Raw genomic sequence first — 57,300 nt, forward strand, 5'->3', positions numbered from 1 at the left:
CGGACTCGCGGATCGTGGTGACGGCCTCGCGCTGCTCCGGATCGAGCCTGGTTTCGAGGAGCATGCTGGCAAGACCGAGCACGCCGTTCATGGGCGTGCGGATCTCGTGGCTCATCACCGCCAGGAAGTCTGACTTGGCGCGGCTTTCGGCCTCGGCCTTTTCCGCGCGCCAGCGCTCGGTGACGTCGCGCCCGAAGCCGCGATAGCCCAGGAAATGACCGTCACGATCATGGGCCGGCTTCGCCGTCAGCGACCACAGCCGGGCCTCGCCGCCGGCGACGACCTTGAGATTCATCTCGTGCAGCGGCTCGGCCTGCTCCATCAGGCCGACGATGTTGTAGGCCGCTGACTTGTCCTCGGGGCAGAGCATGTCGAGCACGTCGGCGAACTGCGCGCCTTTCAGCAGCGGAAGCGGCAGCTGCGCGACGTCCGCGAAGCGTTGCGGCACGTCGACGAGGCGTCCCTCGGCATCGGTCTGCCAGAGCCAGTCGCTGGCGTTCTCCTGAAAATCCTTCAGCAGCAGCGAGATGATCTCGGTCTGGCGCTCGAGCTCGAGCTGGGCCTTGAGATTGCCGAGGAAGAGGTTGCCCTGGGAGACGATGTTGCGCGCCATGAAGAATGCGAACAGCAGCAGGAACACGGCGGTCACCAGATATGGGCCGGTGCCGCACAGGAGCAGCGCACCGGCGCAGGCGATCGTCATGGTCGCGAGATAGACGAGGCCCGCGCGCGGGAAGGTCGAGAGCGTGAAAGCGCCGCCGGACATCATGCCGACCATCAGGCAGGCCAGGAGCAATTGACTGGTCGGCTCGATGCGGCTGAACAGAGCGAGCGGCAGCGCGCCCCAGATCGCGGCGAGAAAAAACGCCTGCCGCAGCATCTGCCGCGCCGCGTGCGGCGATGTCTCCTGCGGCGGGTTCTGATGCGACTTGTGCCACGCGCGCACCGCGAGCGAAGCGGTGGCGGCGAGCGTCAGGCCCCAGATCGCGAGGAAGTCGTTCCAGCCCCTGCCCCAGAACAGGATCAGCACGATGGCGACGTTCAACATCGTCACGGCCATCGTCACGGGGATCAGCTGGGTCACCGCGTCGATCTGCTTGGCGCGGATGCGGCGGATCTCGCGCTCGCTGAGATCGGCGGTCAGACCGTCCTCGATCTCGAAGCCGCCGAGCCAATACAGGAACGCGCCGATCAGGCCGTCACGCGGCTGAGTTCGATTCATCGCCTTGTCCGGCCATCCATCCGAGGAACCTCTTGACGATCAATGGCCTGCGGCCTGCTTAAGCCGGGTTAATTTTGTGGGAGATTTTGCGGCCGGCTTGACGGGTGCGTTTGCATTTTGTTCTAACCAAGACCCCCCCCGCCCGGAGCCCTCCCAATGCCCATCAGAGTAGCCACCTGGAACGTGAACTCGGTCCGGCAGCGGATCGATCTGCTCCTGACCTGGCTGAAAGAGTGCCAGCCGGACATCGTCTGCCTGCAGGAGATCAAGTGCGTCGACGAGGCCTTTCCGCGGCTGGAGATCGAGGCACTCGGCTACAACGTGGTGACGCACGGGCAGAAGACGTTCAACGGCGTCGCCCTGCTGTCCAAGCTCAGGTTCGACGAGACCAAGTCGGGCCTTGCCGGCGACGACGAGGATAGCCATGCCCGCTTCCTCGAAGGCGTGGTCACGCTGAAGCGAGGGGTGCTGCGCATCGCCTGCCTCTATCTGCCCAATGGCAATCCGGTCGGGACCGATAAATATCCCTACAAGCTCAAATGGATGTCGCGGCTTCTTGATTATTCGAAGGAGCGACTCAAGGAGGAGGTCCCGCTGATCCTGGCCGGCGACTTCAACGTCATCCCGCATGCCCGCGACGTGCACAATCCGGCCGCCTGGACCGAGGACGCCTTGTTCAAGACCGAGACGCGCGAGAGCTTCCAGTCCCTGCTCGGCCTCGGCCTCAGCGACGCCTTGCGCGCCGTCACCGACGAGGGCGGGCTCTACACGTTCTGGGACTACCAGGCCGGGGCCTGGCAGAAGAACCAGGGGCTGCGGATCGACCACTTGCTGCTGTCGCCGCAGGCCAGCGACAAGCTCGCCAATGTCGGCATCGACAGCTATGTGCGCGGCTGGGAAAAGCCGTCGGACCACGTGCCGGTGTGGGCGGATCTGGATCTCGAGGCGGCTTAAGGCCGCCTCAGCCGATCACTCCCGACGCCCCTGCACCCATTGCTCCAGCATTTGCAGGGCCATAGCGCGGTCGTCGTCGGAGGCCTTGGCGAAGGCGCGGTTGTAGCTTTCCTTGATCCAGACCTCGTCGGCACCGGCGCTGTCGCGCGCCAGCGTCAGCCACATCAGGCCGCGCGCGGCCTGCCGCGGCAGGCGGTCGCCGTTGAACAGCATCTGGCCGAGCAAGGCCTGGGCCTGGTGCTGGCCCTTCTGCGCGGCGAGGCCAAGCCAGCGCGCGCCATAGCGGTAGTCCTCGCGCGAGGCGTCCGGGGTCTTCAGGTACAGACGGGCGAGGTCGTACTGCGCGTCCGCGTTGCCGAAATAGGATGCGGCATAGGAGAACATCTCGCGGGCGCGGTCCGGGTCGGCCTTGACCTTCGAATTCGGGATGCCGGCCAGATAGTAGCGGCCGAGGGCGACGAAGGCGTTGGCCACGATCTGCGCCTGCGGCGCCGACGGGCTGTCCTCGGCATGCGCGTTCGCGATCCGGCTGAAATATTCGAAGGCACGCAAATCGTCCTGGGCGACGCCGTCGCCGTTGGCGTACATGCGGCCGAGCTTCCACTGCGCGATGGGGTGGCCGCCCTCGGCGGCATATTGCAAGGCGCTGAGCGAGGTTTCCTGGGTCGCGACCTGCGGCGGAACCTTGGTGCGCACCGCACCCGCAGCGCCGGGCAAGGTCGTCACGACCGGGATGGTGGCGTCCTTCGGGTTGACCGGCGCACCGTCGAAGCCGAACGCCGGCGCGGCCAGCGCAGCCGCCCCCAACACAAACGCAACTGTGGCACGCCTAAATGTCCGCATAGCACTGTTTCTCGTGCGCGCCGCCCGGATGGGTCACTGCCCCCCCGACCGCCGGTCCAACCTGCTGAGCATATTTCCAGAGCGCACCCGACGTGTGGTTAGTCGCGCGGGCGCTCCATTTGGTTCTGCGCTGGGCGAGCTCGGCGTCGCTCAATTTTACGTTAAGAGTACCGGCCACCGCGTCGATCTCGATGACGTCGCCGTCCTCGAGCAGCCCGATCGGGCCGCCGACCGCCGCCTCCGGCCCGACATGGCCGATGCAGAAGCCGCGGGTGGCGCCGGAGAAGCGGCCGTCGGTGATGAGCGCGATCTTGCCGCCCATGCCCTGGCCGGTCAGCGCTGCCGTGGTCTGGAGCATTTCCCGCATGCCGGGACCGCCCTTCGGCCCCTCGTAGCGGATCACGATGACTTCGCCTTCGCGGTAGGTGCGATTCTGGACCGCCTCGAACGCGTCCTCCTCACGGTCGAAGCACCTGGCCGGACCGGTAAACCTGAGGTTGGACATTCCCGCGACTTTCACGATCGCACCTTCTGGCGCCAAATTGCCCTTCAGGCCGACCACACCGCCTGTCACGGTGATGGGCTTGTCTGCCGGGTGCACCACGTCCTGGTGCGGATTCCATTTCACGCTCTTGAGGTTTTCGGCGATCGTGCGGCCCGTGACGGTAAGGCAATCACCGTGCAGGAAGCCGTTGTCGAGCAGCGTCTTCATCAGAAGCGGTATGCCACCTACTTCAAACATGTCTTTGGCGACATAACGGCCACCCGGCTTCAAATCCGCGACATATGGTGTCTTTTTGAAGATTTCAGCGACGTCGAACAGGTCGAACTTGATGCCGACCTCGTGCGCGATCGCAGGCAGGTGCAGCGCAGCATTGGTCGAGCCGCCGGATGCAGCGACCACGGCGGCCGCATTCTCCAGCGCCTTGCGGGTAACGATGTCGCGCGGCCGGATGTTCTGGGCGATCAGGTCCATCACCTTCTCGCCCGCGGTCATGCAGAAGGCGTCACGGATTTCATACGGTGCGGGGGCACCGGCCGAGTAAGGCAGCGCGAGGCCGATCGCCTCAGACACGGTCGCCATGGTGTTGGCGGTGAACTGCGCGCCGCAGGCGCCGGCCGAGGGACAGGCGACGCGCTCGATCTCGTCGAGGTCCTCGTCCGACATGGCGCCGACCGAATGCTTGCCGACCGCCTCGAACATGTCCTGCACGGTGACCTGCTGCCCGCGGAAATTGCCGGGCAGGATCGAGCCGCCATAGATGAAGATCGAGGGCACGTTGAGGCGGACCATCGCCATCATCATGCCCGGCAGCGACTTGTCGCAGCCGGCGAGCCCGACGAGCGCGTCATAGGCATGGCCGCGCACGGTCAGCTCGACCGAATCGGCGATGCATTCGCGCGACGGCAGCGAGGAGCGCATGCCGTCATGGCCCATGGCGATGCCGTCGGTCACGGTGATGGTGCAGAATTCGCGCGGCGTGCCGCCGGCGGACGCGACGCCTTTCTTCACCGCCTGCGCCTGACGCATCAGCGCGATGTTGCAGGGAGCAGCTTCGTTCCAGCACGAGGCGACGCCGACGAAGGGCTGGTGGATCTGCTCGGTGGTAAGACCCATGGCGTAGAAATAGGACCGGTGCGGCGCGCGCGCAGGGCCTTCCGTCACGTGACGGCTCGGCAGCCTTTGCTTGTTGATCTTCGCGCCCATCGCAACCAGCTTGTCCGGCCAACCCTTTCAGACCCGAAAAATCAGAGCCAAGATTTGAATCGACCTTGGGATTTTCTCGTCGCCTTCGAAGACCGCCACTGCCCTTAAAACATTAGAGCGATTTTATTCATGTTCGGGTGTGGCCAAAAAGCGGCGGCGATGCGAACCGCCGGTGATAAGGGTTAAATCCGATGTGGGTGTTGCACAGACAGCACAATCGTTACCGGGAAGACACGGGTTTGCTTACGGCGATACCTCGCTAAAGTGACGATCCACAACCTGAGATCTTTCGGAAGGCACAGAACATCCACTCTGGACGACAGGCGGGGCATTCCCGAAGTGAGTCGGCGGCAGCCCCACGCGAAGCGATGCGCATCGCTCGTGTCCCGGACAAGTTGCAACGCGCGGGGCGTTGCGGCGCAGAGCCGGGACCCAGGGCGACATGGTACGGCGCAGATGGATGGGCCCCGGCTCGGCAGCGCATCGTCGAACCGGACGATGCTTCGCATCGCCGGGGGGACGCTGCGCTGCGTCCGGGGCACGAGAGAGTAGCGCTCGCTCTCTCCTCCTCGTCATTGCGAGGAGCCCTTGCGACGAAGCAATCCAGAATCCCGCCGCGGAAAGATTCTGGATTGCTTCCGCCTTCGCCAAAGGCTTCGGCGGACAAGTCGCTGCGCTCGCAATGACGGAGTGTGAGGCGACGCTGCGTTCTCCAAGTAACACTGTCATTCCCCCCGAAGGCGGGGAATCCAGTACGCCGCGGCCTCTCGATTCAATCACTGGCGTCTCGGAGTACTGGATCGCCCGGTCAAGCCGGCGATGACACCGAATGTGTGGACGCAGACGTGCGTACTCGGCCTCGCGGCTGCTTCGCCCGAGCTTTGCTTCGTCTCGCCGCCCTCAGATGCAAGAGGGCGCAGGGAAGGCCGGGTGCCGGCGGCACCCGCGGTCCGCTGCGCTAGAGCACACGCAGGAAGAACCGCACAGCAGCATACAGGTGAAGCCCAACACACGGCCTTCCCTGCGCGATGGTCGGACGGCTTATGCCGCGCTCTCCCGGGAGCCGAGTTCCCTCTGGCCTCCCTCGCTCCCGCGAAAGTCGCCGGCACCGCGCCGGTTGACGCCAATGCCGCATTCGCCAGAGCTTGACCGTAGCAACGACGGCCAGGACCACACGGTTTTGCCGTACGCGCGGTTCGTTGGCGCCGCAGGGTTCGACGGCGTTGTGCACGTTGCCATCGAAATGCCGGCGCGACGAACCTGACAGCGCCGCTCGTCCGTACGAAGCCTCGGGGCTCACGGAGAGCAATCCGCCCTGCCCTCAGCTCTCGTACACGACGCTGCCGCGTCCACCGCAAGCCCGGCTCGCGACAATGACGACCTCATGATCGCCCCTCGAGATTGAGCCGGGATGGGCGACACATACGTCATTTCCGAATTTCGGTAAAGCGGAATATTTTTATGCGGGCAGATTGACAGAGAAGCGAAACATCGACGAGACGGCGACGCCGAACATCAGGACCGCCCGCGCGAGCGTTGCGCCTGGGCCCAGGCGACAGCGACATCGCGTGGCGGGGCATCCACGCGCTTGATGGGGGTCAATTCGCCGGAGGCCGAGACGATCGCCGTTTCTTCGCGGCGGCAACGCGTGCAGACGAAGCGGACCTCGTGCGGCGACGCCGACCAGCTCGACCGTTTCACATTGGCCGCCATCGGCCAGGCATCGCAATGCGAGCACGACACCAGAAATCGACCGGGATCGAGCATACCCATTCCATTGGACTCCGCGTCCTGCCGCCTCCTTCAATGATTAATCCATGTGAATCGTTCCGGTGCTACAGCACCGCCGGCATTGGCTCGAGTGCCCTACCGGTTCCGCGCATCCGCAAAGTGCTCAGCGGGCGCCCTTGAGGGTGCAGGAGGTCGTGCAGGTGACCGTCGTGCCGCGGTCGCACGTTTTGCAGGCGCTGACGCACTGGTTCATGTCGCGTGGATTGTAGCTGTAGTTGCGCAACGGACAGGCCGCATTCGTCGAGCCGGTGATGTCCTGCTCCTGATCGCAGGCCGCCGTCATGAGCGCGAATATGATCACTGCAACGAGGCGCATGGGATTGCCCTGTCAGACATGGCAAATCACACTCACGAGGCGCGCTGCATTGCAGCGAACCCCGGCCTTCCCACCAACGAGTGTCGCCGACCGGCGATGCTCGCTTGCTCCAAGGATGCGCGCCAAACGTTAAGAACGGATTTCAGCCGGCTCAGGCCGCAGCCGTCGTCGCGATCGCCTGCCGGATATCGACGGCCAGCTGACGGTACTGTTCCCCGAGCTTCAAATAGAACTCGCGCTTGCTGCTGTCGGTGGCGAGCTTGGCGATCAGCTCGCATTCGGCGGTGAGCGTCTCGAACCGTTCCAGCCTGTCTTCGAGATGTGTCATCGGCGTGTCCCCCATCAGACGCCTCATGGACATCCAACCTAAGCCCGGGAAATAGGTCACGGCGAACATCGTTATGGAGTAGCATCTTTTTTCCGGCGCGGCGTGCCGACCGCAAAGGCACGGCTATTTCTGCTCCAGCCGCCAGACGCCGTCCCAATCGGGATCCGGCGGATTGGCCACAAATTGAGCGATGCGGCCGAGCATCGTGCGCGAGGGGCCGTCGCCGGGGACCGCCTCGAGCGCCGCGTTGAAGGCGGCGCGGGCCTCGTCGAAGCGCCGCGCACGATAGGCGGCGAGACCATCGGCATAATGCGTGCGCAAGCTCACTTGCGCATCGCTGAGCGCGCCCGGTCTCGCCATCAGCTCGAAGATCGCCTGCGGCGCGCTTTGGCCCGCGACCGCCAGACGATCGATCTCGCGCAATTCCAGGCGCGATCCGATCCCGTCCGCGGTCGCCTGCGAGATCAGGATGCGGGTGCCGTAGACCTTGTTGACGGCCTCCAGCCGCGAGGCGAGATTCACGGCATCGCCCATCACGGTGAAGCTCATCATCAGCTCGGAACCGATACTGCCGGTCAGGACCTCGCCCGTGGCGATGCCGATGCGAAGATCGCACGGCGCCGGCATGGCGCGGATGCCGAGCAGGTCCGGCAGCTGCTTCTGCAGCGCGGGCACCTGATCGGTCATCTCGACGGCGGCGAGCCCTGCGAGCAGACCCTGCTCATCCTCCTCGATGAAGGGCGGCCCCCAATAGGACATGATGGCGTCGCCGATATATTTGTCGATGATCCCGCGATTGTTCCTGATGGGAGCGGACATCACGGTGAAGTAGTGGTTCATCACCTTGACGAGGCCGCGCGGCGTCATGCCCTCGCTCATCGAGGTGAAGCCGCTCATGTCGCAGAACAAGATGGTCATCACCCGGCGCTCACCGTCGATGGCGACCTCCGGCCGGTCGATCAGGCCCTGCACCACCTTCGGGTCGATGTAACGGCCGAAGGTCTCGCGAATGCGCTCGTTGTGCCTGAGCTGCTCGATCATGCGGTTGAAGGCGGCAGCGAGCTCGCCGATCTCGTCCTGTGTCGAGACGGTGATGGGCTTGTCGAACCGGCCCGCCTCGACCTCGCGGGCGCCGGCCAGCAGCAGGCGCACCGGTCGCGTGATGCCGCTACTCACCAGCAGCGCAAACACGAAGCCGACGATCGCCGCGAGCAGGGTTACGACCCCCGACACGATGATGGTCTGGTGCTGGCGGCCGATCACCTGAGACGTCGAGAAATAGACCTGCGCCAGCATGTCGGCGCGGATCGCATCGACCTTCCGGTTGAACGCATCGCGCAGCGTGTCGAGGTGTTCCAGCGTGCCGCGGGCCGCGGCCATATCCTTGGCGTCGACCTGCTTGAGCAGTTTCGCATTGCCCTCGTCCAGATCGCGCCGCAGCTCGGTGACGGAGCTTTCGATCCGGACATCGAGCCGTGCCAGCGCGGCGTTGTCGGAATACGTCCTGGGGTCGTCGATGATCGCGTTGATGAGCTTGCGAGCGGCCTCGGCCTCCCGCTCGAAATTGCGGTCCAAGGCCTCGAAGTCGCGAAGCCGCGCCGCGTAGGCCTCCTCGTCCGACGGCGCCTCCATCCTGGTCATCACCATCCGCCGCTGCGCCAGCGCCCGTTCCAGCGAGCGGATGTTCGCGCGCGCCAGATGGCTATAGGCGGGGATGTAGCGGTTGGTCAGCTCGTCGAGCAAAATGCCGACCTGGCTGGACATCACCATCGACAGGATCGAGGTGACCAGCATCAGGACGATCAATCCGAGCGCGATGCCGACGATCTTGCGCCGGATCGACTGGTTGAAAATCGGCATAGGTACAGGGCAAAGGTTGAAAGGATGAAGAGAAGGCACTCATACACCGGATTTCGCCGAGGGAACACGCGCAATCTGGCCGTTCCGGCGTCCTGTACCGTGCGCAATCGTCGCGCGAGTCCAGATCGTTAACAAAGGTTAAAGCCACTGCCTCTTCCGTCCTTTCGGAAGTTCCCCAGTTCCAATCCGTATTTTGCCGCATTGTTGCGACAGCCTGAGGATGCGACACGATGCCGACGCATCGTTCGGTACTTTGATTCGCAAGCCGCATGTCGCGGACCTTGGTTTGTAGTGGTTTTCGCAGGGGGGACCATCCAATGAACCAGTGCCTACGCTCGCTCGCGTGTGTCGTTGCCGTGGCCGCGATGGCCCTCCTTCCCACCGAGCTTGCGGCGAAGAGCAGTCAAAAATCATCCGCACCGAAGAAGACGCATGAGGCGAAAGCGGGCAAGCACCGCCACGCCTCCGCCGGCAAAGCGCGGCACGGCAAGCACGCCGAGGCCAAGCGCAAATCGAAGAAGGCGGTCGAGGAGCCCGCGGCCAAGCCGGCGCTGCCGCCGCTGACCGGCGATCTCGCCGCGCTGAAGGACGCCATCGACCTGACGCGCAAGGGCAAGACCGAAGACGCGAGCGCTGCGCGCGACCGCATCACGGACCCTGCCGGACAGAAGCTCGCCGACTGGTTCATGCTGCGCCATCCCGACAGTACCGCGAATTTCAAGCGCTACGCCGCCTTCCTCGCCGCCAATCCCGGTTGGCCGAGCAGCGCCCTGCTCCGCCGCCGTGCCGAGGCACGGCTGTGGCAGGAGAAGGCCGACGCGGCCATCGTGCACAAGTTCACGATGGATCGCCCGACCAGCGCCAAGGGCAAGTTCGCACTCGCGCGCGTCCTGCTCGCCGAAGGTGAGACCGACAGGGCTGCGCGGCTGGTCCGGGAAACCTGGCGCGCGGAGGAACTGTCCGAGCGGAGCGAAGAGGACTCCTATGCGGCGTTCGGCGACCTTCTGTCCGCCGACGATCACCGCGCGCGCATGGACAAGCGCCTCGGCGCCAAGGATTATGCAGGTGCGCGGCGCGCGGCGAAGCGGCTCGGCGAGGACGCGCTCGCGATCGTGAAGGCCTGCGCCGCCGTCACCGGCAAGGCGAGCAAGGCCAAGGATCTGCTCGAGGACGTCGCGGCCGAGGAGCGACGCGATCTCGGTTACGTGCTGTGCCGCGCGCAGTGGCATCTTCAGAACGACCGCATCGACGACGCGGCCGAGGTGATCCTCGCTGCCAAGCCCGACATGATGGCCGCGCAGGACACCGATGCCTGGTGGCGCGAGCGCCGCATGCTGGCGCGCAAGCTGCTCGATCAGGGCAAGGCCAGGATCGCCTATGACGTGGTGCACACGGCCGCGGTGCCGGAAAAGGAGGTCTACCGCGTCGACTATCACTTCATGTGCGGCTGGATCGCGCTACGCTATCTCGACGATCCCAAGACGGCGATGGTGCATTTCGCCTCGATCGACGCTGGCTCGTCCAATCCGATCGCGCTGTCGCGGGCGCATTACTGGCGCGGCCGCGCGGCCGAAGCCATGGGCGCGGCGGCCGACGCGCGCATGAGCTACCGGGCGGCGGCGCGCTATCACACCGCCTATTACGGCCAGCTCGCCCGCGCCAGGCTCGGCCTCGACGGCATCGAACTGCGTCCGCCCTCGCCGGTGCTGGCCTCGGCCGATGCGCAGCTTGCGGACGAGCGCGTGCGCGCCGCCGACATGCTCTACGGCATCGGCGAGCGCGACATGGTGTTCTATTACGCCGAGGATTTCGCCAAAGAGAGCACCGACGTCGCCGCGCTGGAAGCGCTCGGCGAGCTTGCGGGCCGGCGCAACGATGCGCGCGTGATGCTGGAGGTCGGCAAGACCGCGCTGGCGCGCGGGCTCGCGCTTGACCATTACGCCTTCCCGACCATCGGCATCCCCGAGCACAAGCAGGTCGCACCGGCGATCGAGACCAGCGTGATCTATTCGGTGGCACGCACCGAGAGCTCGTTCGAGCAGCGCGACAAGTCGCATGCCAACGCGGTCGGGCTGATGCAGGTGACGCCGGAAGCGGGACGCGACACCGCGAAGCGCTTCGGCCTGACTTACGACTGGGACAGGATGGTCTCCGACCCCGTCTACAACACGCAGATGGGCGCCGCCGAGCTCAGCGCGCTGTTCTCGGAATATCGCGGTAACCAGATCATGACCTTCGCCGGATACAATGCCGGCCGCGGCCGCGTGCGTGAATGGGTGCAGAAGCGCGGTGATCCCCGGGACCCCAACATCGATCCGGTCGACTGGGTCGAGCGCATCCCGCTGTCCGAGACGCGCAACTACGTCCAGCGCGTGATGGAGAACGTGCTGGTCTACCGGGCAAGGTTCGAGGGCAGCAGCATGATCGCCGGCAAGAGCGACCGGCGCGTGGTGACGCACGAGGCCAGCGCAACGGAGCCAGCGGCGGCCGCAGCACCCATTCCCTGATCAACGCCGCCGGGGCTGGACGCGGCGCCTGCAAGAATACGGTGCTGCGGCTTCTACGCGCGTGCAGCCGCGCAGCTAAAGCGCGATGCGATTAGGATGAATCGTCATCGCGCTTTACGTTATTGTTTGAGCATGATCGTTTCGGAAAACCGCTTCACACTTTTCCGGATCATGCTCTAGGTGTCACCTCCTTCCATCGTGATCGGGTCGCGACTGTCCAAATAGGCGCCGGTCAAAGCTCTCGCGAAGGTCCAGGCAGTGATCGTGCAGCCCCAGCACCAGACGGCACTCATCACCGTCAACGTCTGGATCATGCTGCCAGCGGCGAGCTCGACCTTGCCGGCGATTGGTTCCGTCCGCCCAGGCACCGGCCAGTGCATGAACAGCGTGGAGAATTCGCCGCGCCGGTAACAATCGTCGTCACAGTAACGGCGCTGCGTCCGCGCATGGCGGACATAGCCGGAGCGGAGCGACCGCGAGCATGTGCTGCACGCGGCCGCGTGCAACGGCGGCTCGTGATTGACCACCACGAATTTCATGAAGCCGCTCTCACGCCATCTTTGGCGAGCGTCTCGCAGAACAGCGCGTAGCACTGATGATCGCAGTAAGGCAGACGCGTCGCGATCTCGCGCAAATAGCTGCCGCTGATCGGCTCGCAGCACTGCATGCACGAGGTCTGCCGGAACGGGGTCCGGCCGTTGACCAGCACGAACGCGAATCTCATGTGGCACCTCCCAAAGCGAAGCAGTAAACGCTGTCGAGCGGAGACAGTGCGGGCGGTGGAGCGCACAGATGGTTCCGGCCGTCCGGATTATCCCTGTTTCGCTCCACCTTTTGCGGTGGGATCAGAATGTATCTCCCGTCCTCCCGGCGCCGCGCATAGATCTGGCCGTCGATGTACTTGATGTCGGTCGGATAACAGTCGGCGCTGTTGCAACAACTGAGGCTCGGGTTATCAGGCATGTGCCAGGTGGAATAGAACTTTTCGTGCAGCGCCTGGTCCTGGGGTGGGTGCTTGCGATGAACGGCACCGTGTCCCGTCTCCTGTGCCTGGCCGGCCGCGATGGGGGCGATGAGAACGATCCAGCAGAAGAGCTTGCATGAGCGGTTCAACGCACGGCCTCCCGGATCAACTCTCCAATCCAGCCTTATGCGACCTGGGCCCGAAACAACCACCGGCGGTCGCGTTCGCTTCGCGTGCGGAAACGATCAACGCACTTCTTGGAGCAGAGCGCCGTGCGCCAGGAATAGTAGCGGATCAGGCCAAACTTGCCGCCGCACACCGCACAGCCCTTGACTGAGGAGCAACTATCGGACGCCGATGGGCGACGCTCAGGAAGTACCGACATATCGCACATTGCTGTCTCCCTCTGTTGCTTGCGCTTTTCTCGGCTGTTCGCTTCGACACTCCCGATGGTCGAGAGGCTAGTCCGCCGGGCACGAAACGCTCAATTGTACGGAGGTAAAATGGCCGACATGACTAGGCATGGAGGAGCTATACCTAAGTTTGTCCCGTATTCGCCCGGGCCCACGCGGCCCGAGTTCAACGAGACGGCGCACGACGCACCGGCTGCACGGTCACCGTGAACCTCGGCCGGCACGGTGTCCTTGAGGCGCCGCAATGGACCTGGCGGTGAGCGGACGGTCCAAAGGCGAACGTCATGACGGCCGACCCGACTTTGGCTGGAATTGCTCCTCTGGCCGCAACGTGCTCTACTCCTGTTCACGCAGAGAGTGCCGGGAGCGTCAGCGATGAAGCCTGGCCGGGCAGCGACGTTCGGAAAGTCAGCCGCGCAATTCCTCGTCGGCTGCTTGAGGCAAACTGTTCCTACCAAGCAGCGCACCGATGCCAATGCCGCCGACTTGCTTGAAGCGGTCAAGCAGTGGCAGCAGGTCTTCGAGCACACGCCGGTCATGTACTTCATGGTCGATCCGGCCGGTACCGTGATCAACGTGAACACATTCGGCGCCGAGCAGCTGGGCTACACGCCGGCGGAGTTGATCGGCCGATCCGTGCTGGATGTCTTCCTCGCGGAAGATCGCGCCACTGTCCGCGCCTGTGTCGCGTTGTGCCTCAAGACCCTTGATCAGTCACACACCTGGGAAATCCGGAAGGTTCGCAAGGACGGCTCGAAGTTATGGGTGCGCGAGAACGCCAAGGCCATGCTGCGGGCCAATGGCGGGCCGATCGTGCTGGTCGCCTGCGAGAACATCACCGAACGGAAGGAGGCCGAGAACGCGCTGCGACAGAGCGAGGCTTATCTCGCCCAGGCGCAGGAATTGAGCCACACTGGTAGTTTTGGCTGGAAGGCCGCAACCCGCGAGATCACCTGGTCCAAGGAGACCTATCGCATCTTCGAATGCGAGGAAGGGACGAAGCCCGCGATCCCCTTCATGCTCCAGCGGATCCATCCGGAGGACCGGCTCGCCGTGCAGCAGACGACGGGCCGGGCGGCGCGCGAGGGCAAGGACTATGATCACGAATACCGGCTGGTGATGCCCGACGGTTCCATCAAATACGTCCGAGCGGTGGCACGGGCAACGCGAGATGCTAGCGGTCGCGTTGAGTTCGTCGGATCGGTCACCGACATCACGGCGACCAAGGAGGCAGAACGCAGGCTTCGTGACAGCGAGCAGCGCTTTCGCGATTATGCCGAAACTGCGTCTGACTGGTTCTGGGAAACCGGGCCGGACCACCGGGTCACCCAGATATCCGAGCACTCCGATACCAACACCGCCCCCGCCGGCCTGATCGGGCTCACGCGTTGGGACATTGCGCCCGACGCCGCTCTCGAGCCCGAAAAATGGCGACAACATCGAGCGGCGCTCGACGCCCACGTCCCGTTCCGCGACTTGGTGTACCGCAGCAAAGACCGTAGTGGGCAGCCGATCTACGTCCGGACCAGCGGCAAGCCCTTCTTCGACGCGGACGGCACTTTCCTGGGCTACCGTGGCGTTTGCACGGACGTAACCGCCGCCATCCGGGCCAACCAAGCCGAAGACGCGCTGCGCAAGGCCCAGGCCGAGCTCGCCCATGTGACACGTGTCACGACACTGGGTGAGCTGACCGCTTCGATTGCGCACGAAATCAATCAGCCGCTCGCTGCAGTGATCGCAAACGCCGACGCCTGCCTCGCCTGGCTGCAGCGCAGTCCGCCGGATCTCAAAGCGGCCCGCCGCTCGGTCGAGTGGATCATCGAGGACGGCAGGCGTGCCGGCGACGTGATCCGTCACGTTCGGGCGCTCGCCAAGCGTTCTGACATCGAGATGGTTCCGCTCGACGCCAATGCGGTCGTGCGGGAGGCCGTCGCGCTGGTTCAACGCGAAATGGCCAGCCACGCCGTGTCCGTCCGCATGGAGCTGTCGTCGGCACTGCCGAGGATCTTTGGCGATCGCATCCAATTGCAGCAGGTCCTGATCAACCTGATCATGAACGGGATCGAGGCCATGGCAGACGTCCACGATCGCCCGCGCGAGCTGGCGATCCGCTCACAGGCGAGCGGCGATGGCGCGATGCAGGTGAGCGTTTCCGACTGCGGAACCGGCATCAGCGAACAGGCGATAGACCGCCTGTTCACGCCGTTCTTCACCACGAAGTCCTCCGGCATGGGCATGGGTCTGTCGATCTGTCGATCGATCATCGAGGCCCATGGCGGACGACTTTCCGCCATACCAAATCAGGAGCGCGGCGCGACTTTTCAGATCACCTTGCCCCTCCACCGAGAGGAAGCATCGTGACCGAGCGCGCGGAATCTTCGCCGCCGCAGAAGGACGGCGATCAGCCCCTTGTCCTCATCGTCGACGACGACGCGTCCATGCGCCGTGCGCTCACCAATCTGTTCGAGTCGGTCGGTCTCAAGGTCGAAGCATTCGGCTCGGCGCCGCAGCTCCTGCAGGCCAAGCCGCCAGACGTCCCGAGCTGCCTGGTGCTCGACATCCGCCTGCCCGGAACGAGCGGCCTCGAGCTGCAGGCCGATCTTGCCAAGGCAAATATCCACACGCCTATCATCTTCATTACCGGTCATGGCGATATCCCCATGACGGTTCGGGCCATGAAGAGCGGGGCGATCGACTTCTTGACCAAGCCGGTCCGCGATCAGGACATTCTCGACGCAGTTCAGGCCGCGATCGAGCGAGATCGCAAGCGCCGCGACCTCAACAGGATGGTCTCGACGGTCAGATCACGCTTCGAGTCACTGTCCTCGCGGGAGCGAGACGTATTGTCACTGGTGACGTCCGGCCTGATGAACAAGCAGGTCGCCGCCCAGCTCGGATTGGCCGAAATCACCGTCAAGATCTACCGCGGCCAGATCATGCGGAAGATGGGCGCGAAGTCGCTGGCCGATCTGGTGAGAATGAGCGAGGCGCTCGGGATCGGCCCGAACAAGCCCGATGCACAAACCTAAGTATGAGTTTCCAATCGTGACCGGCAGGTCCACCTTGCGCCTTTATGTTCTAGCCGTGGCGACGGCAAGCGTAATTCCCGGCGAGGAGCGGACGTCTTGTCAGTGGCTTCGGTCATCTCGGTGCTTGACGACGACCCCTACGTTCGGGCCGCGATCAACAATCTCCTGGAATCGCGCGGATACAACGTCCACACATTCGCCTCGGCGGAAGAGTTCCTGAGCTCGACCGATTCGAGCGACACCTCGTGCGTGATCGCCGACGTGCAGATGCCGCTGATGAGCGGAATCGATCTGTTGACAAAGATGCGGGCGCAGGGGTCGGCTACGCCGTTCATATTCATCACAGCTTTCCCGGATGAGGGCGTGCGTGTGCGGGCGCTCGATGCGGGCGCAATCTGTTTTCTCGGTAAGCCGTTCGCCGCCTCGGATCTGATGCAATGCCTGGACCGTGCGCTGGCACCAGGTCACCAAACCACGTCGTGAGCGCCCCGCCGCCAGCAAACGCGGCGGTGACGCCGCGAGGAGTGCGCCGCCGGTTCAATCCACCTTGATGTTGGCCGCCTTGATGATCGGCCACCATTTCGCGATCTCGGCCTTTTGCCGCGTGCCGAGCGCTTCGGGCGTGAGCTGATCCTTCGGTGTCATCTCGAGACCCTGGCTTTCGAGCTGCTTCCTCACCGCAGGATCGTTCAGCGCCTCCACGGCCGCGGCGTTGAGCTTCGCGACGATCTCCTTCGGTGTGCCCTTCGGCACCCACATGCCCGACCACAGCGTCATGTTGAAGCCTTTCAGGCCCGCCTCCTCCGCGGTCGGGATCTCGGGTGCGGAGGCGAGGCGTTTGTCGTCGGTGACGGCGTAGGCGCGGATGGTGCCGGCGCGGACCTGGCCGATGGAATTGGAGGTCTGGTCGACGATGATGTCGATCTGGCCGGCGATGAGATCGTTCAATGCCGGTGCAGTGCCGCGATACGGCACGTATTGCAGCTTGATGCCGGAGACGCTCTCGAAATAGACGCCGGCGATGTGGCTGCCGGAGCCCGCGCCGGCCGTGCCGGCGGTCGGCGGCGACGGTCGCGACTTCAGCCAGTCGATCAGCTCCTTCAGCGAGGTCGCCGGCACCGCATTCTTGCTGACCACGATCATCGGGTTGCTCGGCAGCAGCACTACCGGCTCGAGATCGGCAACGAGGTCGAATTTGAGCTTGTAGACGGCGCCGTTGGCGACGTGGGTCCCGAGATGGCCGAACGAGATGGTGTAGCCGTCGGGCGGCGATTGCACGGCACGGCCGACACCGATCGAGCCGCCTGCTCCGGTGACGTTCTCGACCACGACCGGCTGGCCCAGCGGCACCCGCATACGCTCGGCGAGCACCCGCGCCATTGCGTCCGAAGGGCCCCCGGCCGCGAACGGCACGATGATGGTAATGGGACGCGAGGGAAAATCGTCGGCGCGCGCGGCGCCTGCAACAGCGAGAACAGCAATCAGCGCAGCCCAGAAGGCCTTCTTCATTGTCTTCTCCCCAGTGATGTCTTTTTCTTCACCTCGCCCCGCTTGCGGGGAGAGGTCGAATTGCGAAGCAATTCGGGTGAGGGGGAGTCTCCGCGAACTCAACTGTCACTGTGTTTGCGGAAGCAGCCCCTCACCCCGACCCTCTCCCCGTAAGAACGGGGAGAGGGAGAAGCAAGTTAGAACTTCGAATAGTCAATCGGCTTGTGGCGATCGAGCGTGCGGGTGACCGGCGGCAGCGGATATTTCAGGCCGGTCGCGCAGTTGAACAGCATGACGCGATCGGTCTTGCTGACCCGGCCGTCGGCGAGACTTTCCTTGTAGGCGGCGTAGGTCGCGGCGCCCTCGGGGCAGAGCAAGAGCCCCTCCTCGCGCGCGACCTCGTTCAGCGCCGCCGAGATCTTGTCGTCGTCGACCGCGATGGCAAAGCCCTTGCTCTCGCGCACCGCGCGCAGGATCAGGAAATCGCCGATCGCCTGCGGCACACGGATGCCCGAGGCGATGGTGTGGGCGTCCTCCCAGCGCGTCGCATGCTCGGTCCCGGCCTCATAGGCGCGCACCATCGGCGCGCAGCCGGAGGCCTGCACCGCGACCATGCGCGGACGCTTCGAGCCGATGAAGCCGATCTTCTCGAGTTCGTCGAACGCCTTCCACATCCCGATCAGGCCGGTGCCGCCGCCGGTCGGATAGAAGATCACGTCGGGCACGTCCCAGCCGAGCTGCTCGGCGAGTTCGAGGCCCATCGTCTTCTTGCCCTCGATGCGGTACGGCTCCTTCAAGGTCGAGGTGTCGAACCAGCCGACCTTGGCCTTGCCCTCGCCGACGATCTTGCCGCAATCGTCGATATAGCCGTTGACGCGGTAGACGGTCGCGCCCTGCAGCTCGATCTCGCTGACGTTCACTTCGGGCGTGTCAGCCGGGCAGAAGATCGTGGTCTTGATGCCGCAGGACGTGGCGTAGGCCGCCAGCGCCGCGCCGGCATTGCCGTTGGTCGGCATCGCCATATGCTTGATGCCGAGCGCCTTGCCCATCGACACCGCCATCACGAGGCCGCGCGCCTTGAACGAGCCGGTCGGCAGCCGTCCCTCGTCCTTGACGATGATCTCGCCGCCGCCGAGTTTTGCGCCGAGCTTCGGCAGCCGGACCAGGGGCGTCGTGACTTCGCCGAGCGAGACAATGTCCTTGCATTTGCGCACGGGCAAAAGCTCGCGGTAGCGCCACATGTCGCCGGGGCGCTGGGCGAGCGCATCCTTGGTCAGCGCCTTCTTCACGCCCGCGAGGTCGTAGCGTACCAGAAGCGGCTTGCCGGCCTTGGAGAGGTTGTGAACCTCGTCGGCCGCGTAATGATCGCCCTCCATCGCGCATTCGAGATGGGTGACGAAGGTCGGACGTTCGATGGTGAGATTGTCGTTGTCGTGCATGGGATGATTTCCTTCTTGTTCTGCAAACAGCTCTCTCTGCTCGTCATTGCGAGCGAAGCGAAGCAATCCAGAATCTTTCCGCAGCAGCAGTCTGGATTGCTTCGCTTCGCTCGCAATGACGGCTGTCAAATGTTCAACACCCGTCCATACGCATCCAGCACGGCTTCCTTCATCATCTCCGACAGGGTCGGATGCGGGAAGACCGTGTGCATCAGCTCTTCTTCCGTCGTCTCCAGATTCATGGCGACGACGTAGCCCTGGATCAGCTCGGTGACCTCCGCGCCGACCATGTGGGCCCCGAGCAGTTGGCCGGTCTTCTTGTCAAAGATGACTTTGACCAGGCCCTGATCCTCGCCGAGCGCGATCGCCTTGCCGTTGCCGACGAAGGGAAAGCGGCCGACGCGGATCTCGCGGCCGTTCTCCTTGGCCTTGGCTTCCGTCAAGCCGACCGATGCAACCTGCGGGTGGCAATAGGTGCAGCCCGGGATCATGTTCTTGTCGAGGGGATGCGGATTGAGGCCCTTGATCGCTTCGACGCAGATCACGCCCTCATGCTCGGCCTTGTGCGCCAGCATCGGGGGGCCGGCAACGTCGCCGATCGCGTAGATGCCGGGGACGTTGGTCTTGCCGTAGCCGTCGACCACGATGATGCCGCGGTCGGTCTTCACGCCGACTTTTTCCAGGCCGAGATTCTCGATGTTGCCGACGACGCCGACCGCCGAGATCACGCGCTCGAACTCTGATGTGACAGGCTTGCCCTTGCCGTCGTCGATGGTGGCGAGGACGCTGTCGGCCTTCTTCTCCAGCTTGGTGACCTTGGTCGAGGACATGATCTTGATGCCCTGCTTCTCCAGCCGCTTGCGGGCGAGGCCCGCGATCTCGGCGTCCTCGACGGGCAGAATCTGCGGCAGCACCTCGACCACGGTGACGTCGCTTCCCATGGTGTGGAAGAACGAGGCGAACTCGATGCCGATCGCGCCGGAGCCGACCACCAGCAGCGACTTCGGCATCCGCTCCGGCACCATCGCCTCGAAATAGGTCCAGACCAGCTTCTTGTCCGGCTCGAGGCCGGGCAGCACGCGCGGCCGCGCACCGGTGGCGACGATGATGTGCTTGGCCTGGTAGGTCCCCTCGCCTAGCGCGCCCTTCGGGCCCTCGACGTCGGACTTCTTCACCGTGACCTTGCCGGGCGCATCGATCGAGGCCGCGCCCCAGATCACGCTGACCTTGTTCTTCTTCATCAGGAAGCCGACGCCGTCGTTGAGGCGCTTGGAGACGCCGCGCGAACGCTGCACCACCGCCTTCGGATCGAACGAGACCTTCTCGGCGGAGAGCCCGTAGTCCTTCGCGTGCTGCATGTAGTGGTAGATCTCGGCCGAACGCAGCAGCGCCTTGGTAGGAATGCAGCCCCAGTTGAGGCAGATGCCGCCGAGATAGGATTTTTCGACGATCGCGGTCTTGAAGCCGAGCTGCGCGGCGCGGATGGCGGTGACATAGCCGCCGGGGCCGGAGCCGATGATGATGACGTCGAAGGATGTGTCGGCCATGCGCGATGCTACTCCGGTTTAGTGCTCTCTTCAGTTACCGCAGTCGGGGTTGCAGCTACGGTCTCTTTTTTGCTGGGGGAACGACTACTCAACAGTTCGAGAATAATCGGAATGGCGCGAAACGCGAGATAGATGCCCACCGGTACGATCAATGACTCCCATGAAAAGCTGACGTTCATGTCTCAACCCCTGAAATGTGAAGCTAGGTACAAGCTTTGACTTCCTAAAACCCAATTCACGACAATGAGACTTACAACTGAAACTGAATTCGCCGACCAGAGTGGCTGTCTGTGCGCCCGATCAATACCAAGTATCGCGAAGGCGGCGCTAACCATCGCCAAGTGCAAGAGTCCAGCGGGCGTAAGAGAGTCAACCTGAAAGACCTTTAACCAGCCAAGAGAGGCACGACTGATGTCGCCTGAGAAACCATTGAAAAAGATCGGGCCGCCAAACGTCAACTTCCACCAGACAACTTCGCGGGCCTGCGGTAGGAGGCTCGCTACACAGGTTGCATGATTTGCGAATGAATAGGAGGCAAACGCGGCGAACCCCGTGTATATTAGTAATGCTGCCGGAACGAAGGCCATTGGAATCTCAGTGCCGAGCACTTTGAAGCTCGCAGCTCGTGAGAGCTTGAGCAAGACAATCGTCCAAGCGAACGCAACGCCTCCAACAAACGTACTACTAACAAACTTCGCGTCGCTTAGAATTCCTTCCGTGAGGATATCCGGCGGCGGGCACACCGGAAATCACACCATCATCATCACGGGATTTTCGATCAGCTGCTTGAACGCGCCGATCAGCTCGGCGCCGAGCGCGCCGTCGATGGCGCGGTGATCGCAGGACAAGGTCACGCTCATCATGTGCGCGATCTCGATCTTGCCGCCGCGCACCACGGGACGCTCCTCGCTGGTGCCAACCGCAAGGATCGTGGCATGAGGCGGATTGATCACCGCAGTGAAGTGGCTGATGCCGTACATGCCGAGGTTGGAAACGGCCGTGGTGCCTCCCTGGTATTCCTCCGGCTTGAGCTTGCGCGAGCGGGCGCGCGCGGCAAAATCCTTCATCTCGTTGGAGATGGTCGAGAGCGTCTTGGTCTCCGCTTTGCGGATGATCGGCGTGATCAGGCCGCCGGGCATCGCGACGGCAACGCCGACGTCGGAATGGTGATGCTTGACCATGCCGCTTTCGGTCCAGCTGACGTTGCAGTTCGGGATCTTCTGCAGCGCGACCGCCATCGCCTTGATGACGAAATCGTTGACCGAGATCTTGTAGAGCGGCTTCTTCTCCTTGTCCTTCGGCGCGGCGGCGTTGATCTCCTCGCGGGCAGTGAGCAGCTTGCCGATGTCGCAGTCGATGGTGAGGTAGAAGTGCGGGACGTTCTGGATCGATGCGGTCAGGCGCTGGGCGATGGTGCGGCGCATGCCGTCATGCGGGACGATGTCGTAGGAGCCGGGCTCGAACAGCGACAGGATCTGCTTGTCCGACATGGTCGGCGCGATCGCAGGCGCGCCTGACGGTGCCGCGGCGGGCGCTTTCAGACCCTTGCCGGACTTGGCCTGCTCGACGTCGCGGGCGACCACGCGGCCGTGCGGACCGGTGCCGGCGACCAGGGCGACATCGATGCCGGCCTCCTTGGCGAGACGGCGCGCCAGCGGCGACGAGAATACACGGCCGCCATGACCATTGGCTTGCGCTGCCGGAGCTGCAGCCTGCTGCGCGGGTGCCGCGGCGGGCGCAGCAGCTTTCGGTGCGGCGGGCGCAGGCGCGGGAGCCGGCGCAGCGGCAGCGGCCTTTGGCGGCGCGGCCGAGGCGCTGGGCTTGGCGCTACCCGCAGCCTTCACGTCCTCGCCCTCGCCGGCGAGCACGGCGATCACGTCGTTGACCGGGACATCCTGCGTACCCTCTGGCACCAGGATCTTGGCGATCGTGCCTTCGTCGATCGCCTCGACCTCCATGGTCGCCTTGTCGGTCTCGATCTCGGCGATGACGTCGCCGGACTTGACCTTGTCGCCCTCCTTCTTCAGCCATTTGGCGAGGTTGCCCTTCTCCATCGTCGGCGAGAGAGCGGGCATCAGGATGTTGATGGGCATGCTGACCTCAAGAAGAACTTTGCAAAACGTCGTCGTCCGACAGCGGCGACGAACAGACCAGGTTTAGTTGCCGATGTCGCCCTGCCACAGGCGCTCATTGGTTGGGATGGAACGCCAATTCTTCATCATGGTGATGGAGCGGTCGTCGGCAAGGTCGATCCACGGAATCCCGAACTTGTCGAGAATGTCCTTGGAGCCTTCGAAGGTGGCGGATTCCCCGATCACCACCAGCTTGACCTTGAACAGCGCGAGCGCGCCGGCGCACATCGAGCAAGGCGACAGCGTGGTGTACATGACGGTGTCATGGAACGAGATCGCGCCGGCCTCGCGCAGGCAGCTCATCTCGCCATGCAGGATCGGATTGTTCTCCTGCACGCGGTTGTTGTGGCCGCGGGCGATGATCTTGTTGTCGCGCGTCAGCACCGCGCCGATCGGCAGGCCGCCCTGCGCGATCGAGGCTTCCGCCTCGCGGATCGCCTCCAGCATGAAATCGTAATGATAGGCTTCGATCGCCATGGTCAGTGCCCCTTGCCGCGCGGCGTGGTGGTGCCCGTGTCAGTGGGACGCTCGATCTCGGCCTGGAACATGTCGAGGATCCGGTTCAGCGCGTCCTCCTCGGTATATTCGCTCTCGCGCGCATAGGCGCGCGCGGCATGACGTGCGAGATCGACGAGCAGGAGGCCCCACATGTCCGGCTCCTCGAAGGCGCGCTGGAACGCCATCGACAGCCCACCGTCCAGGACGAACACGCGCAGGATCTCGACCGCGTCGTCGCGGGTCATGACGTCTGGCGGCAGTGGCTGCTCCTTGGGGCCTGCCATGGTCTACCTGTAGCAGACGGCTTTAGCGGCCTCGACGACGTCCGCCGCCGAGGGCAGCGCGAGCTTCTCCAGGTTCGCGGCATAGGGCATCGGCACGTCCTTGCCAGACACGCGCGTCACCGGCGCATCAAGATAGTCGAAGGCGTTCTCCATGATGCGCGCGGCGATCTCGGCGCCGACGCCGCTCTGGGCCCACCCCTCTTCCACCGTAACCGCACGTCCCGTTTTCTTCACGGAGTTGATGATGGTCTCCGTGTCCATCGGGCGCAGCGTGCGCAGGTCGATCACCTCGGCCTCGATGCCGTCCTTGGCGAGCTCGTCCGCAGCCTTCAGCGCATAGGTCATGCCGTTCGACCAGGAGATGATCGTGACGTGACTGCCGGCGCGCACGATGCGCGCCTTGCCGATCGGAATGATGAAGTCGTCGAGCTTCGGCACTTCGCCAGTGTGGCCGTACAGCACCTCGTTCTCGAGGAAGATCACCGGGTTGGGATCGCGGATCGCAGCCTTGAGCAGGCCCTTGGCGTCCGCGGCCGAATATGGCGCAACCACCTTGAGGCCGGGGACGTGCGAATACCACGCCGAATAGTCCTGGCTGTGCTGGGCGGCAACGCGCGCGGCCGCACCGTTCGGACCGCGGAACACGATCGAGCAGCCCATCTGGCCGCCCGACATGTAGAGCGTCTTGGCCGCGGAATTGATGATCTGGTCGATCGCCTGCATGGCGAAGTTGAAGGTCATGAACTCGACGATCGGCTTGAGGCCGGTCATCGCGGCACCGACGCCGACGCCAGCAAAGCCGTGCTCGGTGATCGGCGTGTCGATCACGCGCTTGGCGCCGAACTCCTGGAGCAGGCCCTGGGTCACCTTGTAGGCGCCCTGATATTCAGCAACTTCTTCGCCCATCACGAACACGTCCGCGTCGCGGCGCATCTCTTCGGCCATGGCATCGCGCAGCGCTTCGCGGATGGTCTGCGTCACCATTTCGGTGCCGGCGGGGACTTCCGGATCGGGCTCGGCGACGGCCTGGGGAGCAGGCGCGGCTTTCGGCGCGGGCGCCTCGGCCTTTGCTGCGGCCGGCGGCGCGGACTCCGCAGCCTTCGCCGCCGCTGCGGGTGCCTTGGCGAGATCAGCCGCGCTCTCGCCGTCTGCGAGGATGGTCGCGATCGGGGTGTTCACCGCGACGTCGGCGGTGCCCTCGGGGATCAGGATCTTGCCGAGCGTGCCCTCGTCGGTCGCCTCGACCTCCATGGTCGCCTTGTCGGTCTCGATCTCGGCGATGACGTCGCCGGACTTGATCGTCTCGCCCTCTTTCTTCAGCCATTTGGCGAGGTTGCCCTTCTCCATCGTGGGCGACAACGCGGGCATCAGCACTTGAATTGGCATATCTTCTCCAAAGAAAGCTTGCGCGCGTTCAGCGGTACACGTCGGTCCAGAGCTCGGCGGCATCCGGCTCGGGATCATGCTGGGCGAAATCGGCGGAGGCGTTGACGATGTCGCGCACTTCGGCGTCGATCGCCTTGAGATCGGCCTCGCTGACCTTGGCGGCGAGCAACCGATTGCGAACCTGCTCGATCGGATCCTGGTCGTGGCGAACCTTCTCGACCTCCTCGCGCGTACGATATTTTGCGGGATCGGACATCGAGTGGCCGCGATAGCGATAGGTCTGCATCTCCAGGATGAAAGGACCCTTGCCGCCACGGCACCAGGCCGCCGCCTCCTCGCCCGCCGCCTTCACGGCGCGGACGTCCATGCCGTCGACCTGCTTGCCCGGGATGTTGAAGGACGCACCGCGCTTGGAAAAATCCTGCTGTGCCGAGGCGCGCGAGACCGAGGTGCCCATGGCGTAGCGGTTGTTCTCGATTACGTAGATCACCGGCAGCTTCCAGAGCTCCGCCATGTTGAAGCTCTCATAGACCTGGCCCTGATTGGCCGCGCCGTCGCCGAAATAGGTGACGCTGACATTGTCGTTGCCGCGATAGTGGTTGGCAAAGGCAAGGCCGGTGCCGAGCGAGACCTGGGCGCCGACGATGCCGTGACCGCCGTAGAAGTGCTTCTCCTTGCTGAACATGTGCATGGAGCCGCCCTTGCCCTTGGAATAGCCGCCGCGGCGTCCCGTCAGCTCGGCCATGACACCGTTGGCATCCATGCCGGTCGCAAGCATGTGACCGTGGTCGCGATAGCCGGTGATGACCTGATCGCCCTCTTTGAGGGCCATCTGCATGCCGACCACCACGGCCTCCTGGCCGATATAGAGGTGGCAGAAGCCGCCGATGGCGCCCATGCCGTAGAGCTGGCCTGCCTTTTCCTCGAAGCGCCGGATCAGGAGCATGTCGCGGAGCGCCTTGAGTTCCTGCTCCTTCGTGAATTCCGGGGGCGAACCGCCGTCGGTCTTGTCCTGTGGAGCGCTTGCGGCGGCTTTCTTGGGTGCGGCCATGGGAATTCCGGGTCAGAGAAAACTTTCGCCCTCTCTAACCCAAGTCAAACGCCCTTGGAAAGCACCGCGGCGGCATGGCACGACTTTCATTATGCCGCACTGCAACGTGATCGAAATATTGCAAAATCTTTGGCGCTGATCGGGCAACAAATCTATGAGCGCCATCGCGCGCGCAGATTCGTGACCGGATCAAGAACGGTGCACGACGCCAATCCCGACATGCGGAGCGGACGGCGCCGAAGCGGCGCCGCCCTCTCCGATCCGATCAGAAGAAGCCGAGCTTCTTCGGGCTGTAGCTGACCAGGAGGTTCTTGGTCTGCTGGTAATGATCGAGCATCATCTTGTGGGTCTCGCGCCCGACGCCCGACTGCTTGTAGCCGCCGAACGCCGCATGGGCGGGATAAGCGTGGTAGCAGTTGGTCCAGACCCGGCCAGCCTGGATCTCCCGGCCGAAGCGGTAGCAGCGATTGGCGTCGCGGCTCCAAACGCCGGCACCCAGGCCGTAGAGCGTGTCGTTGGCGATCGCGAGCGCCTCTTCGTCGGTCTTGAAGGTCGTGACCGAGACGACGGGGCCGAAAATCTCCTCCTGGAAGATTCGCATCTTGTTGTGGCCCTCGAACACGGTCGGCTGCACGTAGAAGCCGCCGGTGAGATCGCCGCCGAGATCGGCGCGTCCGCCGCCGGCCAGCACCTTGGCGCCCTCCTGCTTGCCGATGTCGATATAGGAGAGGATCTTGCTGAGTTGCTCGCTGGAGGCCTGCGCGCCGATCATGGTGGTGGGATCGCGCGGATCGCCCTGCTTGATCGCAGCGACGCGCTTGAGCGCCCGCTCCATGAAGCGGTCATAGATGTCGGCGTGGACCAGCGCCCGGCTCGGACAGGTGCAGACCTCGCCCTGGTTCAGCGCGAACATGACGAATCCCTCGATCGCCTTGTCGAAGAAATCGTCGTCCTCGGCGGTGACGTCCTTGAAGAAGATGTTGGGCGACTTGCCGCCGAGCTCTAGCGTGACCGGAATCAGATTCTGGCTGGCATATTGCATGATCAGCCGGCCCGTCGTGGTCTCGCCGGTGAAGGCGATCTTGGCAATGCGCGGGCTCGACGCCAGCGGCTTGCCGGCCTCGAGGCCAAAGCCGTTGACGATGTTGAGCACGCCTGCCGGCAGCAGGTCGGCGATGACCTCGGCGAAGACCATGATCGAGGCCGGGGTCTGCTCGGCGGGCTTGAGCACCACGCAATTGCCGGCGGCCAGCGCCGGCGCGAGCTTCCAGCAGGCCATCAGAAGCGGGAAGTTCCAGGGAATGATCTGGCCGACCACGCCGAGCGGCTCGTGGAAATGATAGGCGATGGTGTCGTGGTCGATCTCGCCGATCGAGCCTTCCTGGGCGCGGACGACACCGGCGAAATAGCGGAAATGGTCGATCGCGAGCGGCAGGTCGGCGGCGCGCGTCTCGCGGATCGGCTTGCCGTTGTCCCAGGTCTCGGCAATCGCGAGGCGCTCGAGGTTCTCTTCCATGCGGTCGGCGATCCGGTTCAGGACCGCGGCGCGCTCGGCGACGCTGGTGCGGCCCCAGGCGGACTTGGCGGCATGCGCCGCGTCGAGCGCTGCCTCGATGTCCTGCGCGTCGGACCGCGCGATCTTGCAGACGACCTGGCCAGTCAGGGGCGAGGCATTGTCGAAATATTTCCCGGAGATCGGCGCGACGAACTTGCCGCCGATGAAATTGTCGTAGCGTTCGGCAAAGGGCACTTTGGTGACGCTGAGGAATTCCACCTTGTTCATTGATCACTCCCGATGTTGCTGTTTGCGCTTTGTCGTCGCCTGTTTGCGACTTGCGCCGACGATGATGCGGGAGGCGATGTCTGTCAGCCCGGGCGGACGCGATGGCGGAGCCGACCTGTCGCAGAACTGCGACAGTCGTGGACGAGGTAAGCGTGAGATGGAGCGCTCACAGCCACCCTACCGTCATTGCGAGCGCAGCGAAGCAATCCAGAGTCCCTCCGCGGAAAGATTCTGGATTGCTTCGCTGCGCTCGCAATGACGGATGAGCTCAGTGGTTCAGCTCGAACCGCTTCAGCTTCCGATGGAGCGTGGCGCGGCTGACGCCGAGGGCCTTGGCGGCGGCGGAGACATTGCCGCCGGCGCGGAGCAGCGCCCGCTGCAGCACCGCGCGCTGGCCGCCGGCAAGATGATCGCGCGCGGCATCGCCGCCGAGAAGATCGGCCGCGGGCACCGGCCGCAACGCACCGCCGGGCGCGATGCCGAGCGCCAGCCGGGCGGAGCGCGTTGCGCCGATCACGAGATCGTCCGCATCGACCGCAACGAGGCCGCCGCAGCTTCCATCCGCCGCCTGTGTCAGCACGATGCGGGCATGGGCGAAGACCTTGCGAAACAGGTCGGCCTCGATCCGCCTGGCCGCCTCGCCTGCCGCGAGCGCGATCAGGCTGGCGAAGGCGTCGGTGCGGTCGGCGCGGCAGGAGGAGACGTCGAGCACGCCCGCGAGCGCCGCCTCGTGATCGTAGATCGGAACGGCGGTGCAGCTCAGAAGCGTGTTGCGCGCAAAGAAGTGCTGGTCGCGATCGATGGTCAGCGGACGCTGCTCGACGAGGCAGGTGCCGATACCGTTGGTGCCCTCGTGCTCCTCGCTCCAGAGTGCACCGGTCCAAAGGCCCCAGGACTGAAACGTCGCATCGTCCGCCACCGTGCCGCGGCGATCGACCGGCACGCCCTCGCGATCGGCGAGCAGCACGCAGCAGCCCGCAGCGCCGACAGCCTGATAAAGCCGGTCCATGGCGCCCTGGGCGGCCGCCAGAAGCGGCGCGATGCGCTCGCGCGCCTGCTGCAGCTCGGCTTCGGTCAGCCGCATCGGCGCGGCGTGGCCGCCGGGATCGAGATGGTGCAATCGGGAGGAACGGCGCCACGAGGCCACGAGCGCGGACCGGGCCGCCTGGCCTGACGCGATGGCGGCCTCGACGCGGGCCGCGTGATGCCGGGGCATTGTCCCATTCATCACAGTTTCCTCCGGATATCGATTGTAGGACGCGCCGGTGCTCCCCGGTTGATCTGCGTCAACTTCAGCGCGCGCCAGCAAAGGCATGAGCCCGCCGCGGCGCCGCCGTCAAGGGAACCGCCCGGTTCGGGGGTTACGACCTTCGCAGGAGGAGGCAAAGGTGCGGCGGTCGGATGTCAGCAGCGACTTTCGCTTTCCGCTTCGAAAGCTGCGGATGCCGCTAGTTCGCCGGGATCATTCGAACGAGATCGCGCGGATGGACATAGTCGAGCTGGAAGCGCGCCCGCTCGTCCAGCATGTCCGGGTCGATCTTCTCGGACCGCAGCAGCGACACCCGTTGTTCGCTTCTGGCGCGCTCGCGCTTGAGCTGAGCCAGCTCGCTGGTCAGCGCGATGATCTCCTGGTCGAGCTCCTGGCGGGCGTTGAGACCGTATTTGCCGGTGTAGGCGTTGACGCCGAAATAGCCGACGATCGCCGCCGCCATCGCATAGAGGGCAAGACCGGTCAGGATCGATTTCAGGCGCGCGCGGGAGACCATCTTCGGAAGATGGGACAGGTTGGTTAAGGGAGTGCTAATTGCCAGAACGAGGCACTATCCCCACGACGCGTCATGCCCGGGCTTGTCCCGGCCATCCACGTGCTTTGCCGGCGATGACGAAGAACGTGGATGCCCGGGACAAGCCCGGGCATGACGGAGCGTCGGCTTGGCCGGAAGCTCAGCCCTGATTCTTCGCCACATGCGCGGCGAAGGCGTCGATGTATTGCTGCAGCACCGTCTTGAGGGAGTCCTTGGTCAGGTTGCCGTCCGCATCGAAGGCATCGCCGACGCTACTGAGATAGATTTCCGGCTGCTGGAGGACCGGACCGGAAATGCCCGGCAGGATGTTCTGCAGATGCTTGGCCGCGCTGACGCCGCCGAGCAGCCCCGGCGAATTGGAGATGATGCCGACCGGTTTGCCGAGGAACGAGCTCTTGCCATAGGGGCGCGAGGCGACGTCGATGGCGTTCTTCAGGACGCCCGGGATCGAGCGGTTGTATTCGGGCGTGACGAACAGGACGCCATTCGACGTCTTGAGCTTCTCGCGGAAGGCGAGCCAGTCCGCGGGCGGCGCGCCCTCTAGGTCCTGGTTGAAGAACGAGATGCCCGCCGGCGTGATCACCTCGAGCTTGAGCGAGGCAGGCGCAAGCTTGGCGAGCGCATTGGCGATCTTGAGCGAGAAGCTGTCCTTGCGCAGGCTGCCAGCGATCGTGACGATGTTGTAGGCCATTGGGTGTCCTTGAAGGCTCGAGCGGAAATGCCGGGACGGCACTTAAGCCATCCGGGTCAATAGATGCAAGTGCATGAACCGGTCCGATTTGGAAACGCTGCGTTTCTGGAAATGGGTCCGGTTGCGATCCGTCCAGGCCACGATCAAAAGCAATCAGGCCGCCAAGCGGCGGCCTGATGCGTGTCGATAACCGACCGAAGCGATCACTTGTTCGGGTTGATGAGGAATTTTTCGCCGGTGGCCCGCTTGGCGTAGACTGCGATATTGGCGGGATCGAGCGCCTCGGCGAGCGAGACAACCTTGGTGTAATGGCTGGCGAAGGTGGTTTTGAGCTCGGATGCCACGCGCTGGCGCAGGCGGCCGATCTCGGCCGGGCCGATGTTTTGAAGGAATGGCGTGAGCAGCCAGCCGCCGACGCCCCAGCTGAGCCCGAACGAGCGGTTCAGCTCCGTCGGCCGCGTGTCGAGGCTGCCATAGATGTAGACCTGCTTGTACACGTTGGAGCCGTAGCGGCTGTATTCCTTCGCGGTCTTGTTGGCTGCGATCTCCATCGCGGTCAGGATCTGGCTCGCCAGCTTGCCGCCGCCGATGGCGTCGAAGGCGATGGTGGCGCCGGTCTCGACCAGCGCGTTGGTCAGATCGTCCATGAAGCTGGGCGCGCTGGAATCCACGACGTACTTTGCGCCGATCTTGTGCAGGATGTCGGCCTGCTCCTTGCTCCTGACGATGTTGACGAGGCCGATGCCGTCCTTGATGCAGATCTTGTTGAGCATCTGACCGAGATTGGAGGCTGCGGCCGTGTGCACGAGCGCCTTGTGGTTCTCCCGCCGCATCGTCTCGGTCATGCCGAGTGCGGTCAGCGGATTGACGAACCAGGAGGCCCCGTCCGCCGCCGTGGTGCCCGGCGGCAGCTCCATGACGTCGCGGACCTTCAGCACGCGGTACTGCGTGTACATCCCGCCGCCGATCATCGACACCGTCTTGCCCATCAGGGCCTTGGCCGCGTCCGACGATCCGGTCCTTACTACCGTGCCGGCGCCCTCGTTGCCGACCGGCAGCGACTGATCGAATCTCGCCGCCATCATCCGCATCGCCGCCTCCGGCATCGTGGCAGTGATGACCGGCATCTCCTTGGTGCCGGAAGCCTTGGCGGCCGACATGTCGGCGGGTCCGATCAGCAGCCCGAGATCGGACGGGTTGATCGGGGTGGCCTCGACGCGAACCACGACCTCATCGTCGGCCGGCTCCGCGGTCGGGACCGTCACGAGAGACAATTCCAGCTCGCCGCTCTTCTTGAGCAGCGAACGCAATTCCAGTCCGGTCTTGCCGTCACTCATGTCGATCCTCCCCTGTCCTTCTGTTCGCGCGGATCGAGACGCCGGCTTACGCCAGCGCCTTCAGTGCCGCCCTGCCGCCATAGAGCGCCTGCTTGCCGAGCTGCTGCTCGATGCGCAAGAGCTGGTTGTATTTGGCGGTCCGGTCGGACCTTGCAAGGGAGCCGGTCTTGATCTGACCGCAATTGGTGGCGACCGCGAGGTCGGCGATGGTGGAATCCTCGGTCTCGCCGGAGCGGTGCGACATCACCGAGGTGTAGCCGGCCTTGTGCGCCATCTCGACCGCGGCGAGCGTCTCGGTCAGCGTGCCGATCTGGTTGACCTTGATCAGGATCGAGTTGGCGCGGCCGGTCTTGATGCCTTCGGCAAGGCGCTTGACGTTGGTGACGAAGAGGTCGTCGCCGACCAGCTGGCACTTCTTGCCGATCAGGTCGGTGAGCTCCTTCCAGCCGTCCATGTCGTCTTCCGACATGCCGTCCTCGATGGTCACGATGGGATAGCGCGCGACGAGGTCGGCAAGATACTTCGCCTGCTCGGAGATCGAACGGGTCTTGCCCTCGCCTTCATAGACGTATTTGCCGTCCTTGAAGAACTCGGTCGAGGCGCAGTCGAGGCCGAGCATGATGTCGGTGCCCGCCTTGAAGCCGGCCTTGCCGATCGCGTTCATGACGAAGTCGAGCGCGGCGTCCGCCGACGGCAGGTTCGGAGCGAAACCGCCCTCGTCGCCGACATTGGTGTTGTGGCCGGCCTTCTTCAATTCGGACTTCAGCGTATGGAAGACTTCCGCGCCGTAGCGCAGGCCCTCGGCAAAGCTCGAGGCGCCGACCGGCAGGATCATGAATTCCTGGAAGTCGATCGGGTTGTCGGCGTGCACGCCGCCATTGATGATGTTCATCATCGGCACCGGCAGCAGGCGCGCGGAGGTGCCGCCGACGTAGCGATAGAGCGGCATGTCGAGCGAATTCGCGGCCGCCTTGGCGCAGGCCAGCGAGACGCCGAGGATGGCGTTGGCGCCCAGCCGGCTCTTGTTCGGCGTGCCGTCGAGGTCGATCATGATCTGGTCGATCTGGGCCTGCTGCTCGACATCGAGGCCGCTCAGAGCCTCGAAGATCTCGCCATTGACGGCGCCGACCGCCTTGGTCACGCCCTTGCCGAGATAGCGCGCCTTGTCGCCGTCGCGCAGTTCCACGGCCTCATGGGCGCCGGTGGAGGCGCCGGACGGAACCGCGGCGCGGCCGAGCGCCCCGTCCTCCAGCACGACATCGACCTCGACGGTGGGATTGCCCCGGCTATCGAGAATTTCGCGGCCGATGATGTCGATGATGGCGGTCATGATGTCCACTTCCGTTCGTTGGGGCTGATCGGTGCCGCGGGTCTTACACGGGCCGCAAGCAAATGTGAACGCTTGGACGCACGGCTCCGACTGACGCGAAAGGCGCCTCAGAATATGCTCGACCGCATCTGGTCCGCGTGCCCAACCTCAATCTCAAACAGTCGGGGTAACGCCATGAATCGCCGCCAATTTCTTGCTTCGAGTGCCGCGCTGCTTGCCGCCCGCCCAGGTTTTGCGCAGGAAGCCCCGTTCCGGACGAAATACTACGCGATCAGCCCAGGCATCGGCCTGCACGATCTCACGCCCGCCCCTGACGGCACGATCTGGTTCACGGCGCAGGGCAAGGGCCTGCTCGGCAGCCTCGATCCACGCGATGGCCGTTTCAAGACGGTCAGCCTCGGCCAGGGCGCGGCCCCACACGGCGTGACCATCGGACCCGATGGCGCGCCCTGGATCACCGAGGGCGGCCAGAACGCGATTGCGCGGGTCGACCCTGCCGATCTCAAGGTGACGCTGTTCCGCCTGCCGGAAAAGTTCGCCTCCGCCAATCTCAACACCGGCGTGTTCGACAGGGAGGGCACCTACTGGTTCACCGGCCAGTCCGGCTATTACGGCCGGCTGTCTCCGAAGACCGGCGAGATGAATGTGTTCAAGGCGCCGAAGGGGGTCGGCCCCTACGGCATCACGGTCACACCCATGGGCGATGTCTGGTACGCCTCCCTCGGCGGCAGCCATATCGCGAAGATCGACCGCGCGGGCGGCAATGCGACCGTGGTCGAACCGCCGACCCCGAACCAGGGGTCGCGGCGCGTCTGGTCGGATTCGAGGGGCCGGATCTGGGTCAGCGAGTGGAACAGCGGCCACGTCTCGGTGCATGATCCCGCGGACGGCTCGTGGAAGACCTGGAAGCTGCCGGGCGAACGTCCCCGCGCCTATGCCGTGTACGTCGATGACAAGGACAAGGTCTGGCTGACCGATTTCTCCGCCAACGCCATCGTGCGGTTCGATCCCGCCACAGAAAAGTTCAATGTCTTCGCCAGCGACAAGGCCAACGCCAATGTCCGCCAGCTCGACGGCCGTCCGGGCGAGCTATGGGGCTGCGAGTCCGGCAACGACCGGATCGTCATGATCCAGACAATCGCCGCCGGTTGACGACGAGCCCGTTTGCGTCCATCCCGGCATCCTCTGGAGCGCGATCTTATCGCGCTCCTATTGCTTAATTGAGCATGATCTTTCGGAAAACCGGTGCCCACTTTTCCGGATCATGCTCCACAGGATGTTGACGACGATGGCGAAAAAGTCCCTCCAGCTCGGCCGCGCGGTCGAATGGCCGCACACGCCGGAAGAGGCCCAACTCGACCGCGTGCCCAATCCGCAGAAAGGCACGGATTATCTGGTGCGCTTCACCGTGCCGGAATTCACCTCGCTCTGCCCGGTTACGGGCCAGCCGGATTTCGCGCATCTGATGATCGACTACGCGCCAGGCGCTTGGCTGCTGGAATCGAAATCGCTCAAGCTCTACATCGCCAGCTTCCGCAATCACGGCGCCTTCCACGAGGACTGCACCGTCATGATCGGCAAGCGCATCGCCAGCGAGATCAAGCCGAAATTCCTGCGCATCGGCGGCTATTGGTATCCGCGCGGCGGCATCCCGATCGACGTGTTCTGGCAGACCGGCCGCGTGCCGAAGGGCCTGTGGGTGCCGGAGCAAGGCGTGGCGCCCTATCGCGGGCGGGGCTAGGGCATGCTCGGTCACGTGTGACCATCAAGAGAAAACGGCCTCGGTCGACAGCGACGAGGCCGCTCTCGCAGCACGGTCCTAGCTTGCCAAGCGCTGCCTCAGGCTCTGGTAGAGCGCCGTCTCGAAGTTCATATAGCCGATGAATGATGTCGGATCACCGAAGGGCAGAATCTGGGTGGCCCAGAACCCGCCGACGTTGTTCTGCCGATCGATCCAGTAGAACAGGTTGGCAAGCCCGGCCCAGCCCAGCGCGCCGGCGGGACGTCCTGTCGGGGCTTCCTCGTCGTTGACCATGAAGCTCAACGCCCAGGATTTGGATTGGCCCGGAAAGAATTCCGCATCATTGCACAGTGACGGGATGACACCCGTGATCGGCGCGTTACCTTCCTGTCGCCCAGATGGTTCTTTTCCGCCATCCGAACGGTTTCGGCTTTCAGCACGCGGCCGTGTTCGCCAACCCCGTCATTCAGCCACATGCGGATGAAACGCATGTAGTCGCCGACCGTGCCGTACAGGCCGTGGCCGCCCATATGGACTTCGGGCTTTGCTGGAAGCTCGAAATCCATCGGCGCAAGGGACCCGTCGGCATTCCGCGCGTGGATGCCGGCCAGTTTCTGGCGCATCGCATCGGTCAGCTCGAAGGTCATGTCCTCGATCCCGAGCGGTTCGAAGATGCGTGTCTTGAAGACTTCACCGAGTCGCTTGCCCGTGATGGCCTCGACGATCTGGCCGCACCAGTCGAGATTTGTTCCATAGTCCCAGCGCTCGCCGGGATCGAACAGCAGCGGGGTCATCAGGGAGGCCTTGGTCGCGGTGATCACGCTGGGCTGCCCCTTCTCCTGCGCCAGCCGGTTGTAGGTGTGGTTGATGAAATCGTAGCTCAGGCCCGCCGTGTGGGTCATCAGCATGCGCGTGGTGATATCGCGCTTCGGTGCACGCAGGATCGGCTCGCCCGCTGCATCGAAGCCCTCGATCACCTGCAGCTTTCCGATCTCGTTCGCGTAACGCTTCGCGGGCGCATCGAGATCGAGCTTGCCCTCCTCGACGAGTTGCAGAACGGCCGTGCCGGTAATCGCCTTGGTGGTGGAGAAAAGGGCAAAGACGCTGTCGGTGGTCATGTCCGCCGGCCGATCGAGACGGCGTTTGCCGGCTGCGCCTTCATAGATGTTGCGCCGGCGGTCCGTCATCATCGCGACAACGCCGGGCACGCGCAGCGTGGATGTGACGACGCCGTCGAGAACGGCATCTGCCGTCGCGCCAAAATTCATGATCATGATCGTCCTCCCGTGCTGGATTGTTTGATGTGGTCGACGCTCGCGTCGCGAGCGCTCATTGCATCACGAAGCCCTCGTAACCGTTCACCGCGACCTCGTCGCACTTCTGTCGATACGCGCCGACGCCGCCGCAGTACGACAGGACACGGCGCGGCTTGCCTTCGACGTTCGAGCCCAGGTACCAGGAATTGGTTTTCGCGATCAGCGTCGCGTTTGCGATCTCATCGTGATGGGCCACCCAGCTGTCCTGGGCGTCCTTTGTCGGCTCGACCACCTTCAGATCCTTGCTGCGCATGTACTTGATGCAGTCATCGATCCATTCGACCTGCTGCTGCAGGCACGTGGTCATGTTGCACAGCGCGGCCGATGGAGCGAGCGGAACGGCGGTCGTGAACAGGTTGGGATAGCCGTGAACCTGCAGGCCCATCGTGGTGCGGATGTCCCTGCCCCAGTCCTCCCTCAGCGATCGGCCGTCGCGGCCCCTGATATCGATGCGCGTCAAGGCACCGGTGCCGGCGTCGAAGCCGGTTGCTAGGATAATGACATCCAGCTCATGGACCGTACCGTCAGCGGTCTGAATACCAGTGGGCGTGACGCGATCGATCGGATTGCTCTTGACGCTGACGATCTCGACGTTGGGGCGATGGAAGGCCTCGAGGAAGTTCTGCTCGAGCGGCACACGGTGCGTTCCGAAGCCATAATCGGCAGGAATCAACGCATCGCACAGTTTCGGATCCCCGAGCCGCTCGCGCATCTTCCCGCGCACGAATTCGGAGATCTCGGCATTGACCTCCGGGTCGAAGAACAGCTCGGCGAACGAGGATATCCATAGCTTCAGGGAACCGTCATTCCAGCAGGCCTCGATCACCGCGCGGCGGCGCTCCGGCGTGAGGTCTGCCCAGGCGTGCTCGAAGTCGTATTCAAAGCCGGTGAATGTGCGCGGCAGGCGTTCGGTGAGCGACTTGAATCTCGACTTGTAGTCCTCGACCTCCGCGGCCCCAAATTTCGGATTCTTCATCGGGATGATGTATTGCGGCGTGCGGATGAACACCTTGAGATGGCCGACATCGCCGGCGATCGTCTGGATGACCTGGATGCCGGTCGCACCGTTGCCGATGACTCCGACGCGCTTGCCTGCGAGGTCGACAGGCTGCTCCGGCCAGCGCGCCGTATGGAACAACCGTCCCTTGAAAGTCTCCTGCCCCGGAAAGGATACGTAGGGAGCCGACAGCATGCCGCAGCAGGTGACCAGAAACTGGGTGTCGATCACGTCGCCCCGGTCGGTCGTGACCAGCCAGCGCTGCGTGGCCTCGTTGAAGTGCGCGCTCTTGACCGTCGTACTGAACTGGATGTCCTTGCGCAGATCGAGACGGTCGGCGACGTAGTTCATCCAGCGCTCGATTTCGGGCTGGCCCGGAAACTTCTCGCTCCAGCTCCAATCCTTGTAGAGCTCCTCGGAGAAAAGATACTGATAGATGTAGGCCTCGGAGTCGAAGCGCGCGCCGGGATATCGATTCCAATACCACGTGCCGCCTACGCCTGACGCGGCGTCGATCCCCCTGACGCTCAATCCCTGCTCGCGCAGACGATAGAGTTGATAGAGCCCGGCGACGCCGGCTCCGACAACCACGGCATCGAATCTCGCTGGTCCATGCGAACCGTTGCTTCCATTGGATTTGGTCAGGGCTTCCGCCATTTCTTCCTCCTCGGTGATTTTTGAGTGCGCACGACCTTCCCCATCCGTCATACGATCGGATGGTGGTGCAGCGCGTCATTGTTGATCCCATCTGTGCGGGACGGGGGAAGCTATGAGTATTCCGGCGGCTGGAGCTTGAATAAATCGGACAATTCTTTGAACGAAGCCGGACGTCCGTTGCCGGTTCTGCAGTTCGGCAACGCGGCTCGCTTGGCAAATGGCAAAACCGGCTTATGCTCGTCTCCGCCGTTCGGCCAATGAGAAGCAGAAGCGGTCAACCGCGCCTTAGAATCAGGGAAGGAGTCGCGCGCGATGGGCCAATTAATAACGGTTGAGGAACTCCCCCGCTACGCTCCCGGCCAATTGATGCTGGACAGTTCCGCCGTGGGCAAGGCTGACTTTCGGTTGCGCGTCTTCCGCTATGCGCCGTCCGACATCTGGGTGCCGCCGTCCGAGAATTTCCTGATCGTCGTCTATCGCGAAGGCACCACGTCAATGAACCGCCGTGTGACCGGCGCGTGGAAGCAGGATCACGTCGGACGCGGTGTCACAACCCTGCTGACACGTGCGGAGCCTTCGAACTGGCGCTGGAGCAATGACCTCGAAGTCAGCCATTTCTACATCTCGCCGAGCCTGATGACGAAGACCGCGAGCGAGGCATTCGACCGCGAGTCAGACGGCGTCGAACTCCACGATCTGCTCAGGATCGAAGATCCGGTGCTGACCTGGATCGGTGACCGGATGGTGCAGGAAGTGTCCGAAGGCGGCCCGGGCGGCCGGCTCTGCTACGATGCGCTGGCACTTCAGGCGAGCGTGCACATCTTGCGCAAATACGCCTCGGTGGAATTCAAGCTGCCCTGTCCGCAGGGGCGCTTCAGGCCAGCGCATGCAAGGCTGATCGAGGACTATGTCGAACAGAACATCTCCAGGAACATCACGCTCGAGGAGCTAGCCAACATCTGCAACTGCTCGCCGGTGCAGTTCGCGCGCAAGTTCCAGGTGCACTATGGCATGCGGCCGCATGCCTATGTCCTGAGCCGCAAGGTGGAGCGCGCCCGCCAACATCTGCGCAAGGATCGGCTCGCCCTGAAGGAAATTGCGCTCTTGAGCGGATTTTCCGATCAAAGCCATCTCAATCGGATTTTCCGCAGACACATGAACGTCACGCCGGCTGAGTATCGCAAGAGCTGCGCGAGCTAGCCTCCTCCGCCCAGTGTGACGTGGACGAAGTGAGACAGCCCCCACCCGTGTTCCGCGCAAGGTGCAGCGCGAAACGCTGCGCCCCGCACAGCCGGGACCGAGCGCCACGAATTCCGGACCCCGGATCAGCAACGCACCACGCCGCAAGTGCGGCGCGCTGCGTCGCATCAGGGGAACGAAAAACAATGTCTCGGTATAGTCAGTAGGCGCTCAGCAAATCCACCTTGGCATTCGCCAGCACCAGCCGCCGCGCCAGGATGGCGGCAAGATTGCGCATGATCTTCAACGACGTTTCCGGGTGCAGCCGGCGGTAATCGGCAAAGCTGTCGAGCGGCAGTTCGAGGCAGGTGACGGGCGTGTCGGCGAAGACGTCGGCGCTGCGGCTGTGCTCCAGGATCGCCATCTCGCCGAATTCCATGCCGGGACCATGCGAGGCGAGCCGCACGCCGCTCCGCAGCTCGCGCGGTGGGCGGGGACGTCCCGCCCACACGCTTTTTCATCCGCCTCAGGTGATCGCGATCGGGCAGCCATTGCTGCCGGTCGCGCCTTTGATCGGCGATGGCGTGAAGCAGTAGACGAACTGGTACTTCTTGTCGGCAATCAACTCGTCGAAGATCAGGTTCTCGTGGTTGAGAATGCCGTGCTTGGTCTGCAATTCGGAATGAACCGCGAAAGCGAGAGACTTGTCGGGATTGGGCACCACTTCGACCGCCCAAGTGTCGGCCGCAGTCAGCGCGAGATCCTTCTCGATGATCCACTTCGCGGCATCGAGGCCGATCCCAGGCTCGCCGCTATTGTAGCGATCATTGTTCTTCATCCACAGGGAGCCCCAGCCGGTGTGGAACATGATCGCATCGCCTGGCTTGATGTCGCTCTCCGCGATGCTTTGCTTCGCTAGCGCCGCCTTGATATCGGCTGAGGTGATCTCTTGGCCCGCATCCATCATGCCGCCCTTCAGCGCGACCATATCGATCAGGTGGGCGCGTGTGAACAGCGGCTTGAGCTTCTCGGTGCCAAGCTTCTTCAGGCCGTAGGCGTCGCCGATCTCAGCGGCAGTGAAGCCGTTGTAGAAGCGCATCTCGCTCTTGTCGCCGTCCTTGCCCAACTGGATACCGATATGGCCGAGTCCGTCGAATTGTGTGCCGGTCTGGCCGATTTCGGTGGCGAGAAACTCGTCGTGATAGACGAGCTTGTTGTCGCCGAACGGGCCGCCAGTCGGCCCGCCGGGAATGCGCAACGAGAATGCGCGGGCGCCGAACAACGGCATGCCTTGCTCGTAAACGCGGCCGATCTTGTAGATCTTGCCATCCTTGATCCACTTCACGGCATCGAGAACCTTCGCCGGCGTGATATGGTTCGACGCGCCAGCCTCGTCGTCCTTGCCCCATTTCGAGGGCCACCAAGGCTTGTCCACGCCCTTTGGCATCGCCGGGGTTTGGGCTTGGGCCGCGGTGATCGGTGCAAGTGAGAACTTGCCGTGCATCGCACCTGCGAATGCCGCCCCAGCCGCACCAGCAAGGCCTGCCGTGCGGAGCAAGGTCCGCCGATCGGTCGCCGCACCGCCCTTCTCTTCATCGCCTTTGGTATCGTCCATCGTTTCCTCCCGGGGTGTGCCCGCTGAGATCGGGCTTAAGATCCTGTTTTCGGAATGCTCGTCCTCCATTAGGCTGTTGTCCAGCGACAAAAATAAGACCAGGGTTGAGGACGCCGATGAGCCTGTTCGAGAGCGACAAATCCGCCGAGCGGACTCCGGTGTCACTGATCACCGGCTTTCTTGGCAGCGGCAAGACCACACTGCTCAACCGCCTGCTGCGCCACGACGCGATGAAGGACAGCGCCGTCATCATCAACGAATATGGCGAGGTCAGCCTCGACCACCTCCTCGTGGAACGCGTGGACGGCGAAGTCGCCGTGCTTGCGAGTGGTTGTATTTGCTGCACTATTCGCAGCGATCTGGAAGAGACCCTGCGCGCGCTGCTGGTGCGCCGCGATCGTGGCGAGGTCCCGCCGTTCCGCAGGATTCTGGTTGAGACGACGGGGTTGGCTGACCCCGCCCCCATCGCTCAGCTGCTGCTGAACAACCCTTTGGTCTCGCATTTCCTTCGGCTAGACACCGTGGTGACCACCGTCGACGCGGTCAATGCAGCGCGGCAGCTCGACCGCCAATACGAGGCGGTGAAGCAGGTCGCGCTCGCTGACCGGCTGCTGATCACCAAGCGCGATTTGGTCAATGATACTGACGCACTGGACTTGCGGCTTCGTCGGCTCAATCCCAGCGCCAGGATCGAGAACGTGGCGCATGGCGAGGTCGATCCGGCTCAACTGTTCGGCGCCGCCCTCATTGACCCCGAAAAGAAGACAGCCGATATCGAGCGCTGGCTCAACGAGCAGGCGTTCGCCGACGTCGCCAAGGCTGCACATGAGAGCGGCCACCATCATGATGACGGTCATGCCCATCACGAGCATCATAGCCACGATGCCTCGATCCTTAACTTCATGATCGCATTCGACGATCCCCTTGACTGGATGGCCGTATCGCGCTGGCTCGCGCATCTGCGCGCCACCCGGGGCGAGGACCTCTTGCGGGTCAAGGGCATCTTGAATCTTCGCGATGAAGAGACGCCGGTCGCGGTTCATGGCGTCCACCACGTCTTCCATCCGCCGGTGGCGCTTGCAAAATGGCCCCATGCTGCCGACCGCCGTTCGCGCATCGTGTTCATCACCCGTGGCATTACGCGTCACGAGGTGCTTGACCTCTGGCAGGAGGCCTACGCGAGCGCCTGAGCGCCACAAGGACTGCTTGCGAAGCTTTTGAGAGGGCGCTTCATCCGGACGCGCCCTCAGACGCGCGCATCTGACGGCGCCCGCTGCTTGAGCAGCCGCGCGCAGACGAGGCCGAGCAGCACCATGATCGCGGCGCTCGCCGACAGGGTCGCCATCTTGCCGGCATGCTGGAGCCCGAAGCCGTAGGCGAGCGGCCCCACCGTCTGCCCCATGAAGAAGAAGAACGAATGCAGCGACATTGCCGTGGCGCGCGCCTCGACCGAGAGCTCGCTGGCGAAGACCTGGAGACAGCCATGGGCGATGTAGAAGCCCCAGCCCATCACGACGAGATTCAGCGCCTGCACTTCCCAGCGTGGACCGAAGGCGACGGCGATGAGCTGTGAGGCCACCAGCGTCATCCCTGCGATCATCATGCCCCTCACGCCGAGCCAAGGCAGCAGGCGCGACACCGTCAGCGTGTAGAACAGGCCGCCGACCGCAAAGCCGGCGATGACGATGCCGGCGATCGATAGCGAGGTCTGGCCGAGCTCGAACAGGAACGAAGCGATGTAAGGAAACAGGCCGAGCACGCAGCAGCCTTCGATGAACACCGCCGAATAGCAGACATAGGCATTCGGGTTGGTGAAGATAGTGCGATAGCCGGCCTTCAACGCCGACAGGCTCGTCTTCGGCGGATGCTTGACCTTGGCGCCACGAAAGCCGGCCGCGACCGCGATCGATGCGATGATCACGAGGACACCGAGCACCGCCAGCACGCCGCGCCAGCCGAGGAAATCACCGATCAGGCCTGAGGCCGAGGCGCCGAGCAGATTGCCCGTCATGGCGCCGGCGAGCGTGCGGCTGATCGCAACCTGACGTTTCTCGGGACCGACGAGATCGCTGGTCAGGCTGAGCGCCACCGGAAATACGCCGCCGGAGCCGATGCCCGCGAGGATGCGGGTCGCAAACAGAACCGAGAACGACGTCGAGAATGCGCCCAGGATGTTGGCGAGGCCGAGCAGCGCGAGGCAGCCGATCATCAGCCGCGTCTTGCCGAACAGGTCGGCGGCGGCCCCGATGATCGGCTGGATGATCGAGAAGGTGAAGGCGAACACCGCGGCAAAGCCCGCGGCGGTCGCGATGCTGACGCCAAAATCGTCGGCGACGTGCGGCAGCACCGGATCGAGCGCGCGCGCCGACAAGGCGGCGGCAAAGCTTGCGCCTGAGATGACGTAGAGCGCCGCCGGCAAGCCCTGATCTTGCGGCCCCGCCTCGCTCTGCTGCATCAGCGCGGATTCTTTGCCAGTGCGTCGAACGCCATCAGCCGGGCGATGAGCCCTTCGAACTCGCGCAGCGGTACCATGTTGGGACCGTCGGACGGCGCGCGATCGGGATCGGGATGGGTCTCGATGAAGACGCCGGCAACGCCGACCGCGACAGCTGCACGCGCCAGCACCGGGACGAATTCGCGCTCGCCACCCGAGGACGTCCCCTTCCCGCCCGGCTGCTGCACCGAATGGGTGGCGTCGAAGATCACGGGCGCGCCGGTGGTGCGCGCCAGGATCGGCAGCGCGCGCATGTCGGAGACGAGCGTGTTGTAGCCGAACGAGGCGCCACGCTCGGTGACGAGCACGTTGGGATTGCCAGCGCTCGTGATCTTGGTCACGACATTGGCCATGTCCCAGGGTGCCAGGAACTGACCTTTCTTGACGTTGACGACCTTGCCGGTCGCAGCCGCCGCTAGCAGCAGATCGGTCTGCCGGCACAGAAAGGCTGGAATCTGCAGGATGTCCACGGCCTGCGCCACCTCGGTGCATTGCGTGGCTTCGTGCACGTCGGTCAGAACAGGCAAGCCGAGCGAGGATCGGATTTCCGCGAAGATCGGCAGCGACTGCGCAAGACCCAGCCCGCGCGCCGCCGCCGCGCTGGTGCGATTGGCCTTGTCGAACGAGGTCTTGTAGACGAGGCCGATGTTCAGCCGCTCCGCGATCTCCTTCAGCGCGGAGGCGACCTCCAGCGCATGCTGGCGGCTCTCGAGCTGGCAGGGCCCAGCAATGACCGAGATCGGCAAATCATTGCCGAATTTGACCCTGCCGATGGTGACGACCGGCGCCGCTGAATTCGAAGAGCTCAAGGCACATCCCTCTTTTCGGCGCGACCATAGCCGCCACGAGGGTCGGATCAACCCTCTTCCGCCCGGACGGTCCGAATATCAGGGTTGCGCCAGGGTTCCCTGTCCGCTGCCTGCTACTTCACCGCCGAGAAGGCGGTCGGCGCCAGGATCTGGCTGACGATGTTAGCGACGATCTGGCCGTCGGCTTCGCTCTCGGCGCGCGCCTTCATCCAGTCCGGATCGGTCATGAACGCGCCCCACTTCTTCTCGCGCTCGGCAAGCGAGTCCCAGGCGAGGAAATAGGTCAGCTCCTGGTTGGATTCGCCGATCAGGGTGGTGAAGAACCCGGCCTGCTTGATGCCATGCTTCTCCCAGATCTTGAGCGTGGCGGTCTCGAACCGTTTGAGCAATGCCGGTAGGCGGCCGGGCACGCAACGATAGACGCGCATTTCGTAGATCATTCTTGCTCCCTCCCTGGCAGGAGCGGCGGTTATACCCTCTGGCCACAACTCTGTCTTGAGCCTCACCCGGGGCCCCCTCATGGCGTTCCGCGCATAGCTCGATAGCGCGGGGCCGGCGCTCTTGATAATGTGCAGGCTCGGTCAGGGCGCATCAGCCGCCGACGGCCCGAGAGCAATCGGCAAAACGACCAAAGCGATCAAAGGGGGCGAAGGCAATGACCTATTTTGATCTCGGACCCTACAGCCGCACAATCACCACGACTTCGCCCGATGCGCAGCTCTGGTTTGACCGAGGGCTCAACTGGGTGTTCGGATTCAACCACGGCGAGGCGATCAAATGTTTTCGCAAGGCGCTCGAGTTCGATAGCAGCTGCGCGATGGCGCATTGGGGCATCGGCTACGCCGCGGGTCCCAACTACAACCTGCCCTGGGTCCGCTATGACGCACAAGGCCGTCAATTGGCGCTGGCGGGATCATACGATGCGACGCAGGACGCCCTCGCGCAGGCGGAGAGGGCGAGCCCGGTCGAGCAAGCGCTGATCCGCGCCTTGTCGGCGCGCTATCCGCAGCGTGAAGCGATCGAGGACATGGCGCCGTGGGACAAGGCCTTCACGCGAGAGATGCGAAAGGTCTTCGCCACGTATCCCGAAGATCTCGAGGTCCGAGCCATCTTTGCCGAATCGATCATGAACGAGACGCCGTGGCTGATGTGGGACCTTGAGTCTGGAGAACCCACCAAGGGCGCTGGCACCGAGGAATGCAGGGCCGTGCTCGAACAAGCTTTCGATCGATGGCCGGCTGCGTGGAATCATCCGGGGCTGCTCCATCTCTACGTCCACCTCATGGAGATGTCGCCCTTCCCGCAAAAGGCGATGCGGGCTGGGGACCGGCTGCGCGGGATCGCCCCCGATAGCGGCCATCTGATCCACATGCCGACGCATCTCGACGTGCTGTGCGGGCAGTACAACGACGTCCTGCTCTACAATCAGAAGGCGCTGGCGACCGACCGCAGATTCCTCGCTTATTCGGACGATCCGGGTGTCTACCTGGTCTATGTCATCCACAACTTCCACTTCGCCATCTACGGCGCGATGTTCCTGGGTCAATACGCCCCCGCTATCGCAGCGGCGGAGGAACTCATTGCCACCGTGCCCGAGCCAGTGCTGCGCATTCAATCGCCCCCCATGGCGGACTTCCTGGAAGGCTACTTGACGATGAAGCAGCACGTTCTCGTGCGTTTCGGCAAATGGCACGACATCATTGCCCAACAGCTACCGGAGGATCGCGAGCTATACTGCTCCGTGACGGCAATGATCCACTACGCCAAGGCGGTGGCTCATTCAGCGCTTGGCCACGTCACTGAGGCCGAAACCGAGAAAGCGTTGTTCGCTCAGGCGAAGACACGCGTGCCGGAGAGCCGGCTCGTGCACAACAACAAGGTCGTCGCCCTGCTCGGCGTGGCCGAAGCCATGTTGAATGGCGAACTGGAATATCGCAAAGCCAATTACGACTTCGCGTTCGCGGAGCTGCGCAGATCGGTCGCGCTCAGCGACGCCTTGCCCTATGACGAGCCGTGGGGATGGATGCAGCCACCGCGTCACGCACTCGGCGCGCTGCTGCTGGAGCAGGGACGAATCGAGGAAGCCGAGGCAGTGTACCGTTCCGATCTCGGCCTCGATGGAAAGCTGAGCCGGGCCTGCCAGCATCCCGACAATCTGTGGTCGCTTCACGGCTTGCACGAATGTCTCATGCGGCGTGGCGACAGCGCCGAGAGGCCGCTGATCAAGCAGCGACTTGACCTCGCCCAGTCGCGCGCGGAGGTGCCGATCAAGGCATCTTGCTTCTGCCGCAGGATGGACATCGCGGCCGCGTAGCCGGACGTGCGAGCAAGACTTTGTCAGGGCAGACCGAGCCGGCTACACCAGCCGGCTCTGCTTCGCCGCCGCCTCGATGAACGAAGCGAACAGCGGATGCGGCTCAAAGGGGCGCGACTTCAGCTCGGGGTGGAACTGGACGCCGATGAACCAGGGGTGATCCTCGTACTCGACGATTTCAGGCAGCACGCCGTCGGGCGAGAGGCCTGAGAACTTCAAGCCGTGCTGCTCGAGGCGGTCCTTGTAGGCGGTGTTGACCTCGTAGCGATGGCGGTGACGCTCGGAAATCTCGGTCGCGCCACCATAGACCTGCGAGACGCGGCTGCCCCGGTTCAGCGTTGCCGGGTAGGCGCCAAGCCGCATCGTGCCGCCGAGATCGCCGGCCTGCGAGCGCTTCTCCAGCTCGTTGCCGCGCAGCCATTCCGTCATCAGGCCGACCAGCGGCTCCTTGGTCGGGCCGAACTCGGTGGAGTTGGCGTCCTCGATGCCGACGAGGTTTCGCGCGGCCTCGATCACCGCCATCTGCATGCCGAAGCAGATGCCGAAATACGGCACGTCGCGCTCGCGCGCGAACTGCGCCGCCCTGATCTTGCCCTCTGCGCCGCGCTGGCCGAAGCCGCCGGGCACCAGGATGCCGTTGACGTGCTCGAGGAACGGCGCCGGATCCTCCTTCTCGAAGATCTCGCTCTCGATCCAGTCGAGATTGACCTTCACCTTGTTGGCGATGCCGCCATGCGAGAGCGCCTCGATCAGCGACTTATACGCATCCTTCATGCCGGTGTACTTGCCGACGATGGCGATGGTGACGTTGCCCTCGGGATTGCGGATGCGCTCGTTGATCTCCTGCCAGCTGCGCAGCTCCGGCGGAATCCGCGAGCCGATGCCGAAGGCAGCGAGCACTTCGTCGTCGAGGCCCGCATTGTGGTAGGCCTCGGGGACCGCGTAGATGTTGTCGACGTCGCGCGCCTCGATCACGGCGCTTTCGCGCACGTTGCAGAACAGCCCGAGCTTGCGCCGCTCTTCCTTCGGGATCTCGCGGTCGGTGCGGCAGAGCAGGATGTCCGGCTGGATGCCGATCGAGCGCAGCTCCTTCACCGAGTGCTGCGTCGGCTTCGTCTTCAATTCGCCGGCGCTGGGAATATAGGGCAGCAGCGTCAGATGGATGTAGACGGCGTGATCGCGCGGCAGCTCGTTCTTGAGCTGGCGGATCGCCTCGAAGAACGGCAGGCCCTCGATGTCGCCGACGGTGCCGCCGATCTCGACCAGCACGAAGTCGTAATCGTCGTTGCCGTCGAGGACGAATTCCTTGATGGCATTGGTGACGTGCGGAACAACCTGGATGGTCGCGCCGAGATAATCGCCGCGGCGCTCCTTGGAGATGATGTCCTGGTAGATGCGTCCCGTGGTGATGTTGTCGGCCTTGGTCGCGGGACGGCCGGTGAAGCGCTCGTAGTGACCGAGATCGAGATCGGTCTCCGCGCCGTCATCGGTCACGAACACTTCGCCGTGCTGATACGGCGACATCGTTCCGGGATCGAGGTTGAGATAGGGGTCGAGCTTGCGGAGGCGGACCTTGTAGCCTCGGGCCTGCAGCAGGGCACCCAGTGCCGCCGAAGCCAGACCCTTGCCGAGCGAAGAAACCACGCCGCCGGTGATGAATATGTACCGCGCCATGGGACTTAACCTCTAATCCCCTAAATACGATTCGCCAAAGCGATTCGTATTCCGCCCCAAAGATTTTGCGGGCCTGTGGGTGAGCCGAAACGAAGAGTGATGACAGTGCCTTCATGGGGATTGTTGATGCAGGACGGTAGCCACCGCCCTGCATGGCCCCCCTGCTTTATTGCGAGCGCGGCACCTGAGGACCGGTCGGAGCCGGCGCCTGCTGCTGCTCGTCGGCCTTCTTCAGCGAATCCAGGATGCCGCCCGAGGTCGGCGGCGCGATGGGCGACCCGCCGGCCGGCTGGGTCTGCGAGGGCTGGCCGATGATCGACGACGGCTTGCGGTCGTAACCGGCATACCAGGACAGGAACAGGCTGGTGAGGAAGAAGCCGACGGCCAGGATCGCGGTGGTCCGCGTCAGAAGGTTCGCCGTGCCGCGGCTCGACATGAAGCCCGCGCCGCCGCCCATGCCGAGGCCGCCGCCTTCCGACTTCTGGAGCAGGACGGCACCGATCATGACGGCGACGATCATGAGGTGGATGACGATGACAACGGTCTGCATGATATCCTTCCGTCACAAGCGGGCGGCGCCTGACGGCGGCCGATCGCGCTTCGCGGGTTTTCCTGAAGTTGCGCGGTGTTACACGATCGGAGGGGGCAATGCCACCCCCGATCGGGCCCGGTCCCGCGGTTTGGACTTAGCTAGGGGCAGCCCTTGGCGATCGCAAGGAAATCGGCCGCCTTCAGGCTGGCACCGCCGACCAGAGCCCCATTGACGTTCTTCACCGCCATCAGCTCGGCCGCGTTCGAGGGCTTGACCGAGCCGCCGTAGAGGATTCGCATCGTCGCGCCCTCAGCCTTGAACCGGGAGATCAGGAGTTCCCGGATAAACCCATGAATCTGCTCGACATCCTTGGCTGTGGGGGTCAGCCCGGTGCCGATCGCCCAGACCGGTTCATAGGCCACGACCAGATTGGCCGCCGCCGAGCCATCTGGCAGCGAGCCGTCGAGCTGGCCGCGCAGGATGTCCAGGGTCTGGCCGGCGTCGCGCTGGCCCTGCGTTTCGCCGATGCAGACGATCGCAACCGCCCCGGCGCGCCAGGCCGCCTCGGCCTTCTGCCGGATCAGCGCGTCGCCCTCCCCGTGGTCGGCGCGGCGCTCGGAATGGCCAACGATGATGGCGGTCGCGCCTGCATCGGCGAGCATTTCGGCGGCGATATCGCCGGTGTGGGCGCCGGAGGCCTTGGGGTGGCAGTCCTGGGCCCCGACCGCGACCTTCTTGCCGCGCGCCTTCTCGGCGAACGCCGCAACCAGGGTCGCCGGCGGGCAGACCAGCAGGTCGGCCTTGCCAGCCACGTCTGCCGCGCCGTTGAGCATGGCGTCGAATTCAGCAGCCTGGGCTCTCAGGCCGTTCATTTTCCAATTGCCGGCGATCAGCGGTCGGATGGCGTCGGTCATGTCAATGTCCAGCAGAATGAGGTTTGTTCATGCGCTAGCAGAGGTGCTCCTGCAGTTCCAGAGACCAGAGGCCCTTTCGCCGCAGCTTCAAGCGGTCGCCCGGGGCGAGGTTGCGGGGGGAAAGCCGCCACTTTATGATGATCTATCAATTTGGTGACGCGCTTTTGCGGAATCTGCATTAAGACGCGCACCGTTCCCCTCCTGACCAAACAAGTTGGACCAAATGCTCCGAGGAATACGCAAGGCCTCATCGAACTGGCTCGGCAAGATCGTTATGGCCGTGGTGATGGGCGTGTTGATCATCAGTTTCGGCATTTGGGGCATTGCCGACATCTTCAAGGGCTTCGGCCAGTCCACGGTCGCCAAGATCGGCAGCACCGAGATCTCGCTCAACGAGTTCCGCCAGATCTACACCGACCGCCTGCAACAGATCAGCCGCCAGTTCGGCCGTCCGTTGACGCCCGACCAAGCGCGCGCGTTCGGCCTTGACCGCCAGGTGCTGCAGCAGACCATTGCCGAGGCCGCGCTCGACGAAGAGGCGCGCCGGCTCGGCCTCGGCCAATCCGACGAGCAGATCCGCCAGCTCATCATGAACGACCCCAACTTCAAGGGTATCGGCGGCAATTTCGACCCCAATCGCTTCCAAGCCTTGATCCGCAATTTCGGCTACACCGAGCAGCGCTATGTCGCCGAGCAGCGCAAGGTATCGCTGCGCCGGCAGATCACCGGCACGGTCGGCGCCGGCCTCGAGCCCCCGAAGGCCATGGTCGACGTCCTGACGCGCTACCAGAACGAACAACGCTCGATTGAATTCGTCCGGCTCGATGCCGCGCAGGCCGGTCCGATCGACCCGCCCTCGCCCGAGGCGCTTGCCGCCTATTTCGAGGATCACAAGGTCCAGTTCCGCGCGCCCGAATATCGCAAGATCTCCTTCGTCGTGGTCTCGCCGGAAGAAATCGGCAAATGGACCGAGGTCTCGGACGAGGATGCCCGGAAGATGTTCGAGCAGCGCAAGGACCGGCTCGGCACGCCTGAGAAGCGCCAGATCCAGCAGATCGTCTTTCCGAACGTTGCCGAAGCGCAGGCCGCTCGCGAGCGCCTCGTCGGCGGCACGTCGTTCGAGGACATCGGCAAGGAACGCGGGCTGAGCGCCTCCGACGTCGACCTGGGGCTTGTGACTAAGTCTTCGCTCGCGCCCGCCGTCGGCGATGCCGCGTTCGCGCTGCCTGCCGGCGAGATCAGCCAGCCGATCCAGAGCGGGCTCGGCGTTGCGATCGTCAGGGTCGACAAGATCGAGCCGGGCGCCGAGGCCGACTACGCCAAGCTTGCCGGCGACATCAAGCGCGAGATCGCGACTGAGCGTGCACGCGTCAAGGTCGCCGACCTCCGCGACAAGATGGAAGACGAGCGTGGCGGCGGCTCCAGCGTGATCGACGCGGCGCAGAAGCTCGGCCTCACCGCCGTGACCATCGAGGCCGTCGACCGCTCCGGCCGCGCCCCGAACGGCCAGCCGGTCGCCAACATCCCGCAGGGCCTCGACGTGGTTTCGCAGGCCTTCAACACCGACGTCGGCGTCGACAACGACGCGATATCGTTCAAGGGTGGCTATGTCTGGTACGACGTGCTCGCCATCACGCCCTCGCGGGACCGCAATCTCGACGAGGTCCGCGACCAGGTCGAGGCGCGCTGGCGCCAGGACCAGATCGCCGCCAAGCTGAAGGCCAAGGCGACCGAGATGGTGCAAAAGCTCGATGCGGGCGGCAAGCTCGCCGACGAGGCCACCGCCGTCGGCGCCAAGGTCGAGACCGCGACGGGCTTCAAGCGCGACGACTCGCCCGCCGGCGTGCCCGGCACCGTCGTGGCGGCGGCCTTCCGCACCGCCAAGGACGGCATCGGACAGACGGCCGTGAGCGGCGGCAGCGAGGTGATCGTGTTCCGCGTCACCGACATCGTCGATCCCGCGGTCGACTTTGCCTCCGACGCGGTCAAGAAGCTGAAGGAGAGCCTCGACCGCGCCCAAACCGAGGAGCAGGTCGCTTCCTACGTCAACAAGCTTGAAACCGACATCGGGACCACCATTAATCAGGCCGCCTTCGCGCAGGTGACCGGCGCGAACCAGTGAGTTGAAAGCACGCGATGGACGACCTGAAATCGATCATTGGAAAAGTGGCGACCGGCGCCAGCCTGTCGCGTGACGAAGCCGCTTCCGCCTTCGATGCCATGATGAGCGGCGAGGCCACGCCCTCGCAGATGGGCGGGCTCTTGATGGCGCTGCGGGTGCGCGGCGAGACCGTGGACGAGATCACCGGCGCGGTCGCGGCGATGCGCGCGAAGATGCTGACCGTGCAGGCGCCGCCGGAGGCAGTCGACATCGTCGGCACCGGCGGCGACGGCTCCGGCTCGGTCAACGTCTCGACTTGCGCGTCCTTCATCGTCGCGGGCGCCGGCGTGCCCGTGGCCAAGCACGGCAACCGCGCGCTGTCGTCGCGCTCGGGCGCCGCCGACGTGCTGGCCTCGCTCGGGGTGAAGATCGATCTCAAGCCGGAGCAGGTCGGCCGCTGCGTGCGCGAATGCGGCATCGGCTTCATGTTTGCCCCCGCCCACCATCCCGCCATGAAGAACGTCGGCCCGACCCGGGTCGAGCTCGCCACGCGCACGATCTTCAATCTGCTCGGTCCCCTGTCGAATCCGGCCGGCGTGAAACGGCAGATGGTCGGCGTGTTCTCCAGGCAATGGGTACAGCCGCTGGCGCAGGTGCTGAAGAATCTCGGCTCCGACTCCGCCTGGGTGGTGCACGGGTCCGATGGTCTCGACGAGATCACCCTCACCGGCCCGACCTTCGTCTCCGCGCTCCACAACGGCGAGATCCGGAATTTCGAGGTGACGCCGGAGGAAGCCGGGCTCCCGCGTTGCGAGGCCGGTGCGCTCAAAGGCGGTGACGCCGATGCCAACGCGATCGCGTTGCAGAGCGTGCTCGACGGCAAGCCGAGCCCCTATCGCGACGTGGCGCTGCTCAACGCAGCCGCCGCGCTGGTCGTGGCCGGCCGCGCCAAGGACCTCAAGGAGGGCGTCGCGATCGGCGTCCGCTCGATCGACAGCGGCGCAGCCAACGCGAAGCTGAAGCACCTGGTCACGGTCTCCAAGAGCTGAACTCCCGCATGTCCGACATCCTGACCAAGATCGAGAGCTACAAGCGCGAGGAGATCGCGGCGGCGAAGCGAGCGCGTCCGCTCTCCACCGTTGAGGCGCAGGCCAAGGCCGCCTCCGCGCCGCGCGGCTTCCTGCGCGCGATCAAGGCAAAGCACGCCAACGGCGGCTACGCGCTGATTGCCGAGATCAAGAAGGCCTCGCCCTCCAAGGGACTCATTCGCGCCGATTTCGACCCGCCGGCACTCGCAAAGGCCTATGAAGCCGGCGGCGCTGCCTGCCTGTCGGTGCTGACCGACACGCCCTCGTTCCAGGGCCATCTCGACTTCATGGTAGCCGCGCGCGAAGCAACCTCGCTCCCCGTGCTGCGCAAGGATTTCCTGTTCGATCCCTATCAGGTGGTCGAGGCCCGCGCACACGGCGCCGACTGCATCCTGATCATCATGGCGGCGCTCGATGACGCCGCGGCAAGAGACCTCGAAGACGCCGCCCTCGCCTACGGCATGGACGTCTTGATCGAGATCCATGACCGCGCCGAGCTCGACCGGGCGCTGAGACTTCGCTCGCCGATGATCGGGGTCAACAACCGTAATCTTCGGACCTTCGAAACCACGCTCGCGACCAGCGAGGCCTTGGCGCCGCTGATCCCTTCGGACCGGCTGATGGTCGGCGAGAGCGGCATCTTCACGCCCGCCGACCTCGCCCGGCTCGAGCGCGTCGGTATGTCGACGTTCCTGGTCGGCGAGAGCCTGATGCGGCAGGCCGACGTCACGGCGGCGACGCGCGCGCTGCTCGTGCGCGAGGCGACGGCGCGCGCGGCGGGCACGCGCTGACATGGCGCGCAAGCCGGCGAAGACCATTTCAGCCAAGACGAAGCAGGCCAAAGCAAAGGCCGGCCCCGCCCTCACCCATATCGGCGCCTCCGGCGAGGCGCGGATGGTCGACGTCTCGGACAAGCCAGCGACGGAGCGGCTGGCGGTCGCCGAGGGCCGCGTCGTCATGACCAAGACGACGCTCGATCTGATCGTGTCCGGCAACGCCAAGAAAGGCGACGTGCTCGGCACCGCGCGCATCGCCGGCATCATGGCCGCCAAGCGCACCTCGGAGCTGATCCCGCTCTGCCATCCGCTCGCCCTGTCGAAGGTCATTGTCGGTATCGAGCCTGACGCCAAGCTGCCGGGCTGCGTGGTACGGGCCACCGTGAAGGTGACGGGACCGACCGGCGTCGAGATGGAGGCGCTCACGGCGGTGTCGGTCGCCTGCCTCACCATCTACGACATGATCAAGGCCGTCGAGCGCGGCGTGCGCATCGAGGGCATCCATCTGGTCGAGAAGCTCGGCGGCAAATCCGGCCATTACCGCGCCTGAAGCGGGCTTGCGTTAGCGCCCCACTTTCGCGCCGCGCGCATGGTTTGCTTTTGCGCGCGAGTATTCACGTCTCGTTAACCGCGCTTCCTAACTTTACTTCCACACCGTCACCGTAAACCAACGGATGTTCTCAGGGTCCTGAATTGATCCTGACGTGTGCGCGGCAACGAATCCAGCATGAAGATGAAATTCGGCAGTCGTCTCTTTGACCAGGTCTTCGTGCGCAGCGGCCCGATCCGCTGGCTTGTGGTTGGCGGCACGCTGCTGATCGCGGCCATCGCCATAGGCTCGGTCCTGATGGCGCAGAACTTCCGGGAGCGGGCGCTGCGCAATTCCGGCCGCGAGCTGGAAAACACCGTGCTGCTGCTTGCTCATCATTTCGATCAGCAATTGCAGGATTTCGCCGTCATCCAGAAGGGTTTCGTCGACTACGTCCGCACCACCGGAATTACCACCGGAGAGGAGTATCGCAAGCGCCTCTCGGGCGAGGACGTGCACCGGATGCTGCGGTCGAAGATCGAGGCGCTGCCCTATATGGGCGGTCTCAACATCATCGATGCCGAAGGCAATCTGATCAATTCGTCGACCGCATGGCCGACGCCCAAGGTGAATGTCGCCGATCGCGCCTACTTCCGCACTTTCAAGTACGATCCCAATGCACCTGATGTCCTGATCGAGCCGCTGCACAGCCGCGTCTCCGGTGCGTGGACCATTCTGGTGGCCCGGAGGGTCGTCGGGCCACGCGGCGAGTTCCTCGGCGTGGTCGGACGCGGGATCGAGCCCGCCAATTTCGAGAAATTCTTCGCCTCCGTGGTGCTCGGCGAAGGCGCGACGATCTCGATGCTGCATCGCGACGGCACACTGCTCGCCCGCTATCCGCAGTCCGGCGAATTGATGGGGCGAAACTTCAAGACCGGACCGTTCGAGCATCAAAGGGTGTTCGGGCTCGATCATTTCGCCGGCCGCTTCAACAGCCCCGTCGACGGCGAGGACCGGCTGATCTCCTCCCGTGCCCTGCCCCACTTCCCGATCCTGGTGATGGCCACCACGACGCGCGCAGCGGCCTTGGCTGACTGGCGCGAGCAGATCGGCATTCTGATCTCGATCGCAGCCTCTTCCGCGCTCGCGATCGCAGGCGTGCTGATTGCCGTCGTGCGCAAGCTGCTGGAGCAGCACCGCCTTTCGCGCGAACAGCTGACGCTGGAGAAGCAGCGGCTCGACCGCGCCGTCAACAACATGACGCAGGGCCTGTTGCTGTTCGATTCCGAGCAGCGGCTCGTGGTCTGCAACCAGCGCTACATCGAGATGTACGGCTTGTCGGCCGATGTCGTGAAGCCCGGCTGCAGCTTTCGCGACATCATCGCCCATCGCAAGACGACCGGCTCGTTTACCGGCGACGTCGATGCCTACGCCGCGCGCGTCCTGAAGGACATCCATCTCCGCAACTCCATGGTGGTCGATACCGCCGACGGCCGCTCGATCCACATCCTCAACGAGCCGCTCGCGGATGGCGGCTGGGTGGCGACCCACGAGGACATCACGGAGCGCCGGCGCATCGAGGAGCGCATCACCCACCTCGCCCATTACGACGCGCTGACGGACCTGCCCAACCGCGCCATGTTCCACGAGCATCTGCGGCAGGAGCTGGCCGCGGCCCGCGACGGCGAGCAGACCGCGGTGCACTACATCGACATCGACGAGTTCAAGGGCGTCAACGACGCGCTCGGCCATCTCATCGGCGACGAGCTGTTGAAATCGATCGCGACCAACCTCCGCCGCTGTGCGGGTCCCGCAGATTTCGTGGCGCGCCTCGGCGGCGACGAATTCGCCATCGTGCAGGGCGCGGTAACGTCGTTGGATCAGGTCAACGAGCTCGTCGCGCGCGTCTTCGAAACCATCCGCACGCCGGTCGACTGCATGGGCCATCATCTCACCAGCGACGCCAGCATCGGTATCGCGCTCGCGCCGGAACACGGCACGGCGCTCGACCAGATCCTGAAGAACGCGGACATGGCAATGTACGCGGCCAAGTCCGCCGGACGCCACACTTACCGCTTCTTCGAGCCGGACATGGACGCCAAGGTCCGCGAACGCCGCCAGCTCGAGGGCGACCTGCGCCACGCCATCGCGCAAGGAGATCGCGAAGGCGGGCTCGAGGTGTATTACCAGCCCTGCCTCGGCCTGAAGGACGACCGCATCACCGGCTGCGAGGCTTTGGTGCGCTGGCGCCATCCCGAGCGCGGCTGGGTCTCGCCGGCGGATTTCATCCCGATCGCCGAGGACACCGGCCTGATCAACGAGATCGGCGAATGGGTGCTGGCGACCGCGTGCCGGGACGCGGCAAGCTGGCCCGACGACATCCGTCTCGCCGTCAACGTCTCGCCGGTGCAGTTCAAGAGCGGCACGCTGGCGCTGAAGATCATGGCGGCGCTCGCCACGTCGAACCTGCCGGCGAGCCGACTCGAGCTCGAGATCACCGAGGCGGTCCTAATCCGCGACGACGATGCCGCGCTTGCCATCCTGCACCAGCTCCGCGCCATCGGCGTGCGCATCGCGCTCGACGATTTCGGCACCGGCTACTCGTCACTGAGCTATCTGCACCGCTTCCCGTTCGACAAGATCAAGATCGACCGCTGCTTCGTCGAGGACATCGCCCGTCCCGACGGCTCCGCCAGCATCGTTCAAGCCGTCGTCAACCTGGCGGCCGCCCGTCGCATGACCACGACGGCCGAGGGTGTCGAGACCGAGGAGCAGCAGCGCCTGCTGCGCACGCTCGGATGCTCCGAGATGCAGGGCTATTTGTTCAGCGCCGCCAAACCCGCCGACAAGATGCTGGAGCTGTTCGCACTGCACCGCAGCCGGCTCGCCCGGCGCGAAGGCAGCGAGAGCCGCCGCCGCGAGGTCGGTTAGGTCGGACCGCGGTTGTCGATGCAACGGCACTCCCAGAAGCTTTCCTCCAGGCAGACGACGCAAGTTTGCTCGAGGCGCTCTCTCAGCGCTTGTCGCGCCCGGTGCAGCCGAACGGTCAGGTTGTTCACGGTCACGCCGAGGTCGGCGGCAACGAAGTCCCGCGGCTCGCCGCCGAGATCGACCCTCCTGATGACCTCGGCATGATCAGGCTTCAGCAGGGACAGATGGATGTAGAGACACTCGCAGACCGCGGCATTCGCCGTGGCGTCCTGCTGGGCCGGCAGCCGATCGTTGAGCTCATGCGGGAACGGCATCTCCCGCGCCCTGCTCCTTGATGCCTGACGGTGGAAGTCGGCGATGGTCGTCGCCAGAACCCTGCTCAGCCAGCCGCGAACCGAATCCGCATCGCGAATGTCGCCAGACCGCTCCAATGCACGCAACATGAAGACCTGGAGCACCTCTTCCGCTTCGGCCCGACCGCCAAAGCGTCGCTGCAGGTAGCCGCGCAGGCGATCGTAGCTGTCGACGAGGGCAGAACGAACGACCGTGTCCTGCACGTCCAGGGAACCGGCTGCCTCTGGCGGCAGATTCTGGTTCGGCGATTTCATGACCTATTGTCCTTGCATGCCATTGGGCAAATCGCTTCGTCGCGGCGAAACTCGTCGGATCGCGCGCAAGCGCGATCCGCGGAGGCAGCAGCTCCCGATGAGAGTCGCGAGAGATCGTCGCTATCGTGCTCGCGCGGCGGCCTCGCCTTGGCCGCGAGCTAATGATCGCGCTATCGACGTTCTTCCGCGCAACGCGCAGCGTCACGCGAGTGCCCAGCGTATCGCCATCATCCGCCGGGTACGGCACCCGTCACAGACGTGTCGATCCGCGCTCGGACCTGGAGCGACGCAGTACGATCTTCGGGAGCCAGGTCAGGCG

51 protein-coding genes and 1 pseudogene (2 of these 52 running past the window's edge) are annotated in these 57,300 nt (G+C 64.3%); 15 read left to right on the forward strand and 37 right to left on the reverse strand.

Annotated features, from left to right (window positions below):
- Positions 1-1,222, reverse strand: partial view of an ATP-binding protein gene (locus I6F24_RS22310; protein ID WP_036028252.1) — the 5' portion only. It extends 1,088 nt beyond the left edge of the window; 1,222 of the gene's 2,310 nt are visible here — the first part of the coding sequence; its start codon is at positions 1,220-1,222; its stop codon lies beyond the left edge, outside the window.
- Between the two features lie 156 nt (positions 1,223-1,378).
- On the opposite strand from I6F24_RS22310, the gene xth reads away from it, so the two are divergent.
- Complete coding sequence (xth, locus tag I6F24_RS22315; protein ID WP_036028256.1) at positions 1,379-2,176, forward strand: exodeoxyribonuclease III; 798 nt, start codon at positions 1,379-1,381, stop codon at positions 2,174-2,176.
- Positions 2,177-2,191: 15 nt separating this feature from the next.
- Here the strand turns inward: xth and I6F24_RS22320 are convergent, their stop codons facing one another.
- From I6F24_RS22320 to I6F24_RS22345, 6 genes are all read right to left on the reverse strand, one after another.
- Positions 2,192-3,019, reverse strand: a complete 828-nt coding sequence (locus tag I6F24_RS22320) for a tetratricopeptide repeat protein (protein WP_057029289.1) — start codon at positions 3,017-3,019, stop codon at positions 2,192-2,194.
- Entirely contained in the window at positions 3,006-4,727 is a 1,722-nt protein-coding gene (ilvD, locus tag I6F24_RS22325; protein WP_036012786.1) for a dihydroxy-acid dehydratase, read from the reverse strand. Before ilvD ends, I6F24_RS22320 begins: the two co-directional genes overlap by 14 nt.
- Before the next feature lie 1,515 nt (positions 4,728-6,242).
- Positions 6,243-6,500: a hypothetical protein gene (locus I6F24_RS22330; RefSeq protein WP_036009816.1), complete on the reverse strand. Its 258-nt coding sequence runs from the start codon at positions 6,498-6,500 to the stop codon at positions 6,243-6,245.
- A 121-nt stretch (positions 6,501-6,621) separates the two neighbouring features.
- A complete protein-coding gene (locus I6F24_RS22335; protein ID WP_036031666.1) occupies positions 6,622-6,834 on the reverse strand; it encodes a hypothetical protein in 213 nt (70 codons plus the stop codon).
- A 151-nt stretch (positions 6,835-6,985) separates the two neighbouring features.
- Positions 6,986-7,162: a hypothetical protein gene (locus tag I6F24_RS22340; protein ID WP_167361664.1), complete on the reverse strand. Its 177-nt coding sequence runs from the start codon at positions 7,160-7,162 to the stop codon at positions 6,986-6,988.
- A 123-nt stretch (positions 7,163-7,285) separates the two neighbouring features.
- Positions 7,286-9,022, reverse strand: a complete 1,737-nt coding sequence (locus I6F24_RS22345) for an adenylate/guanylate cyclase domain-containing protein (RefSeq protein WP_036009819.1) — start codon at positions 9,020-9,022, stop codon at positions 7,286-7,288.
- Positions 9,023-9,339: 317 nt separating this feature from the next.
- On the opposite strand from I6F24_RS22345, the gene I6F24_RS22350 reads away from it, so the two are divergent.
- The gene (locus I6F24_RS22350) at positions 9,340-11,529 is read left to right on the forward strand and encodes a lytic transglycosylase domain-containing protein (RefSeq protein ID WP_036031662.1); all 2,190 of its coding nucleotides are present in this window, start codon (positions 9,340-9,342) and stop codon (positions 11,527-11,529) included.
- Positions 11,530-11,705: 176 nt separating this feature from the next.
- Here the strand turns inward: I6F24_RS22350 and I6F24_RS22355 are convergent, their stop codons facing one another.
- The 3 genes from I6F24_RS22355 to I6F24_RS22365 are packed head-to-tail and all read right to left on the reverse strand — an operon-like array spanning position 11,706 to position 12,642.
- Positions 11,706-12,068 carry a hypothetical protein gene (locus I6F24_RS22355; RefSeq protein ID WP_036031661.1) on the reverse strand — a complete coding sequence of 121 codons (363 nt, stop codon included), beginning with the start codon at positions 12,066-12,068 and terminating at the stop codon, positions 11,706-11,708.
- Positions 12,065-12,253, reverse strand: a complete 189-nt coding sequence (locus I6F24_RS22360) for a hypothetical protein (protein ID WP_036009825.1) — start codon at positions 12,251-12,253, stop codon at positions 12,065-12,067. The genes I6F24_RS22355 and I6F24_RS22360 overlap by 4 nt, the downstream gene beginning before the upstream one ends.
- Positions 12,250-12,642 (reverse strand): hypothetical protein, encoded by a 393-nt coding sequence (locus tag I6F24_RS22365; RefSeq protein WP_036031659.1) that lies wholly within the window; start codon positions 12,640-12,642, stop codon positions 12,250-12,252. Before I6F24_RS22365 ends, I6F24_RS22360 begins: the two co-directional genes overlap by 4 nt.
- 639 nt (positions 12,643-13,281) lie before the next feature.
- On the opposite strand from I6F24_RS22365, the gene I6F24_RS22370 reads away from it, so the two are divergent.
- From I6F24_RS22370 to I6F24_RS22380, 3 genes are all read left to right on the forward strand, one after another.
- On the forward strand, positions 13,282-15,267 hold the full coding sequence (locus I6F24_RS22370; protein WP_036031657.1) for a PAS domain S-box protein: 1,986 nt from the start codon (positions 13,282-13,284) through the stop codon (positions 15,265-15,267).
- Positions 15,264-15,935 (forward strand): response regulator transcription factor, encoded by a 672-nt coding sequence (locus tag I6F24_RS22375; protein ID WP_036031655.1) that lies wholly within the window; start codon positions 15,264-15,266, stop codon positions 15,933-15,935. Before I6F24_RS22370 ends, I6F24_RS22375 begins: the two co-directional genes overlap by 4 nt.
- Before the next feature lie 96 nt (positions 15,936-16,031).
- Entirely contained in the window at positions 16,032-16,418 is a 387-nt protein-coding gene (locus tag I6F24_RS22380) for a response regulator (RefSeq protein ID WP_036031653.1), read from the forward strand.
- Positions 16,419-16,472: 54 nt separating this feature from the next.
- Here the strand turns inward: I6F24_RS22380 and I6F24_RS22385 are convergent, their stop codons facing one another.
- The 15 genes from I6F24_RS22385 to eno all read right to left on the reverse strand — a co-directional run bounded on the left by I6F24_RS22385 (position 16,473) and on the right by eno (position 32,706).
- Positions 16,473-17,444, reverse strand: coding sequence for a tripartite tricarboxylate transporter substrate binding protein BugD (locus I6F24_RS22385; protein ID WP_036031651.1), 972 nt, complete (start codon positions 17,442-17,444; stop codon positions 16,473-16,475).
- Positions 17,445-17,620: 176 nt separating this feature from the next.
- Positions 17,621-18,862, reverse strand: a complete 1,242-nt coding sequence (locus I6F24_RS22390) for a threonine synthase (protein ID WP_036031649.1) — start codon at positions 18,860-18,862, stop codon at positions 17,621-17,623.
- 125 nt (positions 18,863-18,987) lie between these two features.
- Positions 18,988-20,409 carry a dihydrolipoyl dehydrogenase gene (lpdA, locus tag I6F24_RS22395; protein ID WP_036009842.1) on the reverse strand — a complete coding sequence of 474 codons (1,422 nt, stop codon included), beginning with the start codon at positions 20,407-20,409 and terminating at the stop codon, positions 18,988-18,990.
- 8 nt (positions 20,410-20,417) lie between these two features.
- The gene (locus tag I6F24_RS22400) at positions 20,418-20,588 is read right to left on the reverse strand and encodes a hypothetical protein (RefSeq protein WP_157786078.1); all 171 of its coding nucleotides are present in this window, start codon (positions 20,586-20,588) and stop codon (positions 20,418-20,420) included.
- A 570-nt stretch (positions 20,589-21,158) separates the two neighbouring features.
- Positions 21,159-22,502, reverse strand: a complete 1,344-nt coding sequence (locus I6F24_RS22405) for a pyruvate dehydrogenase complex dihydrolipoamide acetyltransferase (RefSeq protein ID WP_074447971.1) — start codon at positions 22,500-22,502, stop codon at positions 21,159-21,161.
- 63 nt (positions 22,503-22,565) lie between these two features.
- A complete protein-coding gene (locus I6F24_RS22410; RefSeq protein WP_036032460.1) occupies positions 22,566-23,018 on the reverse strand; it encodes a nucleoside deaminase in 453 nt (150 codons plus the stop codon).
- Between the two features lie 2 nt (positions 23,019-23,020).
- Positions 23,021-23,323, reverse strand: coding sequence for a DUF5076 domain-containing protein (locus tag I6F24_RS22415; protein ID WP_008547332.1), 303 nt, complete (start codon positions 23,321-23,323; stop codon positions 23,021-23,023).
- 3 nt (positions 23,324-23,326) lie between these two features.
- Complete coding sequence (locus I6F24_RS22420) at positions 23,327-24,709, reverse strand: pyruvate dehydrogenase complex E1 component subunit beta (protein WP_074447972.1); 1,383 nt, start codon at positions 24,707-24,709, stop codon at positions 23,327-23,329.
- Between the two features lie 28 nt (positions 24,710-24,737).
- Positions 24,738-25,760, reverse strand: a complete 1,023-nt coding sequence (pdhA, locus tag I6F24_RS22425; RefSeq protein ID WP_036025165.1) for a pyruvate dehydrogenase (acetyl-transferring) E1 component subunit alpha — start codon at positions 25,758-25,760, stop codon at positions 24,738-24,740.
- Positions 25,761-26,025: 265 nt separating this feature from the next.
- Positions 26,026-27,543, reverse strand: a complete 1,518-nt coding sequence (gene adh / locus I6F24_RS22430; RefSeq protein ID WP_036025166.1) for an aldehyde dehydrogenase — start codon at positions 27,541-27,543, stop codon at positions 26,026-26,028.
- Positions 27,544-27,811: 268 nt separating this feature from the next.
- On the reverse strand, positions 27,812-28,771 hold the full coding sequence (locus tag I6F24_RS22435) for a GAF domain-containing protein (RefSeq protein WP_036009867.1): 960 nt from the start codon (positions 28,769-28,771) through the stop codon (positions 27,812-27,814).
- A gap of 220 nt (positions 28,772-28,991) precedes the next feature.
- Positions 28,992-29,309: a septum formation initiator family protein gene (locus I6F24_RS22440; RefSeq protein WP_025036496.1), complete on the reverse strand. Its 318-nt coding sequence runs from the start codon at positions 29,307-29,309 to the stop codon at positions 28,992-28,994.
- Positions 29,310-29,487: 178 nt separating this feature from the next.
- Positions 29,488-30,039, reverse strand: a complete 552-nt coding sequence (locus tag I6F24_RS22445; RefSeq protein WP_036009870.1) for an NAD(P)H-dependent oxidoreductase — start codon at positions 30,037-30,039, stop codon at positions 29,488-29,490.
- A 203-nt stretch (positions 30,040-30,242) separates the two neighbouring features.
- Positions 30,243-31,376 (reverse strand): zinc-binding dehydrogenase, encoded by a 1,134-nt coding sequence (locus I6F24_RS22450; RefSeq protein WP_074447973.1) that lies wholly within the window; start codon positions 31,374-31,376, stop codon positions 30,243-30,245.
- Between the two features lie 46 nt (positions 31,377-31,422).
- Complete coding sequence (eno, locus tag I6F24_RS22455) at positions 31,423-32,706, reverse strand: phosphopyruvate hydratase (protein WP_036009930.1); 1,284 nt, start codon at positions 32,704-32,706, stop codon at positions 31,423-31,425.
- 174 nt (positions 32,707-32,880) lie between these two features.
- On the opposite strand from eno, the gene I6F24_RS22460 reads away from it, so the two are divergent.
- The gene (locus I6F24_RS22460) at positions 32,881-33,858 is read left to right on the forward strand and encodes a lyase (RefSeq protein ID WP_036025176.1); all 978 of its coding nucleotides are present in this window, start codon (positions 32,881-32,883) and stop codon (positions 33,856-33,858) included.
- Between the two features lie 112 nt (positions 33,859-33,970).
- The gene (gene queF, locus I6F24_RS22465; protein ID WP_192893427.1) at positions 33,971-34,447 is read left to right on the forward strand and encodes a preQ(1) synthase; all 477 of its coding nucleotides are present in this window, start codon (positions 33,971-33,973) and stop codon (positions 34,445-34,447) included.
- 78 nt (positions 34,448-34,525) lie between these two features.
- Here the strand turns inward: queF and I6F24_RS22470 are convergent.
- Positions 34,526-35,721, reverse strand: a pseudogene (locus tag I6F24_RS22470) (serine hydrolase domain-containing protein).
- Between the two features lie 55 nt (positions 35,722-35,776).
- Positions 35,777-37,417 carry an NAD(P)/FAD-dependent oxidoreductase gene (locus tag I6F24_RS22475; protein ID WP_036025180.1) on the reverse strand — a complete coding sequence of 547 codons (1,641 nt, stop codon included), beginning with the start codon at positions 37,415-37,417 and terminating at the stop codon, positions 35,777-35,779.
- Positions 37,418-37,801: 384 nt separating this feature from the next.
- Here I6F24_RS22475 and I6F24_RS22480 point away from each other — a divergent pair, with 384 nt between their 5' ends.
- The gene (locus tag I6F24_RS22480) at positions 37,802-38,617 is read left to right on the forward strand and encodes an AraC family transcriptional regulator (protein WP_225151710.1); all 816 of its coding nucleotides are present in this window, start codon (positions 37,802-37,804) and stop codon (positions 38,615-38,617) included.
- A gap of 199 nt (positions 38,618-38,816) precedes the next feature.
- On the opposite strand, the gene I6F24_RS22485 is transcribed toward I6F24_RS22480, so the two are convergent.
- Both I6F24_RS22485 and I6F24_RS22490 read right to left on the reverse strand, forming a co-directional pair.
- A complete protein-coding gene (locus I6F24_RS22485; RefSeq protein WP_225143385.1) occupies positions 38,817-39,107 on the reverse strand; it encodes a cyclic nucleotide-binding domain-containing protein in 291 nt (96 codons plus the stop codon).
- Between the two features lie 15 nt (positions 39,108-39,122).
- Positions 39,123-40,211 (reverse strand): cyclase family protein, encoded by a 1,089-nt coding sequence (locus I6F24_RS22490; protein ID WP_036025182.1) that lies wholly within the window; start codon positions 40,209-40,211, stop codon positions 39,123-39,125.
- A 116-nt stretch (positions 40,212-40,327) separates the two neighbouring features.
- Here I6F24_RS22490 and I6F24_RS22495 point away from each other — a divergent pair, with 116 nt between their 5' ends.
- On the forward strand, positions 40,328-41,401 hold the full coding sequence (locus tag I6F24_RS22495) for a GTP-binding protein (RefSeq protein WP_225151712.1): 1,074 nt from the start codon (positions 40,328-40,330) through the stop codon (positions 41,399-41,401).
- A gap of 56 nt (positions 41,402-41,457) precedes the next feature.
- Here I6F24_RS22495 and I6F24_RS22500 read toward each other — a convergent pair whose 3' ends face one another.
- From I6F24_RS22500 to I6F24_RS22510, 3 genes are all read right to left on the reverse strand, one after another.
- The gene (locus tag I6F24_RS22500) at positions 41,458-42,666 is read right to left on the reverse strand and encodes an MFS transporter (RefSeq protein WP_225151714.1); all 1,209 of its coding nucleotides are present in this window, start codon (positions 42,664-42,666) and stop codon (positions 41,458-41,460) included.
- Positions 42,666-43,514: a 3-deoxy-8-phosphooctulonate synthase gene (gene kdsA, locus I6F24_RS22505; RefSeq protein ID WP_225151716.1), complete on the reverse strand. Its 849-nt coding sequence runs from the start codon at positions 43,512-43,514 to the stop codon at positions 42,666-42,668. Before kdsA ends, I6F24_RS22500 begins: the two co-directional genes overlap by 1 nt.
- Positions 43,515-43,627: 113 nt before the next feature.
- A complete protein-coding gene (locus I6F24_RS22510; RefSeq protein ID WP_057030503.1) occupies positions 43,628-43,954 on the reverse strand; it encodes an NIPSNAP family protein in 327 nt (108 codons plus the stop codon).
- A gap of 215 nt (positions 43,955-44,169) precedes the next feature.
- Between I6F24_RS22510 and I6F24_RS22515 the strand changes: the two genes are divergently transcribed.
- On the forward strand, positions 44,170-45,828 hold the full coding sequence (locus tag I6F24_RS22515; RefSeq protein WP_225151718.1) for a hypothetical protein: 1,659 nt from the start codon (positions 44,170-44,172) through the stop codon (positions 45,826-45,828).
- A 42-nt stretch (positions 45,829-45,870) separates the two neighbouring features.
- On the opposite strand, the gene I6F24_RS22520 is transcribed toward I6F24_RS22515, so the two are convergent.
- The 3 genes from I6F24_RS22520 to tpiA all read right to left on the reverse strand — a co-directional run bounded on the left by I6F24_RS22520 (position 45,871) and on the right by tpiA (position 48,948).
- A complete protein-coding gene (locus tag I6F24_RS22520; RefSeq protein ID WP_036025189.1) occupies positions 45,871-47,502 on the reverse strand; it encodes a CTP synthase in 1,632 nt (543 codons plus the stop codon).
- 166 nt (positions 47,503-47,668) lie between these two features.
- Positions 47,669-48,052 carry a preprotein translocase subunit SecG gene (secG, locus tag I6F24_RS22525; protein WP_036009912.1) on the reverse strand — a complete coding sequence of 128 codons (384 nt, stop codon included), beginning with the start codon at positions 48,050-48,052 and terminating at the stop codon, positions 47,669-47,671.
- A gap of 140 nt (positions 48,053-48,192) precedes the next feature.
- Positions 48,193-48,948 (reverse strand): triose-phosphate isomerase, encoded by a 756-nt coding sequence (tpiA, locus tag I6F24_RS22530; protein WP_225151720.1) that lies wholly within the window; start codon positions 48,946-48,948, stop codon positions 48,193-48,195.
- A gap of 223 nt (positions 48,949-49,171) precedes the next feature.
- Between tpiA and I6F24_RS22535 the strand changes: the two genes are divergently transcribed.
- From I6F24_RS22535 to I6F24_RS22555, 5 genes are all read left to right on the forward strand, one after another.
- Positions 49,172-51,070: a SurA N-terminal domain-containing protein gene (locus I6F24_RS22535; protein WP_109143635.1), complete on the forward strand. Its 1,899-nt coding sequence runs from the start codon at positions 49,172-49,174 to the stop codon at positions 51,068-51,070.
- 14 nt (positions 51,071-51,084) lie between these two features.
- Complete coding sequence (gene trpD / locus I6F24_RS22540; RefSeq protein WP_036025193.1) at positions 51,085-52,098, forward strand: anthranilate phosphoribosyltransferase; 1,014 nt, start codon at positions 51,085-51,087, stop codon at positions 52,096-52,098.
- Positions 52,099-52,106: 8 nt separating this feature from the next.
- Positions 52,107-52,928, forward strand: a complete 822-nt coding sequence (gene trpC, locus I6F24_RS22545) for an indole-3-glycerol phosphate synthase TrpC (protein WP_109143634.1) — start codon at positions 52,107-52,109, stop codon at positions 52,926-52,928.
- A gap of 1 nt (position 52,929) precedes the next feature.
- Entirely contained in the window at positions 52,930-53,463 is a 534-nt protein-coding gene (moaC, locus tag I6F24_RS22550; protein ID WP_109143633.1) for a cyclic pyranopterin monophosphate synthase MoaC, read from the forward strand.
- A gap of 177 nt (positions 53,464-53,640) precedes the next feature.
- On the forward strand, positions 53,641-56,373 hold the full coding sequence (locus tag I6F24_RS22555) for an EAL domain-containing protein (protein ID WP_225151722.1): 2,733 nt from the start codon (positions 53,641-53,643) through the stop codon (positions 56,371-56,373).
- Here I6F24_RS22555 and I6F24_RS22560 read toward each other — a convergent pair.
- Together I6F24_RS22560 and I6F24_RS22565 are read right to left on the reverse strand one after the other, a co-directional pair.
- Positions 56,370-56,981, reverse strand: coding sequence for an RNA polymerase sigma factor (locus I6F24_RS22560; protein ID WP_225151724.1), 612 nt, complete (start codon positions 56,979-56,981; stop codon positions 56,370-56,372). The genes I6F24_RS22555 and I6F24_RS22560 overlap by 4 nt on opposite strands.
- Positions 56,982-57,293: 312 nt before the next feature.
- Positions 57,294-57,300, reverse strand: the 3' end of a protein-coding gene (locus I6F24_RS22565; protein WP_225133725.1) for a hypothetical protein. 335 nt of this gene lie beyond the right edge of the window; 7 of the gene's 342 nt are visible here — the last part of the coding sequence; its start codon lies off the right edge, out of view; its stop codon occupies positions 57,294-57,296.

It is taken from the genome of Bradyrhizobium sp. BRP23 (assembly GCF_020194135.1).
GTDB classification, from domain to species: domain Bacteria; phylum Pseudomonadota; class Alphaproteobacteria; order Rhizobiales; family Xanthobacteraceae; genus Bradyrhizobium; species Bradyrhizobium yuanmingense.

Coding starts and splice junctions, on each gene's coding strand:
- I6F24_RS22400 (WP_157786078.1), bottom strand. CDS start 20,588: ATGAACGTCAGCTTTTCATGGGAGTCATTGATCGTACCGGTGGGCATC.
- xth (WP_036028256.1), top strand. CDS start 1,379: ATGCCCATCAGAGTAGCCACCTGGAACGTGAACTCGGTCCGGCAGCGG.
- I6F24_RS22435 (WP_036009867.1), bottom strand. CDS start 28,771: ATGAATGGGACAATGCCCCGGCATCACGCGGCCCGCGTCGAGGCCGCC.
- I6F24_RS22475 (WP_036025180.1), bottom strand. CDS start 37,417: ATGGCGGAAGCCCTGACCAAATCCAATGGAAGCAACGGTTCGCATGGA.
- I6F24_RS22460 (WP_036025176.1), top strand. CDS start 32,881: ATGAATCGCCGCCAATTTCTTGCTTCGAGTGCCGCGCTGCTTGCCGCC.
- I6F24_RS22440 (WP_025036496.1), bottom strand. CDS start 29,309: ATGGTCTCCCGCGCGCGCCTGAAATCGATCCTGACCGGTCTTGCCCTC.
- I6F24_RS22500 (WP_225151714.1), bottom strand. CDS start 42,666: ATGCAGCAGAGCGAGGCGGGGCCGCAAGATCAGGGCTTGCCGGCGGCG.
- I6F24_RS22535 (WP_109143635.1), top strand. CDS start 49,172: ATGCTCCGAGGAATACGCAAGGCCTCATCGAACTGGCTCGGCAAGATC.
- secG (WP_036009912.1), bottom strand. CDS start 48,052: ATGCAGACCGTTGTCATCGTCATCCACCTCATGATCGTCGCCGTCATG.
- eno (WP_036009930.1), bottom strand. CDS start 32,706: ATGACCGCCATCATCGACATCATCGGCCGCGAAATTCTCGATAGCCGG.
- moaC (WP_109143633.1), top strand. CDS start 52,930: ATGGCGCGCAAGCCGGCGAAGACCATTTCAGCCAAGACGAAGCAGGCC.
- I6F24_RS22410 (WP_036032460.1), bottom strand. CDS start 23,018: ATGGCGATCGAAGCCTATCATTACGATTTCATGCTGGAGGCGATCCGC.
- pdhA (WP_036025165.1), bottom strand. CDS start 25,760: ATGGCCGCACCCAAGAAAGCCGCCGCAAGCGCTCCACAGGACAAGACC.
- I6F24_RS22385 (WP_036031651.1), bottom strand. CDS start 17,444: ATGAAGAAGGCCTTCTGGGCTGCGCTGATTGCTGTTCTCGCTGTTGCA.
- lpdA (WP_036009842.1), bottom strand. CDS start 20,409: ATGGCCGACACATCCTTCGACGTCATCATCATCGGCTCCGGCCCCGGC.
- I6F24_RS22350 (WP_036031662.1), top strand. CDS start 9,340: ATGAACCAGTGCCTACGCTCGCTCGCGTGTGTCGTTGCCGTGGCCGCG.
- adh (WP_036025166.1), bottom strand. CDS start 27,543: ATGAACAAGGTGGAATTCCTCAGCGTCACCAAAGTGCCCTTTGCCGAA.
- I6F24_RS22445 (WP_036009870.1), bottom strand. CDS start 30,039: ATGGCCTACAACATCGTCACGATCGCTGGCAGCCTGCGCAAGGACAGC.
- trpC (WP_109143634.1), top strand. CDS start 52,107: ATGTCCGACATCCTGACCAAGATCGAGAGCTACAAGCGCGAGGAGATC.
- I6F24_RS22450 (WP_074447973.1), bottom strand. CDS start 31,376: ATGAGTGACGGCAAGACCGGACTGGAATTGCGTTCGCTGCTCAAGAAG.
- I6F24_RS22355 (WP_036031661.1), bottom strand. CDS start 12,068: ATGAAATTCGTGGTGGTCAATCACGAGCCGCCGTTGCACGCGGCCGCG.
- I6F24_RS22420 (WP_074447972.1), bottom strand. CDS start 24,709: ATGCCAATTCAAGTGCTGATGCCCGCGTTGTCGCCCACGATGGAGAAG.
- I6F24_RS22560 (WP_225151724.1), bottom strand. CDS start 56,981: ATGAAATCGCCGAACCAGAATCTGCCGCCAGAGGCAGCCGGTTCCCTG.
- I6F24_RS22415 (WP_008547332.1), bottom strand. CDS start 23,323: ATGGCAGGCCCCAAGGAGCAGCCACTGCCGCCAGACGTCATGACCCGC.
- I6F24_RS22330 (WP_036009816.1), bottom strand. CDS start 6,500: ATGGGTATGCTCGATCCCGGTCGATTTCTGGTGTCGTGCTCGCATTGC.
- I6F24_RS22370 (WP_036031657.1), top strand. CDS start 13,282: ATGAAGCCTGGCCGGGCAGCGACGTTCGGAAAGTCAGCCGCGCAATTC.
- I6F24_RS22320 (WP_057029289.1), bottom strand. CDS start 3,019: ATGCGGACATTTAGGCGTGCCACAGTTGCGTTTGTGTTGGGGGCGGCT.
- I6F24_RS22335 (WP_036031666.1), bottom strand. CDS start 6,834: ATGCGCCTCGTTGCAGTGATCATATTCGCGCTCATGACGGCGGCCTGC.
- ilvD (WP_036012786.1), bottom strand. CDS start 4,727: ATGGGCGCGAAGATCAACAAGCAAAGGCTGCCGAGCCGTCACGTGACG.
- tpiA (WP_225151720.1), bottom strand. CDS start 48,948: ATGACCGACGCCATCCGACCGCTGATCGCCGGCAATTGGAAAATGAAC.
- I6F24_RS22405 (WP_074447971.1), bottom strand. CDS start 22,502: ATGCCCATCAACATCCTGATGCCCGCTCTCTCGCCGACGATGGAGAAG.
- I6F24_RS22555 (WP_225151722.1), top strand. CDS start 53,641: ATGAAGATGAAATTCGGCAGTCGTCTCTTTGACCAGGTCTTCGTGCGC.
- I6F24_RS22490 (WP_036025182.1), bottom strand. CDS start 40,211: ATGGACGATACCAAAGGCGATGAAGAGAAGGGCGGTGCGGCGACCGAT.
- I6F24_RS22510 (WP_057030503.1), bottom strand. CDS start 43,954: ATGATCTACGAAATGCGCGTCTATCGTTGCGTGCCCGGCCGCCTACCG.
- I6F24_RS22340 (WP_167361664.1), bottom strand. CDS start 7,162: ATGACACATCTCGAAGACAGGCTGGAACGGTTCGAGACGCTCACCGCC.
- I6F24_RS22360 (WP_036009825.1), bottom strand. CDS start 12,253: ATGAGATTCGCGTTCGTGCTGGTCAACGGCCGGACCCCGTTCCGGCAG.
- I6F24_RS22345 (WP_036009819.1), bottom strand. CDS start 9,022: ATGCCGATTTTCAACCAGTCGATCCGGCGCAAGATCGTCGGCATCGCG.
- I6F24_RS22520 (WP_036025189.1), bottom strand. CDS start 47,502: ATGGCGCGGTACATATTCATCACCGGCGGCGTGGTTTCTTCGCTCGGC.
- I6F24_RS22390 (WP_036031649.1), bottom strand. CDS start 18,862: ATGCACGACAACGACAATCTCACCATCGAACGTCCGACCTTCGTCACC.
- I6F24_RS22495 (WP_225151712.1), top strand. CDS start 40,328: ATGAGCCTGTTCGAGAGCGACAAATCCGCCGAGCGGACTCCGGTGTCA.
- queF (WP_192893427.1), top strand. CDS start 33,971: ATGCTCCACAGGATGTTGACGACGATGGCGAAAAAGTCCCTCCAGCTC.
- trpD (WP_036025193.1), top strand. CDS start 51,085: ATGGACGACCTGAAATCGATCATTGGAAAAGTGGCGACCGGCGCCAGC.
- I6F24_RS22515 (WP_225151718.1), top strand. CDS start 44,170: ATGACCTATTTTGATCTCGGACCCTACAGCCGCACAATCACCACGACT.